The organism is Cellulomonas sp., from assembly GCF_015234515.1.
Classification (GTDB): domain Bacteria; phylum Actinomycetota; class Actinomycetes; order Actinomycetales; family Cellulomonadaceae; genus Cellulomonas.
The window spans coordinates 450,115-494,265 of the sequence record NZ_JADGMY010000023.1 but is presented as its reverse complement, the minus strand read 5'-3'; the positions used below and the strand labels follow the sequence as shown (position 1 = coordinate 494,265).

Sequence of the window (44,151 nt, the reverse complement as noted above, 5' to 3'; positions counted from 1 at the left end):
CCCCCTCAGGCGTGACAGTGCAATCCAGTCACGGTGCAGGAGCGGGCGGCGACGTGGCGGTCGGGGCGGACGGTGTCGCGATCGGTGCGGACGAGGTGCGGGAGTTCCGCGCCGACGCCGGCCGGGGTGTCAGCGGCGTGGTCCGCACCGCCCACAGCGGTGTCGGGCTGGCCCGCCGCGTGCTCGTCGGGCGGCTCGGCTGGCTCGACGAGCAGGGCGTGCGCACCGACGAGGTCGCCGCCGCGGTCGCCGCCGCGGAGGCGGACGGTGCGACGGCCGTCGTCGCCGCGTGGGACGGGCGGGCGCGCGGCGTCCTCGTCCTGCGGGACCCGGTGAAGCCGACGTCGACCGACGCGATCCGCGAGCTGCGTGCACTCGGACTGCGGCCCGTGCTGCTCACGGGCGACAACCGGGGCGCCGCCCTGGCGACGGCCCGCGCGGTCGGCATCGCGGACGAGGACGTCGTCGCCCAGGTCATGCCGGACGAGAAGGTCGCGGCCGTCGAGCGGCTGCAGGCCGGTGGCGCGCGCGTCGCGATGGTCGGGGACGGCGTGAACGACGCCGCGGCGCTCGCGACGGCGGACCTCGGCCTGGCGATGGGCACCGGTACGGACGTCGCGATCGAGGCGGCCGACCTGACCCTCGTCCGCGGGGACCTCGCCTCGGCTCCGCAGGCCATCCGGCTGTCGCGGCGCACGCTCGCGGTGATCCGGCAGAACCTGTTCTGGGCGTTCGCGTACAACGTCGCGGCGATCCCGCTCGCGGCGCTGGGGCTGCTGAACCCGATGATCGCGGGTGCTGCGATGGCGTTCTCGTCGGTGCTGGTGGTGACCAACAGCCTCCGGCTGCGCCGGTTCGCCTGACACCCACGGACACCCTCCCGCCGAGCGCGGTACTCGACCGCCGAGCGCGGTGCCTACGAGTACCGCGCTCGGCGGTCGTGTGCCGCGCTCGGCGGGCGTGAGCGCGGCGCGGGCGGCGGACGCGGGCACGTGCGCGTCGTGCTAATGTGCTATCACATTGATAGCGCGCGAGCGCCCGTCTCCCCGGAGGTCACCATGCCCGACACCGTCCCACCGCAGGAGTCCGTCGGCGGCGACCCCAGCGGACGTCCCGTCGGCCACGCCGGCGCACGCGTCGACGTCGCCGAGCGTGACGCCTGGGCGACCGGCGCCGGCGGCGGTCTCGTCGCCCTGCTCCTCGCGCTCGGGGCGATCGGCGGCTCGATCCCGCTGTTCATCCACGCGGAGACGACGGGCGCGGACGCGTGGGGCTTCCTCGGCGTCGGCCTGATGGTGCTGGGCGTCGTCATGTTCACCGGCGTGGCCGTGATCAGCCCCGGTCAGACGCGCGTGGTCCAGTTCTTCGGCCGCTACATCGGGACCATCCGCCGCACCGGCCTGGTCCTGACGGTCCCCCTGACGACGCGCAAGAACGTCTCCGTGCGCGTCCGCAACTTCGAGACCAATGAGCTGAAGGTCAACGACGCCGACGGCAACCCCATCAACATCGCGTCGATCGTCGTGTGGCAGGTCGCCGACACCGCCAAGGCGACGTTCGCGGTCGAGGACTACGCCGACTTCGTGCGCGTGCAGTCGGAGTCGGCACTGCGGCACGTCGCGATGTCGCACCCGTACGACCACGCCGACGACGGCGAGAACTCCCTGCGCGGGGCGACCGACGTGGTGTCCGCGGAGATCGCCGCCGAGGTGGCGGCGCGCGTCGTCATCGCCGGCCTCGAGGTCGTCGAGGCCCGCATCTCCAACCTCGCGTACGCCCCCGAGATCGCCCAGGCGATGCTGCAGCGCCAGCAGGCCGGGGCGATCATCGCCGCGCGCGAACGGATCGTCGAGGGCGCCGTGTCCATGGTCGAGAGCGCGCTGGGCCGTCTCGAGGCCGACGGCATCGTCACGCTCGACGACGAGCGTCGCGCCACGATGGTCTCGAACCTGCTCGTCGTCCTGTGCGGGGAGTCCCGCGCGACACCCGTCATCAACACCGGCAGCCTGTACGGGTGACGGACGGGCCGGTGGACGCGGGGCACGAGGACCCGGACGGCGCGCGAGGTGCCGCGCCGCCCGGGGCCGTGCCCCCGCAGGGGGACGTCACGAACGCTGGATCGCACTCTCACGCGGGGGGTGGGGGTGCTGGATCGCACTCTCACGCGGGGGGCGGCGATGCTGGATCGCACTCTCACGCGGGGGGTGGGGGTGCTGGATCGCACTCTCACGCGGGGGGTGGCGCGGGCGGGTCCGGAGCTCGCGCCGCGGAGGGCCATGGCGAGGGCGATGCGGACGGCGGCGACGGGCGGCCGGCGCGGCGCGAGCGGCGGCAGGTGCTGCTTCGCCTCGACCCGGCAGTGCACGACGCCGTCGCGCGGTGGGCCGCCGACGACCTGCGCAGCGTCAACGCCCAGATCGACCTGCTGCTGCGCCGCGCGCTGAAGGACGCAGGACGCATGCCGTCGACGGCGGCCGCACCACCGCGTCGCGGCCGCCCCCGCACGACCCCCTGACCCGTCCCGTTCCGGTCGAGCGCGGCACACCCGTGCCGAGCGCGGTACACACGAGTACCGCGCTCGACGGTCGAGTGCCGCGCTCGACGGGTGCGGGGTGCCGTCAGCGGAAGCGGCGGCCCTCGTCGCGACGGACCGCCCAGACCGCGAGCGCCGCGAACACGGCGGTCCACGCCAGCAGGACCGGCAGGGCGAGCGCGCCCGCCTCGACGCCGGTGCTCACCTGCACGACCAGGTCGCGGGCCGCGCGCGACGGCAGGGCCTGGGAGATCGTGTCGAGCCAGCCCGGGAAGGCCTCGGGCGGCATGAACAGCCCACCGGCGAACGCGAGCGGGAACAGCACGCACTGCACGACGGCGAGCGCGGCCTTGGTGGACATCGCGAAGCCGATCGCCATGCCCAGCAGCGTGAACGGCACGGCGACGCCCGCCACCATCGCGAACGTCCCGAGCGCCTGCGACCACGTCAGCGACGCGGCCGTCAGCGTGGCCCCGATGATGACGGGCGGCACGAGCGCGAGGTACGCCCACATCAGGCCGTTGACCACGCGCCCGGCGAGCCGTGGCCCGGGCCGCGCCGGCAGCGTGCGGACGAACGTGTCGAAGGGATGCGCACGGTCCTCGGCGACGCCCGCACCGTGCGTGAACATGCAGGCCGACATGATGGCGAACGTCCCGAGCTGCGCGACCGCGGCGGTGGACGCGACCGGGTTCGACGTGATCGCGCTCTGCGGCACGACGAAGAACACCAGCGCGAGCGCGGGGAACAGCAGGTTGCCGATCACGGCGATCGGCACGCGGACGGTCTCGAGGAACTGGTAGCGCGTGTGCAGCCACGCGAGGGAGCCCCAGGGGCGCAGGGCCGGTCGGGTCACGGTGGTGGTGGTCATCGGGTCACCTCGGGGACGGCCGTCGGGGCGGGGGGTGCGTCGTGCGACGTCAGGGACAGGAACGCCTCCTCCAGCGAGGCGCCGCGCACCTCGAGGTCGGTGAACGGCACGGCCCGCTCGACGAGCGCCCGCACGGCCGCGTCGGCGTCCGACGCGACGAGCGTGACGCGGGTGCGGCCGGGGACCTGCCCGGGGGCGTCGGTCGCGTCGACGACGTCCTGGACGCCGGGCAGGGCCAGCAGGTCCGCGGGCCGGCCGGCGCCGAGCGTGAGCGTCACGCGGCGCACGGCGACCAGGTCGAGCACGCGGGCGAGGGTGTCGTCGGCGAGCACGCGCCCCCCGCCGACGACCACGACGCGCTCAGCGAGCGCCTCGATCTCCTCCAGGTAGTGGCTGGTCACGATGACGGTCGCACCGTCGCCGTGGTAGTCGCGCAGCGCCTGCCACAGGATGTGGCGGGCCTCGACGTCGAGACCCGTCGTCGGCTCGTCGAGCAGCACGAGCCGGGGGCGGCCGACGAGCGACAGCCCGACCGCGAGGCGCCGCTTCTGCCCGCCGGACAGCGCGCCGGTCTGCCTCTCGGCCAGGTCGGTGAGCCCGAACCGGGCGAGGACCTCGTCGCGCGGCATCGGGTGGGCGAAGTGCCCGGCGACGAAGTCGACGACCTCGCGCACCTTGAGCGTGTCGGGCAGGCCCGTCTCCTGGGGCGTCGTGCCCAGGGACGTGCGCGACGCGGGGTCGCGCGGGTTGCCGCCGAAGACGCGGACGGTGCCCGCGTCGGGTGTGCGCAGGCCCGTGACGAGCGAGAGCAGGGTCGTCTTGCCGGCCCCGTTGGGCCCGAGCAGCCCGACGAGCTCACCGGCCTCGACGCGCAGGCTGACGTCGTCGAGCGCGGTGACGGCGCCGAACCGGCGCGTGACGTGCTCGACGAGCACGGGGGGTGCGGTGGCGGTCATTCCTGTGCTCCCTTGAGCAGCTCGGTCAGGGTGAGGGTGTAGCGCTCGAACGCGGCGCGTCCGGCGGTGCTGAGCTCGACGTAGGTGGCCGGCGTGCGGCCGACGTGCGTCTTGGTCTGCGTGACGTACCCGGCGTCCTCGAGGCGCCGCAGGTGCGTGGACAGGTTGCCGGCCGTCATGTCGAGCAGCTTCTGCAGCCGGGGGAAGGACACGCGGTCACCGCGCTCGAGGGCGGCCAGGGTGGCGACGACCCGCAGCCGCGACGCCGAGTGGATGACCGGGTCGAGGTCGACCTCGCTCACGCGCGCCTCCGGTGCAGCGCGGCGAGCAGGCAGGCGACGAGCATGCCGCCACCCCCGGCCAGGGACATGACGAGGTAGCCGTCGGGCATCGCGACGAGGCTCGCGGCCGCGGCGGTCGCGATCATCCAGGCACCGATGAGGAACAGCGAGAGCTGCTGCCACAGCGCACCACCGGCCATGTAGAGCAGTCCGACGACGAGGCAGGCCGCACCGTTGGCGACGATCGCGATGATCTCGGGGCTCGCGCCGGCGCCGACGACGCCCGCGACGATGAGCCCCTGCCCGAAGAACCCGATGCTCCACGCCCAGCCGTACATCATGCCGACCTGCCTGCTCGTGCCGGCGACGCCGTGGGTCGCACGGGCGATGTGCACGAGCGTGACGACGAGCGCCGCGACGGCGACGGCCGCGAAGACGAGTCCGCCCTGACCGGTGGCGGTCCGGGTGGGTGACGCGGTCGCGGTCCACCACTGGGCGGCGTACCCGACGAGCCAGGCGACGCCCCACACGCCGAACAGCAGGCGGTCGTCGACGTCGGAGTCGCGCACGCGGCGCTGCTGGGCGGCGACGATCGCGAGGCCGGCACGGGGGTCCGGCGGGGCGTCGTCGAGGTCTGCGAGAGGTGCGCCGTCGTCGGGGACGCCGCGTGGGTCGGTCCGGTCCATGGCGTCCTCCTGGTGCGTCAACTTTGCGATGCAAACCACTTTGTCACTGCGCCGCAACAGCGTCAAGACCTCGGACCCAGCGCCCCCGCCAGACCTGGCCCGTAACCTGCGAGGGTGGGACGAACCGTCGACGCGCACGAGGACGACGCAACGCAGGGTTCCGGTGCGCGCGGGCCCCGCCGCCCGGGACCGCCGGCGCCGGACCAGCGGGCGGTCTCCCGACGGTTGACCGCCGAGATCTGGATCGTCCTGGGTCTGTCGCTGGGGAAGTCGGCCGTGTACGCGGTCGTCTCGCTCATCGCCAAGCTGACCGCCGGCCCGCCGCTCGCGCAGCAGACGACGACCCTCAACCCGAGCCAGTCGCCCCGGCCCTACCTGGACCTGACGTACCAGCTGCTGTCCATCGGGTTCGCCCTGCTGCCCGTCGCGCTCGCGCTGTACCTGCTGTCGGCGAACGGCCGCTCGGCGGTACGGCGCATCGGGCTCGACGGCGCCCGCCCGTGGCGCGACCTGGGGATCGGGATGGGCCTCGCGGCCGCCATCGGGATCCCCGGCCTGGGCCTGTACGTCGCCGGGCGGGCCCTCGGCATCACGGTCGAGGTCCAGGCGTCGGCCCTCAACGCCGCGTGGTGGACGGTCCCGGTGCTCATCCTGGCCGCGCTGCAGAACGCGCTGATCGAGGAGGTCATCGCCGTCGGCTACCTCATGGAGCGGCTGCGCGACCTGCGCTGGAGCACGCCGGCGATCATCGCGGCGAGCGCCCTGCTGCGCGGCTCGTACCACCTCTACCAGGGGTGGGGCCCGTTCTTCGGCAACGTGGTCATGGGCGTCGTGTTCGCGGAGTACTACCGACGACGACGCCGCGTCATGCCGCTCGTCGTCGCGCACACGGCGCTCGACGTCGCGGCCTTCGTCGGCTACGCGACCCTGCCCGACGAGTGGCTCGAGGCGATCGGCGTCATGTGACGCGCGTCAGGCCAGCGGGTCCCTCGTCAGGTCCCGCACCACCTGACGCACCGCGAACCCGCTGACGACGTTGATCGCACCGCCGACGAACGCGAACAGCCCGAGCACCACACCGAAGAAGGCCAGCACCCCCTGCGGGCGCGCGATGAGCAGCACGGCGAAGAGCGTGCACACCAGGCCGAAGGTGAGCGGCCAGTGCCACCCCCCGAGGCGCGCGCGCGACTGCGCGACGGCCGCCAGGATCGACACGACACCGAGCACCAGCAGCCACGCCGCCAGCAGGAAGAACAACACGCGGACGGTCGGCTCGGGCCACAGCACCACGACCGCACCGACGCCGATCCCGGCGAGGCCCTCGACGACCCACCACCCCCACCCGGGCGACCCGCGGTCCGTCAGGCCCAGCACCACCGAGACGACGCCGTCGACGACCGCGAAGATCCCGAACAACCACACGATCGCCTGCACCGATGCCGCCGGCTGGGCCATCAGCAGCAGCCCGAGGACCAGCAGCAGCAGGCCGCGCAGCACGGGCAGCCACCACGCCTTGCTCAGCGTCCGTGACATCTGGGCGGTCATGTCGTCGACCATCGTGATCCCCCTCGCCGAGCCGTCCGACCCGCAGGAGGTGGCGCGGCGTGGCCGCGCACCGACACCCCTGAGCCGAACGTAGCGCGCCCCACCACGACCGGCGCGCCGAGCCCGCCCCCTCCCAACCCCGGCCGTGAGAGTGCGATCCAGCTCCCGGACTCGACTGGATTGCACTCTCACCACTGGGGGTGAGGGCTGCCGGGCCCGAACCCCGGCCGTGAGAGTGCGATCCAGCTCCCGCACTGGACTGGATTGCACTCTCACCACTGGGGGTCAGGGCTGCCCGGGCCCAACCCCCGGCCGCGAGAGTGCGATCCAGCTCCCGGACTGGACTGGATTGCACTCTCACCACTGGGGTGAGCGCTGCCGGGCCCGAACCCCGGCCGCGAGAGTGCGATCCAGTTCTCGGACTGGACTGGATTGCACTCTCACCACTGGGGGTCAGGGCTCGCGGCGGCGGCCGCCGTACTTGCGGTGCACGGCCTGCTTGCTGACGCCGAGCATGGTGGCGATCGCGACCCACGGGACGCCGGCGGCGCGGGCGCGGCGGACGGCGACGGCCTCACGGCGGTCCACCTCGGTCCGCAGCCGGTGCAGGGCGAGCAGTGCGCCGAGGGGGTCGTCGTCCTCGGCGCGGGCGACAAGAGCGGTCATGTCGGCCTCCTCCTGGGTCATGCGTGCTCCTCGATCGACGTCAGGGCGTCAACACATGTTGACCCCTGCATGCGGTCTCGTCAACATGTGTTGACCCCGGGGATGGAGGCGAATCGATCCCGCAGGTGGAGACGCCCGTGCGCACGACCCGCCGTAAGGAGGACGAGCCGGAAGCACCCCCCTGCCTAGACTCGCCATCATGCCCCTGTCGACGCCCGCACCGGAGGGTGCCGGAGTCGACCCCGACGACGGCAGGCCCGCGGCGCCCGCGGCGCCCACGACGACCCCGACGACCCCGACCGGCACGGTCCGTGCCGTGCGCTCGCGCGTCGACGTGCGCGACGTCCGCCCCCCGCGCGTGCACCGCCCCAGCGACCTGCTCGGCGTCACGCTGACAGCGCTCCTCGCCGTGCTGGTCGCCATCCTCGCGACGTACGCGCAGAACACGACCACGGGCGTCGCCGAGGACGTGCAGGGGTTCGCGACGCTGCTGCGCCGCATCCTGTTCGTGCCCGTCAACGTGCTGGTCGGGTTCACCACGGTGGTCGTGCCGATCGCCGTGCTCACCGAGCTCGCGCTGCGGCGACTCGGGCGCCAGCTGCTGCAGTCCGTCGTCGCAGCCGTCGCCGCGATGCTGGTGGTCGCGGCACTGCACTGGACGTTCCAGACCTTCGGCTCCGAGGAGCTCGTGCGCGGCCTGTCGGTGCGCCTCAGCGCCGGGTGGGCGCTGACGATCCCCGAGTACACGGCCATGCTGACCGCCCTGCTCACCGTGTCCGGACCGCGCGGTCGGCGGCGCAGCGTCGCGTGGTCGTGGAACCTGCTGTGGGTCACGACGGGCGTGGTCATCATCACCGCCGGCGTGTCGCTGCCCGGCCTGGGCCTCGCGCTGCTGGTGGGCCGGGTCGCCGGTCTGGGTGTGCGGTACCTGGGCGGCGTCGACCCCGAACGCGCCTACGGCGACGCGCTGCTGGCCGGGATCCGCCACGCCGGCGTCGAGCCCGCGGCCGTCGTGCGCGTGCCCGACCCCACGATCGAGGCCGACCGCACCCCGGCCGTCGCCGACGCGCTCGCCCTGCTGCCGCAGGCCACGCCCGCGCAGCGTGCCCTCGTGCGCGCGTCGGGTGACCGGCTCTACGACGTCACGACCGACGACGGCCGCCACCTCGACCTCATCGCCTTCGACGGGGACCGCCAGGTGGTCGGCATGCTGACGCGGCTGTGGCGCAGCCTGCGGCTGCGTGGCCTCGAGGGCCGCTCGGCGCTGTCCCTGCGGCAGGCCACGGAACGCGCCGCCCTGCTCGCCTACGCCGCGCGGGCCGCCGGCGTCCGCACCCCCCAGCTGCTGAGCCTCGCCGAGGCCGAGGACTCGATGCTCCTGCTGCAGGAGAAGACGGGTGCCGCGGTGCCGCTGTCCGACATGGACAGCGAGGACGTCGACGACGCCGTGCTGGACGCGATCTGGGAGCAGCTGAGCCTCGCGCACGCCGCCGGCATCGCGCACCGGGCGCTCACGTCCGACGTGATCCTCGTCGAGCGTCGCCCCTCCGCGCCCCGCGTGTGGATCACGGCCTGGGAGCAGGGGGACGTCGCGTCGTCGGACCTCGCACGCCGCATGGACACCATGCAGCTCATCGCCCTGCTCGCGCTGCGCGTGGGAGCGGCGCGAGCCGTCGCGTCCGCGGCGCGGACGCTGCCCGCGGCCGACATCGAGTCGATCGGCCCGCTGCTGCAGACGGTCGCGCTGCCGCGCCGCACGCGCGAGGAGATGCGCGCCCACAAGGAGGTGCTCGCCGAGCTGCGCTCCGCGCTGGTCGCGCGCCTGCCCGAGGCGGACGTGCAGCCCGAGCAGCTCGTGCGCTTCGGAGCCCGCACGCTGCTGACCATCGTGCTGACGGTCGTCGCCGTCTTCGCCGTGCTCGCGTCCGTCAACGTCGCGCAGATCGGTCCCGTGCTCGCCGCCAGCGACTGGCGCTACTCCGTGCTGGCGTTCGCCCTGGGCCTGGTCACCCTGCTGGGTGCGGCACTGGCGTTCGTCGCCTTCTCCCCCGTGCGCCTGCCCGTCTGGCGCGCGACGCTCGTGCAGACCGCCGCGACGTTCGTCTCGCTCGCCGCCCCCGCCGGCATCGGGCCGGCCGCGCTCAACCTGCGCATGCTCACGCGGCGCGGCGTCAACGCGTCGCTCGCGGGAGCGACCGTCGCGCTCGTGCAGGTCAGCCAGTTCGTCACGACCCTGCTGCTGCTCCTGGTGCTGACGGTGACGTCGGGCGTGCAGTCACCGAACCCGTTCTCCGTGCCGTCCACCGTGCTGGTCGTGCTCGCGGCCGTCGCCGCGGCCATCGGCGGCGCGCTGCTCTTCCCCGGCGTGCGGACGTGGGCGCAGCGCACGGTCGGCCCCACGGTCCGTCAGACCCTGCCCCGACTCATCGAGCTGCTCGGGCAGCCGTGGCGCCTCGCGCTCGCCCTCGGCGGCAACATCCTCATGACCATGGGGTACGTGCTCGCGTTCGACGCCGCGCTCATGGCGCTGGGGCAGGACGCCTCGCTCGTGCAGGTGGCGCTCGTGCACCTCACCGGCAACGCGGCGGGGTCCGTCATCCCGACGCCTGGTGGCATCGGGACGGTCGACCTCTCGCTCGCCGTCGGGCTGACCACGATCGCCGGCGTGAACGCCGGTGTCGCCACGACCGTGGCGCTGCTGTTCCGCGTGCTGACGTTCTGGCTGCGCATCCCGCTCGGGTGGGTCGCGATGCGCTACCTGACGCGCGTCGGCGAGCTCTAGGGTCACGCAGCCCTGATCCGGTCGGCCGTCGCGTCGCCACGACGGGCCGAGCGGGCAGGAGCTGTACGGACCTGCTCTCAGGCGGCGAGCGCGTCGCGCTGCGAGGGGACGTTCAGCGAGGCCTCAAGACGGGCGGCGATGGCTGCCCAACGGCCGAGCGGGATGACCTGCGGACGAACCTCGTGCGGCTCCGCTGCCGAGTTGCGCTGGTCCATCACGAACCCCTTCGTTCGGTAGCCCGGCTGACCCCGTGGGTCCCGTGGCTTTGCGTCCCCCCCTCGCGGAGGGTTTGCCGTTTCGCTGACAAGTCCGACATTAGACGGCTCTCACGGAGAACGGAAGCGATACGGGACGCCTGTCCTGGACGACGGCCCAATTCACCCGGTCGGTGGATGTTCGCAGGTCCGGTCGGGCGGCGTGTCGGCCCCGACGGGCTGCTCAGGCAGGTCCGTCCGGGTGAACCGCCCCCCGTCGCGCACGGACGCCCCCGCACCGGCAGCGGTGCGGGGGCGTCCGGGGTTGCCGTCGGCACCGGTCGTGCCGGCGCCGCAGACCGTCAGCGGAAGGCGTCCTTGACGTTCTCGCCGGCCTGCTTGAGGTTCGCCGAGGACTGGTCGGCCTTGCCCTCGGCCTCGCGCTCCTCGTCGCCGGTGGCCTTGCCCAGGGCTTCCTTGGCCTTGCCGCCGGTCTCCTGCGCGCTGTTCCTGATCTTGTCGTCCAGACCCATGGGAGTTCCCTTCGTCGGTGACGGGACGACGCTAGGCCGGGTCGGACGACCCCGCATCCGCAACGCCCTCGTCCCGCAGCCGCGGCTCGGTGCGGCGCGCCGGGACGAAGCCCGACTTGTCGGCGTAGAACGCGCGCACCACGTCCATGTCGGCACGCACGTCACCGGTCAGGGTCAGCGTCGGTCCCAGGCCCGCGGTCATCGTCGTGCGGTCCACGTACCCCAGGGTCACCGTCAGGCCGACCGCCCGCGCGATGCGGTAGAAGCCCGACTTCCAGCCGGAGCCGGACCGGCTGCCCTCGGGGGTGATCACGAGGTAGAACCGCTCGCCCGCGGCCATGCGCGCGACGATGTCGTCCACCAGGCCGGCCGGGTCGCGCCGGTCCACCGGGATCCCGCCCAGCGCCCGCATCAACGGCCCGGCCGGACCCTGGAAGAGGGTGTGCTTGCCCAGCCACTTGAACTGCAGCTCGGCCTCCCAGGCGATCGCGAGCATCAGGACGAAGTCCCAGTTCGACGTGTGCGGCGCGCCGAGGATGATGCCGGCACCGTCGCGCGGGACCCGCTCCGTCCGCAGCGTCCACCGGCTCACCCGCCAGAACGCGCGGGCCGCCGCCCGCCGGGCGCTCACGGCCGGGCCCCCGCGGGCAGGTCGACGTCCCGGCAGAGCAGCAGCAGCGTCATGTCGTCCTTCGAGTCCGGGTCGGAGCAGTCCGCGACGACCTCGTCGATGTCCACCGGCACGGTCGGGTCCGGCCGGTCGAAGTGCTGGATGAGCCGGTCGATGCCGTCCGCGAGCGCTGTGGAGCGGGAGTCGACCAGGCCGTCGCTGTACAGCACCATGCCCGCGCCCGGCGCGAGGTGCAGGTCGACGACCTGCGGGTCGCCGGATCCCACACCCACCGGCCGGTCCACGCGCATCGGCAGCAGCGCCGCCTGGCCGTCGGCCGTCAGCCGCAGCGGGCGCGGGTGGCCGGCGGCGCCCACGGACGCGCGGCCCGTCAGGGGGTCGACGACGACCACGACGACCGTCGCCATGTCCTCGGGCATCGTGCGGCGGGCGAGCTCGTCGATGTCGACCAGGGCCTCGCGCACGTCCTGGCACCGCATGAGGTAGGCGCGCAGCGCGTTGCGCAGCTGGCCCATGGCGGCGGCCGCACCCAGACCGTGCCCCGCGACGTCGCCGACCACGACCGCGAACCGCCCGTCCGGCAGCTCGAGCGCGTCGTACCAGTCGCCGCCGACCCGGCCACCGGCCGCGGGCACGTACCGCGCCTGCAGCGCCCAGCCGGGCACGGTGGGCAGGTGGCGCGGCAGCAGGGAGAGCTGCACGGTGTGCGCGGCCGTCATCTGCCAGCGGTTGCGCACGATGATGACCTCGAGCAGCCGGCTGCGCAGGTCCTCGACCGCGCGCACGTGCTCGGGGGCCCACGGCTCGCACCGGCCGCGCACCTCCTCGCGCCACCGGTCGAACGACTTGCGGGGGCTCAGCCGCACGTGGTCGCCCTCGCGGCCGGCGATCGCCTTGTTCTGCGGGTCACCGCCCCAGTAGATGTCCCGCACGTGCTCGTCGCGCAGCCAGACGACGACCTGGTCGTCCGGCAGCCGGACGGCGAGGAGCCCGGCGACACCGGGCAGCGACGCCGCCAGCGCCGGGTCGCTCACGCCCAGGGCCGTGCGGACCGTCACGGGCTCGGGCTGGTCCAGCACCCAGGAACGCAGCGCGTCGACGTCCACGGCCGCCTCGCCCGCCGTCGCGGTCCGGCCGTCGGCGACGACGACCAGGCCGTGCGCCGGCACCACCGACAGCAGGCCGGGACCGTCCCCGGCGAGCGCCTCCGCGAGCCCGTGGTCGTGGTCGCGTGCGACGCGCAGGACGCGCGCGATCTGCGCCTGGGCGGCGAGCTCGCGCTCCAGCTCACGGTCCTGCGCGCGCGCGACGAGCCGCAGCGACAGCGCCGACCCCAGGAACTCCGCAGCCGCCCGCACCCCGTAGGGCACCGTGTGCGGGCCCGCGTAGTGGTGGCACGCGATCAGCCCCCACAGCCGCCCGTCGCGCAGCAGCGAGATCGACATCGACGCCCGCACGCCCATGTTGCCCAGGTACTCCAGGTGCACGGGCGAGACGCTGCGCAGGACCGAGTGCGTGAGGTCGAGCGGCTCGCCCGAGGCCCCGTCGACCACCGGGACCAGCGCGGCGGGCGAGTAGCCCACGTCGGGGATGAGCCGCACCCAGTTCGTCTCGTACAGCGCGCGGGCCTGGGCGGGGATGTCCGAGGCCGGGTAGTGCAGCCCCAGGAACGGGTTGAGGTCCGCACGGCGGGCCTCCGCGACCACCTCGCCGTTGTACTCGGCGTCGAACCGGTAGACCATCACGCGGTCGAACCCCGTGAGCGCCCGGACCTCGTCGGCCGCCACGTCGTAGAGCTGCTCCAGCGGACCGGCGCGGTTGAGGCGCTCCAGCGCGCCGCGCACGGCCTGGTACGTGTTGGGGAACGAGAACGGACGCGGGCCGTTGGCCGCCTCGAGCTCCACGACGAGCAGGCCGCCGGCCGGCGCCCGGTGCAGGATCGCGTCCACGACGACGGGACCCCGCGGTCCGGCGACCTCGACCACCACGGGGTTGCGCGCGCGCAGGTCGCCGAACGTGCGGACGTGCGCACGCAGGACGTCGGCCGCGGCAGCCCCGACGACGTCGGCGAGGGGCGCACCCAGGGCGTCCGGCACGGCGATGCCCGTCAGGTCGGTCAGGTTCGCCGACACGTGCCGCACGACGAGGTCCGGCTCCGAGAGCGCGAGCAGGACCCCGTGCGGCTGCACCGAGCCCGGGACGCGGATCGGCTCGTCCGCGCAGGTGTCGAGGTCGGCCGTCGCCGTCCCGTCCGTCATGCGCGCTCCGTCCCCCGGCGCGCGGCGCGCGCTCACGTCGTCGGTGAGGTTAGTCGATGGCCCGCCGGCCGGATCGCGGCGGTGTGCACGTTCGGCCCTCAGCCGTCGAACGGGGCGTCGAGCCAGGTACCGGACGGCGGCACGAGAGTCTCGAGCTCGTCGAAGAGGTCGTCGGGGAGCACCGCCGCGGCCGCCGCGAGCGTCTGGACGACCCGCTCCGGCTGCGACATCCCGACGATCGTGGCCGCGAACCGCTCGTCGCGCAGCGAGAACTGCAGCGCCACCGTCCTCAGGTCGGTGCCGTACCGGGCGCACACGGCGCGCATCTCGTCGACCGCCTCCAGCAGCAGCGGCGGCGCGGGACGGTACCCGTACGACGGCGTGCCGCCCGGGCCGCGGGCCAGGATCCCGCCGCCGTACACGGCGGCGTTGAGGACGCCCATGCCCTGCGACCGCGCCTCGGCGATGATCGCGCCGGCGGACCGGTCGACGAGCGTCCAGCGGTTGTGCACGAGCAGGACGTCGAACACGCCGAGCGCCAGGTAGCGGGCCATCTCCTGCACGCGTCCGCCCGCGAGCCCGATCGCCCCCACGGCGCCCGTGTCGCGCAGCTCCACCAGGGCCTCGACCGCCCCGTCCGGTCCGGTGAGGTCGTCGAACTCGTGGAACTCGGGGTCGTGCAGGTGGACGAGCGGCAGGTGGTCCAGGCCGAGCCTGCTGCGTGACTCGAGCACCGAGCGGCGCACGCGCTCGCCCGAGTAGTCGCCGCCCTCCGGGTCCACCTTGGTGGCGACCACGTACCCCGGAGGCAGTCCGCCGACGGCCGTCAGCGCAGCACCGATGCGGCGCTCGCTCTCACCGCCCGAGTACCCGTTGGAGGTGTCGATGAACCGGATGTCGCTCTGCAGCGCCGCCCGGACGGTGTCGATGCCGAGCTCGGGTGAGACGTCGTGCCCGTAGTTCTCCGGCATGCCGCCCAGCGGGCTGCCACCGAGCGCGAGCGCGCTCACGGTCAGGCCCGTGCCCGGCAGCGGGCGTAGCCAGCCGGGACCTCCCGGCACGTGGCGTGCGGTCATCGTTCCCCCCTGACGTCGACGTGCCTGCGGCGGGGCGTCCTCGCGTCAGCCGGCCAGGAACGCCTTCAGCAGCGGACCTGCTGTCGTCGAACCGTAGTCCCCCTCGCCCACGAACACCGCAACCGCGAGGTCGCCCTGCAGGGCGATCATCCAGGCGTGGTTGCGCAGGTCCGCGTCCTGACCGAACTGCGCCGTGCCGGTCTTCGCGAGCACGGGCTCGCCCGGCACGTCGGCCAGCAGACCGGCGCCGCCCTCCGTGACGACGGCCCGCATCATGGCCTGCAGCGCGGCGGCCTCGTCCCCCGTGAGCGGCAGTGCCGGCGGCAGGTCCGCGGCGTCGTCCGCGGGCTCGTCGTCCACCGCGTCGTCCGCGGGCTCGTCGGTCGTCGCGGCGTCCTCCCCGCGCACCACCAGGGACGGGACCACCGTGCGGCCCGCGCCGACCGACGCCGCGACGGTCGCCATCCCCAGCGGGGAGGCGAGGACCTCGCCCTGACCGATGACCGAGGCGGCGTGGGCCGTCGCCGACGCGCCGTCCGGCACGGTCCCCAGGAACGCCGGGAACCCGAGCTCCGCCGCCGGCTCGAGGCCGAGCGACCGCGCCGCGGCGAGGAGCGCGCCGTCACCCGCCAGGTCACGGGAGCCGATGAACGCCGTGTTGCAGGAGTGGGCGAACGCCGTCCGGAACGGCACGTCGCCGAGGGCCGCGGCCGGGTAGCCGGGGAAGTTCTGGAACGAGCGCCCGTCGACGGTGGTGGTCGGCGGGCAGCTCACCGAGGAGTCCGGCGTCAGGCCGCCGCGCAGGTAGGCCAGGGCGCTGACGACCTTGAACGTGGAGCCGGGTGCGTACTGCCCGACGGTGGCGGTCGACAGGCCGCCGCTGCCCGGGCCGTTCGCGGCCGCGAGCACCTCGCCCGTCGACGGTCGCACCGCGACGATCGCCGATGCCGGCGCCAGGCCGCTGAGGACGCCCTCGGCGCGCTGCTGCAGGACCGGGTCGAGGGTCGTGCGCAGCGGCTCACCCGCGACGGGCGGCACGTCGAGCAGGACGCGCGACGCGCCGGACCCCTCGGCGACCGCCTGGACCACGACACCCGGGGTGCCGCGCAGCTGGGCGTCGTACTGGCGCTGCAGCCCCGACAGTCCTGTCTTGTCACCCGCGGCGACCGCGCCCGCCGACGCCTCGACGATCTCCGCGGTCGCGTCGCCGACCGTCCCCAGGATCGCCCGCGCGAACGTGCGGGTCAGCGCGAGCGGCAGCTCGTCCGCGACGACGTTGACACCGGGCAGCGCGTCGAGCGCGGCCACGTCGTACGCGGGGTCCCCCGCCCGCACGACGATGGCCTCGACGAACGCCTGCGGTCCCGCGTCGGCGACCCGCTGCGCGTACGCGTCGGCGTCCATCGCGAGCGCGGCCGCCAGGGCACGGGCTGCGGCGTCCGGGTCGGCCTGCGCCTCGGCGACGTGCTGCTTGTCGATGCCGATCCGGGAGACGGGCCGCTTCTCGACGAGGGGTGCGTCGCCCTGGCCCAGGACCGGGCCGCGTTCGGCCGCCCGGCGGCCGACGGTGAGGCGCTCCCCCTCGGTCAGGTCGGGCGCCAGCAGCGGCAGCGCCCAGCGCGCGCGCCACGGCTGCTCGTCGTCGTCCTCGTCGCGCACCAGCTGCGCCGCCGCCGTGTACGTCCAGTCCGCGTCGGTCCACGGCACGTCCCACGTGACGGTGAGGGGCGCGGTCGCGGTCAGCTCGTCGTCGGCGAGGGCCACGTCACCGACCTCGACCGTGGCGACCGACTCCCCCAGCCCTTCGACGACCGCGGTCCGCGTGGCGGCCAGGTCCGCGGGTGCGGGGGCGTCGGCGTCCAGCGGCACGTCCGTGAAGTCCCCCGACTCGAGGGCGGAGGCGAGCGCCTCGGCGGCCGGGCGCGCGTCCGGTGCGTCCGCGCTGCAGCCCTGCAGCGCCACCACCGTCAGGGCGACGACCGCGCCCGTCCCGGCCCACCGCCGGGCACGGGCCCGTCCCGTCGTCAGCGCCGTACCCACCGTGATGTCCTCCTGTCGTGTGCCCCGCGTCCAGCCCTCGGATCCGGGCGGGCGCGCACGACGTCGTGGCGCCACGCGCGGGGACCGTCTGAGCCTGTCATCCCGGCGGGCTCGCACGGCACGGTTTTGCTCGGATCTTCACCCCTCCTCCCCAGCCGGGTGCGCCCCGCACGGTCTCGCAGTGCGCGGCGGAGCGGGCCACCGGGTCAAATCCGTCGTTCCGGTTGCACCTGGACGCACGTCCGGGTGACGATGCGCTCATGGACGCAGGGGGACGGCCAGAGACGACGTCGCGCGTCGACCCGCCCGACTCGCTCGGGTGGCTCGACCCCCGCGACCGCACGCAGGCGGCGGCGGTGCTGGCGGCGGCCCTGGCGGACGACCCCGGCTACGCCCACCTCTTCCCCGTCACCGCGCGGCGCACGCGCGAGCTGCGCGAGGTGTACCGCATGACCCTCGCCGACGGTCTGCGCCACGGCCGGGTGCTGGCCACCAAGCTCGGCGACGAGGTCACCGGTGTGCTGGCGATCTACCCGCCGCAGACCTACCCGATGACCCTGGGCCGTTGGCTGCGGCAGAGCGGGCGACTGGCCCGCATCGCCCTCCACACGCGCGAGCACAGCCGGGGGATCATCCGGTTCGGCGAGCTGACGTCGCGCGGCGTGCCCCAGGACAGCTGGTACGTCGAGGCCTTCGGGGTCCGCCCGGACCTGCAGCGCGCGGGCCGTGGGAGCGTGCTCCTGCGGCGGTTCCTCGCCGACCTCGACACCCTGGGCGCCCCGTCGTACCTGGAGACGACCAACCAGACGAACGTCGGCTACTACCGGCGTCGCGGGTACACCGACGCGCATGCGGTCGTCCCGCTCGCCCCGGCCGGCCCGCTCATCTACCCGATGTCCCGCCCCGCCCGCGCACCCTCCTGAGGGACGCCGCGTCCGACACGCCGCGGCTCCTCACGGCCGGGGCGGCCCCTGGCGCACCCGCTCGCGCAGCGTCTGCGGCGTCGCGGTCGACGGGTCCCACAGCGCGTCGATGAACCAGGTGGCACCGGCCTCGGCGAGCGCGGCGAGACGGTCGCGCGCCGCGCCGCGGTCCGCCGGCAGCGCACCGTGCAGGACGACGTCGAACGGTCCGGCGTCCGCGGCCCGGTGCTCCCGCACCCACGCGACGACGTCCGCGACGTCCTGCGGCTCGAGCTCCTGCTCCGCGCGCTCCCCCCGGTGCTGCGGCACGACGCCGTCGTAGCGGACCGCGCGCCCCATCGACCGGTCCGAGGGGAAGGAGCCCACGACCCACAGCGGGATGCGCGTGCGGCCGTCCGGCCGCGCGACCGGGACGGGCCGCAGCTGCATCCCGTCGACGTGCAGGTGCGTCCCGTCGACGTCGAACCGCTCACCCGTGAACGACCGGTCGAGCACCGTCAACGCGTCGTCGAACCGCTCGGCGCGTTCCCGGAGCGTCGCCGCCTCGCCGGTGACGCCCGCCACGGCGCGGTCCATGGGGACCCCCAGGCCCACCGGGAGGACGAGCCGCCCGCCCGACAGGTGGTCCACGGTGACCGCCTGCTTGGCGAACACCCAGGGGCGCCGGCGCGGCAGCGCGAACACCAGCGCACCGAGCGTGACGCGCTCGGTGCGCACGGCCGCCGCCGCGAGGACCGCCCACGGGTCCCACGCCTCCATGCCCTCGAGGTCCACGCCGTCCCACGTGAAGAACCCGTCCCAGCCGTGCTGCTCGACGTCGACCGCGAGGTCCACCACCTCGTGCACCGTCCCGAAGCTGCCCACGAACCCGAGCTTCATCGCCGTCCCCCTCGTCCTGATGCGCGTCCACAGGCCTTGCCCCGACCTCGTCCCGACGTTACCGACGCCCTCCGACACCGGAGTACCCTCTGCCCCGTCCGGGCAGGTCCCCCTGCAGGTCCGGGGACGAGGCGCCCGTCGACGCGGTCGGACAACCGTCCGTGTCGGCGGCGACACGGCCCGTCCCTCGGTGGTGGGATCGCGCGAGGACGCCTACCGTGGCGGAAACGCCGGGCACGGACACGCCGAGACGGACGCGGGCGAGGGCGAGGAGCCGGGAGGGGGTGCGGGAGAGATGAGCGACGAGTACCGGTTCACGTCGCCCGACGCCCCCGACGGCGTGAGCCTCCCGAGCACCCCGGCGCCGCTGCCGCCCGCCGCGCTCCCGCCGGACGACGCGCTCTCGCACGCGCCGGCCGGGCGCTCCCTGCCGGCCACCCGGCCGGGTGCCGAGTTCGTCCCGGTGCGCCGGTGGGTGCTCGAGGACCCCGTCGAGCTGCGGGCCCTGCGCAGCGACCTGCGCGACCAGCTCGCCGCGTCGGTCGCGCCGTCCGACGACACTGACGGCGTGCCGGACGACGTCGTGCTCGTCACCTCGGAGCTCGCCACCAACGCGCTGGCGCACGGGCGCACCCCCGCCCAGGTCCAGCTGCTCCTCGACGGGCACGAGGTGCTCGTCGTGGTGTCCGACGGTGACACCGCGCACGCGCCGGTCCTGGCCGCCGGCCGCGAGGCCGGCGAGGGCGGGTTCGGTCTGCAGATCGCTCGCCGCCTGTCCTCCGACGTCGGCTGGTGGGCCGACGCGTCGGGCAAGCACGTGTGGGCGACCTTCGCCGCCCGTCCCACCACCTGAGGGCCCGACCACCCGAGGGACCTTCCCGGACGGACGCCGCACCCGCGCCGCGATGCGGCGACAATCGACGCATGACGACGATCGACGGCGTGCTCCGGCTGCGCGGGACGACCCTGGGCGCGGGGACCCCGCAGGTCTGCGTGCCGATCGTGGCGGCGACGCCCGAGGACGCCGCCGCGGCCGCCCGGGCGCTGCCGGACGGTGCCGCGGACGTCGTCGAGCTGCGCCTCGACCACCTCACGGGATCGGCCCTCGACCCCGCGGTCGCGCGCGCGGCCGTCGCGGCCGTCCGGGCCGCGCTGCCGGCGACCGTCCCGCTACTCGCGACGTTCCGCTCGGCCCGCGAGGGCGGGGCGCAGGCCGCCGACGACGACGCCTACGCGGCGATCGTCGACGCGGTGATCGACGGCGCGGTGATCGACGGCGCCGGGGCCGAGGGTGCCGAGGTGGGCGGGCGGACCGCCGACGCGATCGACGTCGAGCTCGCGACACCCGGCGTGGCGGACCTCGTGTCCCGGGCGCGGGCCGCCGGGCTGGCCGTCGTCGTGTCGCACCACGACTTCGCGGCCACGCCGCCGGCCGACGAGATCGTCGCGCTCCTGCGCCGCCAGCGCGACGTCGGGGCCGACGTCTGCAAGGTCGCGGTCATGCCGCACGACCCGGACGACGTCCTGGCCCTGCTCACCGCGACGCGCGCGTTCGCGCGGGACGCCGACCGGCCGGTCGTGACCGTCGCGATGGGCGCGCTGGGCGTGGTCAGCCGCCTCGCGGGCGGCGTGTTCGGCTCCGCGATGACGTTCGCCAGCGCCGGGGCCGCGAGCGCGCCCGGCCAGGTGGACGTCGATCGTCTGCGCGCCGCCCTCGCACTGCTGCACGACGCCCGCTGAGGGCCCGGCGCCGGACCGTCCTGCGGGCCGGGTCGCCGGCTCAGTCGCGCAGCTCGGGGTGCAGCACGCCGAAGAACCGTGCGAGCACCGCACCCTCGGGCCGCAGCGACGGGTCCTCGTCCCGCCCCTCGAACGCGTCGGCGAGGGCCGTGAGGCGCGACGCGAGCTCCTCGAGCTCGTCGGGCGTCGCCCACAGCCGCTGGGCGGTCAGGACGGTCGTCCGGACGCGGCTCGGGTCGGCCGCGCGCGGGTCGGCGAAGTAGTCGGCCGCGCGCGCGGCCTCGCGCTGGACGACGACCGCGGCGACCGACGCGACGTCGCGGATGGACTCGGCGTCGGTCGGGTCGGGCTCCAGGCGCCGCGAGCGGTGCACCGGGCGCCAGGGCTTCTCGCGGCCCCTCGGCTCGGTCCGCTCGACGAAGCCCGCCTTCTCGAGGCTGCGCAGGTGGAACGAGCAGTTGGCGACGGTCTGGTCGGTGCGCTCGGCGACCTCGCTCGCGGTCGCCTCGCGCAGGTCGTCGAGCAGGTCGAGGATCTCGACGCGCAGCGGGTGCGCGAGCGCGCGCAGCACGGCGGGGTCGGACGTGCGCAGCGCGGGGGCCGGTGCCGGCGTCGGGGCGGTGTCGGTCATGCGGGTCTCCTGACGACGGTCAGAGCACCCGGGTGCGCAGCTGCGCCTCGGCGAGCAGCCGGTCGCGGCGGTAGGCCTCGAGCTCGGCGGTGCGGTCCCCGGGGCGGGTGCTGCGTGGGACGCGGGGGGTGCGGGCGGGGTGGCGGGTCGTGCGGTTCATGGTGGTCCTCCTGTGCGCTTGTCACTCGGACAGGACCTGCAACAGTCCTTGCGCAAGATTTATTGCGCAAGGACTGTTGCGACTTTGCCGGACGTCAGACGTCACCGTCCCCGCGACGGTCGTCCTCGCGCCGGTCGACCTCGCGCGCCGCCTCGCGCGCCGTGCCGGGATCGCCGCGCCCCGCCGGGTCGCCCGCGTCCTCGTCGTCGCCCGCGTCGTCGTCGCCCGCGTCCTCGTCGTCGTCGCCCTCCCCCGGGTCGTGGAGCATGTGCGAGCGCACCAGCTCGTGCCGCTGCACGTACGTGGTGGCCACCGCCTGGATGGTCGCCGCGATCGGCAGCGCGAGGAACGCCCCCAGCGCACCGAACACCGCACCGAACGCCAGCACGACGACGAACGACACCGCCGCGTTCATCTCCAGCGCGCGCGCCGACACCTTGGGCGCGAGCCACAGGTTCTCGATCTGCTGGTAGCCGAGGATGAACGCGAGCACGCCGAGCGCCTGCGGGAAGCCCTGCGACGTCAGGGCCACGGCGACGGGCAGCGCGCCACCGATGTACGTGCCGATCGTCGGCACGAACTGCGAGACCACGCCCGTGAACAGCGCCAGCGGCAGCGAGTACGGCGTGCCGAGGATCGCGAGGAACGCGAAGGTGGCCGCCGTCGCGATGGCCGCCAGCACGATGCGCGTGGTGATGAAGTCCGAGACCTTGACCTGCGTGACCTCCCACAGCCGCAGCACCTCCTGCTGCCGGTCCGGCGTCAGCCAGCGGCAGATCGACGCCCGGAAGCGGGGGCCGGCGGCCAGCAGGTAGTACGTCACCAGCAGGATCGTCAGTGCCGCGAACACCGCGCCGAGGATCGTCGTGCCCACCAGCAGGGCACCCGAGGCCACCTCGCCGCCCCACTCCTCGGCGCCCTGGCGCACGAGCTCGTCGACGGCCGGCACGTCGACCCCGAACCGCGACTCGATCGCCTTCTCCGCCGACGTGTAGAGGTCCGGCACGTAGCCGACGAGCTGCACGAGCTGCTGGACGAACAGGTTGCCGAACAGCGCGAACACCACGATGGTGACCGCCAGGCCGCCCAGGAGCGCCACGGCCGCCGCGCCGCCGCGCTTCCACCCGTGCCGCACCAGCCACACGACGATCGGCTCGAGGGCGAGCGCGATGAAGAAGGCGATCAGCAGGTTGACCAGCAGCGTCTGCAGCGCGCCGAGCGCGCCCCACGCGAAGATCCCGACGAACACGGCGAGCACCGCCATCGCCAGGGCCTTGCCCCACCAGCGCGGGGGGCGCCGCGCGTCGTGCTGGAGCGGGCGCGTGCCCTCGTCGCCGGGGGCTGCCGGCGCCCCGAAGACGGGCGTCGCGCCGTACGTGGTGCCGACCCGCGGCGCCGAGCCGGTGCCGAGGTCGGGGGTGGTGTCGGTCGTCACGGGGTCCTCCGCGGTGGGCGGGCGTGGTGCCCGGGGGCCAGGGGCCGGGCGCACGGTCGGGGTGCGCCGGGTCACACCCTAGGGGCGAGGTGCCGCTAGTGTCCGGACATGAGCAGCGGCTCCGCCGACCCGTCCTCACCGGCCGTCGCGGTCCGCGACGCGGACCTGACGGACGCGGCCGCGTGCGCCGCGATCTACGCCCCGTACGTGCGCGACACCGCGGTCTCGTTCGAGTCCGTGCCGCCGACGCCCGAGCAGGTCGCCGACCGCATCGCCGCCGCGCTCGCGACGCACGCGTGGCTCGTCGCGACGCTCCCGCCGGACGGGCGCGTCGTCGGCTTCGCCTACGCGGGACCGTTCGCCGCGCGCCCCGCGTACCGCTGGGCGTGCGAGACGAGCGTGTACGTCGAGCCGGGCCGGCGCCGCACGGGTGCCGGACGTGCCCTCGGCACGGCGCTGCTCGCACGCCTGACCGCGCTGGGCTACCGCCAGGCCGTGGCCGGCTACACCGAGCCCAACCCGGCCAGCGCCGGGTTGCACCGGGCGCTGGGCTACGAGGTCGTCGGGACGTTCCGGGCCATCGGCTTCAAGCACGGCACCTGGCACGACGTGACGCGCGTGCAGCGCGCGCTCGGGCCGGGCGCCCGCACGCCACCGGCCACCTGAGTCCCGGGCCGTCGGGCGTCGGGCACCCTCAGCGGCGCGACGGCTCCTCGCGCCCTACCTGGTCCCAGCCGCGCCGCGCCGGCCGGGTGCCGAAGCGGTCGGTCCGCGCGCGGTACACGACGTACGGCCGCCACAGGTACCCGACGGGTGCGCTGAACACGTGCACGAGCCGCGTGAACGGCCACAGCGCGAACAGCAGCATCGCGGCCATGCCGTGCAGCTGGAACCCGAGGGGGGCCTCGGCCATGAGCTCGGGGTACAGGTCGAACCGGAAGATGCCGCGGAACCACACCGAGACGCCCTCGCGGTAGTCGTACCCGCCGCCGAGGTTGAGGATCGACCCGCTGACCGTGTTCCACATCCCCAGGAAGATGACGACGGCCAGCATGAGGTACATGAGCTTGTCCATGCGGGTCGTGGCACGGAACACCGGCCCGACGGTCCGCCGGCGGTAGATCAGCAGCACCAGCCCGACGACGGTGCAGAACCCCGCGACGGAGCCGATGGACACGGCGAGGAAGTGGTACGCCGCGTCGCTCATCCCGACGGCCTCCGTCCACGACTGCGGGATGCCCAGACCCATCACGTGCCCGAGGAACACCGCGAGGATCCCGAAGTGGAACAGCGGGCTGGCCCAGCGCAGCAGCCGGCTCTCGTACAGCTGCGACGAGCGCGTCGTCCACCCGAACTTGTCGTACCGGTACCGCCACACGTGCCCCAGCACGAAGATCGCGAGGCACACGTACGGGACGACGACCCACAGCAGGGTGTCGGTGGTCGTGGTCATCGGCGGGCTCCCGGGTCGGTGGCGAACGACGGCGGCGCGAACGGCTCGAGACCGACCTCCTCGCCGGGCGGCCCCTCGGCCGCCAGCCGGGCGACGGCCTCGCGGTCGTCGCCGTCCAGCGGCGGGAGGGTCGCGCACACGGCCACGAGCGCACCGGACCACGGGGAGTCGGCGTCCAGCAGCGCGAGCCGCAGCAGCTCGAGACCCGCGCGGTGCGCCAGCAGCAGGCGCAGCCCCGACTCCTGCGCGGCGGAGTCGCCGGTGGACGCGAACTCGAGGACCACGGCGACGTGGTCCGGCAGCTCGTCGGCCGCGAGCTCGAAGCCCGCGGCGCGGTACGCCTGCTTGTACTCGACGAGCGCGACGCCACGCTTGCGGGTGTCGCCGTAGGAGTAGTAGCTCAGGTACGGCGAGCGGCGACGGGCGAGGTCGAACGTCCTGACGTACTCGGCCGCGAGCTCGGTCGGGCCGTGCGCGTCGAGGTGGTCGAGGACCTGCTCGAGCGGCGCACGCAGGTGCCCGGGGAGCGTGGCGACGGCGACGCGCAGGTCCGGGAGCATCGCCAGCAGCTCCGGGCCCGGGTAGTCGAGGACGAGCGCGGCGACGCGGTGGGCGACGGCCGTCTCACGGGTCGCCGCGTGGTGCGCCGCGGTGCGACGCGCGAACCGCCTCACGGCCGGTCCCCCGCCGCGGGCGCGTCCGGGGGGTCGTCGGCCACCGGCGTCGTGCCGGCCCCCGTCGGCCCGGGGACGCTGCCACCCGCGGGCCGCGGCTGCACCACGGCGGCCGGGTCGTCGCTCTCGGGCTCCCGCAGGTGGGCGCCGTCCGGGCCGGCCTTGGGCGGGAACATCCCGGCCGGGGCGCTCTTGCCGTCCCAGTTGAGCAGGTTCACGCGCGCCTTGCGGCTCTCGGGCTCGGCGACGGTGTCGGTCGTCTGGCGCTGCTGCAGCATGTGGAAGTTCTCGACCGCGAGGGGGTCCTGGCCGCCGGAGCCCTCCCCGAAGGGCCCGGAGCCGCCCATGCCGGGCCCGCCGTCGTAGTCGAGGCTGCACTCGGTGGCCAGCTCCTCCAGGCCGTGCGCCTGCTCCGCGTGCGTCGCCGGGATGACGTACCGCTCGTCGTACTTGGCGAGCGCGAGCAGCCGGTACATCTCGTACATCGTCGCCTCGTCCATGCCCACGGACCGCGGGATGCCCGGGTCGCCCGCGCGGCCCATGTTGAGGTCGCGCATGTACGAGCGCATCGCCGCGAGGCGCTTGAGCACCGCCGTGACCGGCGCGGTGTCACCCGCGGTGAACAGCTCGGCGAGGTACTCCACCGGGATGCGGAGCGTGTCGATGGCGGCGAACAGGTGGGAGGAGTCCTCGCTGTCGACACCGGTCTCCTGCACCACGTCCACGACGGGCGACAGCGGCGGGATGTACCAGACCATCGGCAGCGTGCGGTACTCGGGGTGCAGCGGCAGCGCGACCTCGTACGTGCTGATGAGCGACCAGATCGGTGAGCGCTGCGCCGCCTGCACCCAGTCGTGCGGGATGCCCGCGCGCTCGGCCTCGCGCTGGACCTGCGGGTCGTCCGGGTCGAGGAAGACGGCGCGCTGGGAGGCGAGCAGCTCGCGCTCGTCGGTCACGGACGCGGCGGCGAGCACCTTGTCCGCGTCGTACAGGACGAGGCCGATGTACCGCAGCCGCCCGACGCACGTCTCCGAGCAGACCGTCGGCAGGCCGACCTCGATGCGCGGGAAGCAGAACGTGCACTTCTCGGCCTTGCCCGTCTTGTGGTTGAAGTAGACCTTCTTGTACGGGCAGCCCGTCACGCACTTGCGCCAGCCGCGGCACGCGTCCTGGTCCACCAGGACGATGCCGTCCTCCTCGCGCTTGTAGATCGCCCCCGACGGGCACGACGCGGCGCACGACGGGTTGAGGCAGTGCTCGCAGATGCGCGGCAGGTAGAACATGAAGGTCTGCTCGAACTCGAGCTTCACCTTGTCCGACACGCGCTGCAGGATCGGGTCGGCGGTCGCCAGCTCGGGTGCGCCACCCAGGTCGTCGTCCCAGTTGGCGCTCCACCCGACCTGCATGTCCTTGCCGCTGAGCAGGGACTTCGGCCGCGCGACGGGCGTGTGCTCCTGCAGCGGCGCGTTGGTCAGGCTCTCGTAGTCGTACGTCCACGGCTCGTAGTACTCGTCGATGGACGGCTGCTTGGGGCTCGCGAAGATCGTCAGCAGGTTCTTCAGCCGGCCCCCGGCCTTGAGCTGCAGGCGACCGCGCTTGTTGAGGGTCCAGCCGCCCTCCCACTTCTCCTGGTCCTCGTACGTCCGCGGGTAGCCCTGGCCGGGGCGCGTCTCGACGTTGTTGAACCAGACGTACTCGGTGCCGGTGCGGTTGGTCCACGCCTGCTTGCAGGTCACCGAGCAGGTGTGGCACCCGATGCACTTGTCGAGGTTCATGACCATCGCCATCTGGGCCATCACCCTCATGTCGTCACGCTCCGCACCGCGCTCGTCCCTCGCCCCGTACGTCGCCGTTCCTGCATCAGTACTCCACCTCCTGCGACCGGCGACGGACGACCGTGACCTCGTCGCGCTGGTTGCCCGTGGGACCCAGGTAGTTGAAGGCGTACGCGAGCTGCGCGTACCCGCCGATGAGGTGGCTCGGCTTGATGAGCAGCCGGGTCAGGGAGTTGTGGATGCCCCCGCGTCGCCCGGTCCTCTCGGACCGCGGCACGTCGATCAGCCGGTCCTGCGCGTGGTACATGTACACCGTCCCCTCGGGCATGCGGTGCGACACGATCGCGCGCGCGACCACGACCCCGTTGCGGTTCACGGCCTCGACCCAGTCGTTGTCGCGGATGCCGACCTTGGCCGCGTCGCGGTCGCTCATCCAGATCGCCGGGCCGCCGCGCGAGAGCGACAGCATGAACAGGTTGTCCTGGTACTCGGAGTGGATGGACCACTTGTTGTGCGGGGTCAGGTAGCGGACCGTCACGCCGAGGCCCGCGGCCCCGTCCACCTCCCCGACGTGGCCCAGCGCGTTCTCGGCGAACAGCGCCTGCATGTTCAGCGGCGGCCGGAACACCGGCAGGCCCTCACCGAGCTCGGTCATCCAGTCGTGGTCGAGGTAGAAGTGCTGCCGGCCCGTCAGGGTGTGCCACGGCTTGAGCCGCTCGACGTTGACGGTGAACGGCGAGTACCGCCGGCCGCCGTGCTCGGTGCCGGACCACTCGGGCGACGTGATGACGGTCGTCGGCGCGGCCTGCGTGTCCGCGAACGTGATCTGCTTGCCCTCGTGCTCGGCCGCCAGGTCCGCCATCCGCGTGCCCGTGCGCTTCTCGAGCGTGTGGAAGCCCTGCACGGCGAGCCGGCCGTTGGTCGTGCCGGACAGCGCGAGGATCGCCTCGCACGCGTGCACGTCGCGGGACAGCAGCGGGCGGCCGTCCGCGACGGCGCCCGGTGCCCCGGCCGGGATGCGCGCGACCCCGTTCTTGCGCCGCAGGTACTCGACCTCCTCCCCCACGTCGAACGTCACGCCCTTGGTCGTCAGACCCTGGGTGTCGGGGATCGGCCCGAGCGTCGCGAGCTTCGCGGCGACGGCCGGGTAGTCGCGCTCGACGACCGCGAGCTTCGGCATCGTGCGGCCCGGGACCGGGTCGCACTCGCCCGCCTTCCAGTCCCGCACGCGGCCGTGCGGGTTCGCCATCGCGTCGGGGTTGTCGTGCGTCAGCGGCACCGCGACGACGTCCTGGCGCACCCCGAGGTGCGTCACCGACTGCCGCGAGAACTCCCGGGCGATGGTGTGGAAGATCTCGAAGTCCGTGCGCGTCTGCCACGGCGGGGCGATGGCCGGGCTGAACGAGTTCACGAACGGGTGCATGTCCGTGGTGTTGAGGTCGTGCTTCTCGTACCAGGTCGCCGCGGGCAGGACGACGTCGGAGTAGACGGTCGTGCTCGTCATGCGGAAGTCCAAGGACAGGAGCATGTCGAGCTTTCCCTCCGGCGCCTCGTCGTGCCAGACGACGTCCCGGGGCCGCGCGTCCGGCGGAGCCTGCGTCGCCAGCAGGTTCGAGTCCGTCCCCAGCAGGTGGTGCAGGAAGTACTCGTCGCCCTTGCCCGACGAGCCGAGCAGGTTGGCGCGCCAGACCGTCAGGACGCGCGGGAAGTTCTCCGGGGCGTCGGGGTCCTCGGCCGCGAACCGCAGGCGGCCCTCGGTCAGCTCGCGCGGCACGTACTCGCCCACCGGCAGACCCGCCGCCTCGGCGTCCGCCGCCAGGTCCAGGGGGTTGCGGTCGAACGTCGGGTACGACGGCATCCAGCCCATGCGCGCGGACTTCGCGATGACGTCGGCCGTCGTCAGCCCCGCGAACGCGCCGCCCGTGCCGGGGGTCGCGGCCGTCAGGGTGTCCGCGCTGAAGGGGTCGTACCGGAACTGGTCGGTGTGCAGGTACCAGTACGCGGTCTGGATCATGGTGCGCGGCGGACGCGCCCAGTCGTTCGCGGTCGAGTACATCTGCTGCCCGGTGCTGGGCCGGACCTTCTCCTGGCCGACGTAGTGCGCCCAGCCGCCGCCGTTGACGCCCTGGCAGCCGGTGAGCGTCGTGAGCGTGAGGAACGTGCGGTAGATCGTGTCGGAGTGGAACCAGTGGTTGGTACCCGCGCCCATGAGGATCATCGACCGGCCGCGCGACTCCTCGGCGTTGGCGGCGAACTCGCGCCCGATCCGCTCCGCCTTGGCGGCCGGCACACCCGTGAACTGCTCCTGCCACGCCGGCGTCCCGGGCTGCGACGCGTCGTCGTACCCCGTCGGCCACTCCCCCGGCAGGCCGTCGCGCCCCACGCCGTACTGCGCGAGCAGCAGGTCCAGGACGGTCGTCACCAGCAGGTCCCCCACGCGCCGGACCGGCACGCCGCGCCGGGTGACCGCGGCCGTGCCGTCGAGCGAGTCGAAGCGCGGCAGCTCCACCAGCACCGACTCGCCGCGCCCGGCCTCGCCGATCACCGCGCCGCCCGCGCTGAGCAGCGGCTCCACGTCCCCCAGGTCGAGGTTCCAGTGCCCGACGCCGTCGTCGCCGAAACGGTGGCCGAGGGTCCCGCCGGGCACCACCGGCCGGTCGGTGCGCGCGTCGAGCAGGACAGTCTTGAACGCCGCGTTGTCGCTGAGCGCCTCCGCACCCGGCAGGTCCTCCGCCGTCAGGAACTTGCCCGGCACGTACCGGCCGTCGCGCTCCTCCAGACGCACCAGGAACGGCAGGTCCGTGTACCGCCGGACGTAGTCGGCGAAGTACGGCACCTGCCGGTCGACGAAGAACTCCTTGAGCGTCACGTGCCCCATCGCCATCGCGAGCGCGCCGTCCGTGCCGGGCGCGACCGCGAGCCACTCGTCGGCGAACTTCACGTTGTCCGCGTAGTCGGGGCTGACCGCGACCACCTTCTGGCCGCGGTAGCGCGCCTCGGCCATCCAGTGCGCATCGGGCGTGCGCGTCACCGGCAGGTTCGAGCCCCACATGATGAGGTACCCGGCGTCCCACCAGTCGCCCGACTCCGGGACGTCCGTCTGGTCCCCGAAGACCTGCGGGGAGGCGACGGGCAGGTCGGCGTACCAGTCGTAGAACGACAGCATCGGGGCGCCGATGAGCGAGTGGTACCGCGCGCCGGCGCCGTGCGACACCATCGACATGGCGGGGATCGGCGAGAAGCCCGCGACCCGGTCCGGCCCGTACCGCTTGATGGTGTGGACCTGCGCGGCGGCCACCATCTCGACCGCCTCGTCCCACGTCGCGCGCACCAGGCCGCCCTTGCCGCGGGCGCGCTTGTAGCGCCGCGCCCGGACCGGGTCGTCCACGACGTCCGCCCACGCGAGCACCGGGTCCCCCAGGCGCGCCCGCGCCTCGCGGTACATCTCGAGCAGCACGCCGCGCACGTACGGGTAGCGCACCCGCGTCGGCGAGTACGTGTACCAGCTGAACGCCGCGCCGCGCGGGCAGCCCCGCGGCTCGTACTCCGGGGAGTCCGGCCCGACCGTCGGGTAGTCGGTCTGCTGCGACTCCCACGTGATGATGCCGTCCTTGACGTACACCTTCCACGAGCACGAGCCCGTGCAGTTGACGCCGTGGGTCGAGCGGACGACCTTGTCGTGGCTCCACCGGTCCCGGTAGAACGTGTCGGCGTCGCGCCCGCCGATCTGGTGCAGCGTCCGCAGGTCCTGCGAGACCTCCGCCTTCTGGAAGAACCGCCGCGTCCGCAGCAGGGCCTCCGTCACGTCGCCGTCGAGCCGGGGCGGGTCGTTCTGCAGGGTCACGGTGCGAGGTCCTTCCGGGTGGTCGGGTCCTGCGGGGCGTGCGACGTGCGGGTCAGGCCGGGGCGCGCCCCGCGCGTGCGGAGCGGCGGACGGGACCGCGCGTGAACCACGCGGTGAGCACCCCGACGACGGCCAGCAGGGCCAGGCCGATGGTGTAGTGGCCGGTCCTGTCGTAGACCGCGCCCATGATCAGCGGCGGCACGAACCCGCCGAGGCCGCCCGCGGCGCCGACGAGCCCGGTCACCGCACCGACCTTCTCGGCCGGGGCCAGGAGCGCGACCAGGCCGAACACCGCCCCCGAGGACGCGCCCAGCAGGGCCGCGAGACCGAGGAAAGCGATCGTGCCGATCGGCATCAGCGGCAGCTCGACCGCCGCGACCGCCGCGAGCACGGCCACACCCAGGAAGCACACGACGAGCACCCGGGTCGCGTCGTACCGGTCCGTCAGCCCGCCGCCCACGGGCCGCATGAGCACCGCCAGGACCACGAACCCGGCCGTGCGCAGCGCCGCGTCCTCCTGCGTGAGGCCGTACGCGTTCGTCAGGTAGGTCGGCAGGTAGACGCTGAACGCGACGAACCCGCCGAAGCCCACGGCGTACAGCACCGAGAGCTGACCCGTCGCGGGCAGCTTCGCGGTCGCCCACGTCCGCGCGAGGAACGAGCCCTGCGCCGGCGCCCGCCCCGGGGCGTCGCGCACCAGCAGCACCGCCAGCACCGCGTACGCCGTCAGGACGCACGCGACGATGACGAACGGCGCCTCCGGGCCCACGGCGTTGGTGAGCCGGACCGTCGTGAACGACGAGACCGCCGTGCCGCCCATGCCGAGGCCGAAGATGCCCAGCGCGATGCCGCGCCGCGACGGGGGGTACCAGGCGTTGACCAGCGGGACACCGATCGCGAAGGCCGTGCCGCCCAGCCCCAGGAAGAACCCGCCGACGACCATCGCCACGAAGCTCTCCGCGACGAACCCGACGTACAGCACCGGCAGGACCGTCAGGATGCTGACCACCGGGAACATGACGCGCGCACCGACGCGGTCCGTGAGCGCACCCACCGGGATACGCCCCAGCGACCCCACGATCACCGGCACCGCGACGAGCGCCGACTGCTGGAAGCCCGTCAGGTCGAGCCGCTCGCCGTACGCCGAGCCCAGCGGGCTGATGAGCGCCCACGCCCAGAAGTTGACGAAGAAGCCGACCGTCGCCAGCACGAGGTTGCGGGTGGAGCCGGTCGGCGCGGTGCCCGGCGGCGCGGGCGCGGGGGGCGGGACGTGCGCTGCCGTGCCCGCACGCGCGTCGTCAGGTCGGATCACTGGGCGCCCCCGCTCAGACCGCATCGTCTGCATCCCGCTCCGCCGAAAGTAGCACCGCCGTCACGAGTGCGACATCGGCGGAGGATCCGGGCACCGGGCGCGGTCCGACGTGTGCCCGCCCTGGTCGACGCGCCACCCGGGAGGGGTGAGCGCCGTGCCGTCAGACCAGGGCCGCGGGCTGACGCGGCCGGGCCCCGACCGCGAGGAAGACCAGACCGACCGCCAGCACGAGCAGCCCTGCCACGGCACCGCCCGACAGCCGCTCACCGAGCACCGCCAGACCGAGCACCGTCGCGGTCAGCGGCTCCGCGAGGGTGAGCGTCGCGACCGTCGGCGCCCCGAGCCGCGCGAGCCCGTACCCGAACAGCACGTAGGCCGCGGTCGTCGTGACGAGCCCCAGCCACAGCACCGTCGCGAGCCCCGCGGGCGACGTCAGACCGCCCGTGCCGACAACGGCGAGCACGCCCAGGCTGAGCACGCCCGCGACGCCGAACATCGCGCCCATGCTGGTCGTGGACGTCCAGCCGGTGTCGATGAGGGCCGCCCCGGCGAGCGTGTACAGCGCGTACGCGGCGCCGGCGCCGAGCGACGCGAGGACGCCCACGGGGTCGAGCCCACCGGTCGCCGCGGCCGGGTCGCCGGGTGCCAGCCCCAGGACGACCACCCCGGTGGTGGCCAGCGCGGTCGCGACGAGCCACGACCGTCCGGGGCGTCCACGACCCAGCGCCCACGTCGCGAGGCCGGTCAGCACCGGCGCCGACCCGAGCGCGACGACCGTGCCGACCGCGACGCCGTTGCGCGCCGTCCCGAGGAAGAACGCCGGCTGGTACGCGAGCACCCCGAGCGCCCCCAACCCCACCCCCCACCCCCACCCCCGGGCGCGAGAGTGCAATCCAGCCACCCCCCACCCCCGGCCCCACCCCCACCCCCGGGCGCGAGAGTGCAATCCAGCAACCCCCCACCCCCACCCCCGGGCGCGAGAGTGCAATTCAGCAACCCGCGCCTCAGGGCGGGCGCGCGCGACGAGCGCCGCGACGACCGCCAGCGCGATCCCCCCGACCGCGATGCGTGCCGCCCCGAGCGCGACCGGGTCGGCCGACGGCCCCAGCGCCTGCGCGGTCCCGGTCGTGCCGAAGCACACGGCCGCGAGCAGGACGGCGAGGATCGCGGGCACGCCAGATGGTCGCACGGGCGCGGCGCGAGGCTCGTGCCTCGGCTGCGGCGCGCCCGGCAATCCCCTGGGCCACCCGGCCGGCCATGGGTAGCGTCGCGGGCATGGGTGACGACGACGCGCTGCGGAAGGTCGCCGACGAGGCGTTCGCGACGGTCGCGGCCGAGGCGGACGAGCACGTCGGCGTCGTCGCTCGCGTGACGCGGGACGCGCCCGGCGCGCTGCCCGGGTCCGGGACGGGCGAGGTGCTGCTCGACGCCGCGTGGGGGCTGGCCGACCGGCGCCACGGACTGGCGATGACGCCCCGGCACCGGTTCGCGACGGCGAGCGGCTGCAAGGGGTTCACCGCGCTGGCGGTCCTGTCGCTCGTCGCCGACGGGACGCTCGACCTGACCACGACGGCCCGCTCGCTGCTGCACGACGACCTGCCGCTCGTCGACGACGCGGTCACGGTCGAGCACCTGCTGAGCCACCGGTCCGGCATCGGGGAGTACCTGGACGACGACGCCGACGTCAGCGAGTACCTCATGCCCGTGCCGGTGCACGCCCTGGTCGACCCGGAGGACTACCTGCCGATCCTCGACGGGCACCCGCAGGCCTTCGCGCCGGGCAGCGCGTTCGCGTACTGCAACGGCGGGTTCGTGGTGCTGTCGGTCCTGGCGCAGCGGGCGGCGGGCGTGCCGTTCCACGAGCTCGTCCGCACGCGTGTGCTGGAGCCCGCCGGCACGACGTCCACGGGCTACCCGCGCTCGGACGCGCTGCCGGGCGACGCCGCGGTGGGGTACGTGCGCGTCGGCGGGCAGTGGCGCAGCAACGTGCACCACCTGCCGGTCGTCGGCGGCGGGGACGGCGGCGCGTACACGACGACGCTCGACATGGAGCGGTTCTGGGGCGCCCTGCTCGGCGGGCGGATCGTGCCGCAGGAGCTGGTCGCGCGCATGCGGCGCGCTCCCGAGGGCGCGGGCGACGGGGACGGCTACGGCCTGGGGCTCTGGCTCCGCGACCACGACGCCGTGGCCCTGGAGGGCATGGACACGGGGGTGTCGTTCTGGTCGACGCACGAGCCGGCGACGGGCCTGACGTGGACGGTCGCGGGGACGACGGCCGACGCGGCGTGGCCGGTGGTGCGGGCGCTGCGGGAGGTGCTGGAGGGGTGAGGCGCGGTGCCGGGCGGCGTGGGATGCGGACGTGGGTGCCACCGGCCTGGGTGGCGTGGGGCGCGGTCGTGGCGGCGTTCACCTTCGCGGCGGTGAGCCTGGTGTGGGCGACGGGAAGCACCCTCGGCCTCGACACCCTCGGCGGGTCGGTCGAGCGGTTGGGACGCGAACGGGACGCGGCGCTGCTCACCGCGAACGCGGTCGCTCTCGTGCTCAAGGTCCTCGGCGGGGTGCTGGCGCTGGCGCTCGTGCAGCCGTGGGGTGAGCGGTTGCCGCGGCGCCCGCTGCTGGCCCTCGGCTGGCTCGGGTCCGCTGTGCTCGTCCTCTACGGGACGCTGCAGGTGACGACGCTCGCGCTCGTCGCCGCGGGTCTCGTCGTCCCCGACGAGGCGCTGTCGGACCGGGCGCTGCGGTGGCGGCTGCTGCTGTGGGAGCCCTGGTTCCTGGTGTGGGGGCTGCTGCTGGCCGGGGCGACGCTGCGCAGCCGGCGCCTGCGACGGGCGTGACGCCCGGCAGCGGGCGAGGCAGACCCGTCGTGGCCGTCGCGACGAGCGGTCACGACGCCGACTGCTCGGCCACCGGGTCCGCGGACGAGTCCGTCCGCCGCCCGCGTCGCCGCCCGCGCGCCAGCTCCGTCTCGAGCGCGTCGAGCGGCTGCGCGAACGGGTCGAGGAACCCGGCGAGCCAGTCCTCGACGACGCCCAGCGCCTGGGGCTCCACCCGGTAGAGCCGACGCGGCCCGTCGGCACGCACGACGACGACGCCGGCCTCGCGCAGCACGCGCAGGTGCTGGGACGTCGCCGGCTGGGAGATCCCGAACTCGTCGTGCGCGACGGCGACGAGCTCACCGGCGGAACGCTCGGTGCCGGCGAGGTGCTCGAGGAGCCGGCGGCGCACGGGTTCCGCGAGCGCCGCCAGGACGAGGTCGACGTGTGGCGTGCTCACGCCTCGGGTGCCGCCGTGCCCGTGTAGAACGCGAAGGTCCGCTGCCCGGCCGCCTCGGCGGAGGCGGTCTCGCGTCCGTCGGCGGCGTCGGCGCGCGCCCACCCGGCGGCGGCGTGCCGGATGAAGGCCTGGCCCTCGGGCGTCGTGGGCCACTGCTCGCCGACGTCCCGCGCGATCGCCTCGCCCGTCGCGAGGTGCGCAGCGAGCCCCCACAGCGCGAGGTCCCACCCGACGCCGACCGCCCCGGGGCCGAACTGCTCCCAGAACTGCGGGTCGACGTGCATGTCGTGCCGCAGCGTCAGCTCCGTGCCGCCGTCCGCCGGTGCGAGGAGGAGCTCGACCCAGCTGACCTGGTCACCCATCTCCCAGGTGAGCGAGAACCGCTCGGGCTGTCGGCACTCCTCGACGACGCCGCCGGCGTTGCCCTCGACCTGGTATCGGCCCCCCTCGCGCAGGTCACCGGCGACCGGCGCGAACCAGCGCGGCAGCCGCTGCGGGTCGGTGAGGGCGTCCCACACGTCGTCCGGGGCGGCGCGGTAGAGACGCCGGGCGACCGCGATCTTGGTGGGGGTGCCGCCACGCTCGCCGCGGTGCAGCTCCCGCGCGACCAGCCCTGCCTGCTCCAGTGCGTCGACGCCGGCCATCGCTCCTCCGTCCGCCTCGCGCTGCGCGAGGCTATAAGTAGATACTTATACGGTAGCCCCGCTCGGCCCGGCTCGTCCAGCCCCCGGCGTCGCCCTGCCGCACCCGCCGCAGACCCCGTGGCACGAGCGCTCGGGTTTTCCCTACCGCGCCCGCCCTCGCGCCCACCCGGCGTCGCACCCTCGATGAGTGACGCCCTCACCAGGGCGCGGCGGGCGGGACCGTCTCCCGCCGACCCGGGCGGGGACGGTCCCGCCGGTAGAGGAGAGAAGGAATCCCATGAACAAGAGGACCAAGGGCCTCGTCGCCGGTGGCGCCGGTGCGGTGATCCTGCTCGGAACGGCGGGGACCTTCGCGCTGTGGAGCGACACCGCGACCGCGCCGGGCGCGGTCGTGACGGGTGGTGAGCTCGAGCTCGCCGGCGACAGCGCCGTCACGTGGACGGCGAACGACATCAGCAGCGGCTCGCCCGTGGTGATCTCGCCCGACGACGGCGAGATCCAGCTCGTGGCGGGCGTCGAGCTCGTCGGCGAGACGACGATCACCCCGGAGCTCGCCGGTGACTACCTGAAGGCCCAGCTCGTCACGCAGACCGGCGCGCCGGTCCCGGACTGGCTGGACGTGGAGTGGAAGGTCGGCGACACGGTCCTGGGCACCTCGCCCGAGGACGACGCCACCTTCTCGGTCGAGCTCACGCCCGCGGACCTCGGCGCCGGGGCCACCCCCGACACCCTGTCCGTGAGCATCCGCCTGGCAGATCACCTGCAGGACAGCAGCGACGGCGTCGACCTCACCGACGAGTCGTGGAGCCCCGGTGACTTCACCGTGACGCTCCAGCAGCTCCCGCCGTCGCAGAGCTGACGACGCGCGACAGGGCTGACCCCCTGCGCCGCACCCTCGCCTCCGGACCGCTCCACCAGAGCGGTCCGGAGGCGGGACCACATGACCGGCCCCGACCTCCCAGGAGGCGACATGTCCCGCACGCCCAGGATGACGACCGGAGCGGTCGCCGCACTGGCCGCCGTCCTGGGCGTCGGCATGGTGACCGCCCCGGTCGGCGCGACCACCGCCCTGTGGCAGGACCAGGTCCGGCTGCCCGGCGTGACCGTCGTCGCCGCACCGACGCCCGACGAGCCGCCGATCGACATCGAGCCCGAGAAGCCGCTCGACCCCATCGAGCTGCCGCCGGGCTACGAGCACGCGCTGGGGTTCTACTACGACATCAGGCTCGACCTGAGCCGGTACGAGCTGCCGATCATCCTCAGGCTCGAGCACGGGTGGTCGGCCGTGAGCGGGAGCGCCACGCAGTTCCAGGGCCACCAGACCGAGTACTGGGTCGTCCAGGAGGACGGGTCCCGCACGCACCACCTGTTCCAGGACCAGACCTTCTCGGCCCTGGACCCGGCGCGGACCGAGCACCTGTTCTACCGCGAGGGCGGGAGCCGGCCGGACGGCTACGCGGAGACGGCGCTGCCCGCGGGGGCCACCTCGATCACCGTCCGCCTCAAGGCCCACGCCGTGCACTACGACTACGCCCCCACGGCGAGCTTCCGACTGTCCGGTGGCAGCGGCGTCGCCTCCTTCTACCCGGCGTCGACCACCGCGGAGCCCCTCGTCCAGGTGCCGTACACGCTGCCGGACCTCTACTGGGACGCCGCGGCGCCCGACGGGGCCCGGGCGACGGTGGCGGAGCAACCGGCCCCCGACCCCACCACCGACGGCGTCGCCACCACGCGCGACGAGGACCTCGAGGCGAGCCCATGACCACGGACCAGGTGCCGGCGGCCGTCCCCACCGCCGGCACCGTCCCGGTCGACGCCCCGCGCCGCGCGCGGGGCGTCGGCTCGGCCCTCCTCACCGCGGCCATGGTCGTGCTCCTCCTGGTCGCGGCCGTCGTCACGGTGGTCCCCCGCCTGATCGGCGCGGTCCCGCTGACGGTGCTCTCCGGCTCGATGGAGCCGACCATCTCCGCCGGCGACCTCGTGGTCGTGCGACCCACCGACCCGGCCGACCTGCGCATCGGGGACGTCGTGACGGTGCAGCCGGAGTCGGACGACCCGACCCTGGTCACCCACCGCGTCGTCGGCATCACGCGCGGCGCCGACGGGCTCGCCGGCTTCGTCACCCAGGGCGACGCCAACGAGCACGCCGACGCGCCGGTCGTGCCCGAGCAGGTGATGGGCCGGGTCGTGTACACCGTGCCGCTCGTCGGCCACGTCACGCACGGGGCGTGGGGCCCGTACGTCGCCGCCGCCGTGGGCGTCGGGCTCGTCGTGTACGGCGTCGTCATGGTCGCCACGCCGCGCCGCGACCGCGAGGAGGCACGCGATGCCGCCCGCCCGTAGACGGGCGTGGCACGTCGCGCGGACGACCGGGACGGCCGCCGCCCTCGTGGCCGCTGCCGTGCTGATGGTCACGGGGCTCACGAGCGGCGGCGCCACGGCGGCGTTGCCGGACCTCGACGGGCGCCCCGTCGTCGTGGAGGCGACGCCCGACACCGAGGGTGCCGACCTGCGCGCCACCGGTGGCCGCTTCGTCGCGCCCGCGCACGGCGTCGACGTCCCGCTCGTCGAGATGACGGTCACCGGCGGCACGCTCAACCCGCCCACGTTCACCGACGCGTTCGTGCTGCGCGACCCGGACCGCGTGACGCCGCAGGGCACCCGGCCGCTGGTCGTGGCCCTGCACGCCGTGCGCTCCGGGCGGGCGCCCGGCAACGCGTTCTTCGAGCCGGGCTCGGCCGACCCGGCCGTGCTCGTGCAGCCCGGCGCCGAGCTCGTGGTCGACGGCGTGAGGTACGTCGTCGAGCGCGCCGAGGTGCTCGGCAAGGCCCAGGCCGCACGGTCGCAGGACATCTGGGGAGCCCTGCCCGACGGCGGCGACCGGCTCGTGGTGATCACGTGCCTGCAGCGCAGCGACGCGACCGGGCACGCCGCCGAGAACCTGGTGCTGCACGCCGTCCGGGCGTAGGGGCACCGCGACGCCGGGGGGCACGCCGCGCCGCCGCCCGGCCCCGGTGTCACGATGAGGCGTGAGCGACCACACGCCGCAGGTCGATCGGGGCAGGGGCGCGGACGAGCACGATCTGCTCGTCCGCCTCGTCGTGCTGGGCATCACGATGCTCGCCGTGGGCTCGGCCGTGGACGTCCTGCCCTGGACGATCGACGACATCGTGTCGATCGGACGCGGCGAGGCGGTGCGGCCCGACGAGACGACCACGCTGCGGCTCCTGGCCCTGGCCTTCGGCGGCATGACGGTCGCCGGGGCGGTCGCCGGGGCCGTCCTGCAGCGGCTGCCGGTGCTGCGCTGGCCGGTGTGGCGGCGCGCCGTGCTGGCCGTGGCGCTCGGCGCGATGATCGGCGTGGCCCGCATCGGCGCCGTGGCCCTCGGGCTGCCCGACGGCCTGCCACCGGTGTTCGGGGTGGTCGAGACCGTGGTGGGGTCGAGCCAGGCGGCCGTCGTGATCGGTGCCGCGATGTACGTCGTCGGCACCCGACGTCGGATCCGCGCCGAGGAGCGTCTACGCATCCGCGAGGCGCTGCGCGCCGAGCGTGCCCGCCGGCAGCTCGAGCAGGAGGAGCTGCGGGTCCGCCGGGAGATATCGCGCCGGCTGCACGGCGGCCTGCAGCAGCGCATGGTCCTGGTCAACCGCGAGATCGAGGAGATCCGCGACGACCTCTCCCGCGCCGGCGAGGCGGACCTCGCCCGGTCCCTGACCGAGCTGTCCGCGACCCTGGACGACATCCGGGAGTCCGAGGTGCGCGCCGTCGCGCACCAGCTCTACCCCCTGGCGGCCGACGTCGACCTGCCGTCGGCGCTCCTGCTCGCCGCCGACCGCCTGCCGCCGTCCGTCCGCATGCACGTCGCGTACGAGCCCGGTGCCGAGCCGCTGTACGTCGGGCAGGGGCTGGCGGCGGCGGACCGCATGCTGCTGTACCTGATCGTCGAGGAGGGCGCGGCCAACGCCGTGCGGCACGGGGACGCCCGCAACATCTGGGTCACCCTGGGCGCGGACCGCGGGGCGAGTCCGCACGAGCCCGGTGCCGCCCGGGTCCGCGTCGACGACGACGGGTCCGGCCTGCCCGACGACCCGCCCCGCCTCTCGGGACTGGCGGCGCTGCGAGCCCGGGTGCTGGCGCGTGACGGCGACCTCACGCTCCTGCCCGGGCCCGACGGGGGGGCGAGGCTGACGGCACGGCTGCCCCTGAGGGTCGGGTCGGACGACGGGCGCACGCCGTGAGCACGGGGGGCCGCCCGCTGCGCGTGGCCGTCGTGGAGGACGAGGCGATGCTGCGCGGCCTCCTCGAGGCGCTGCTGGCGCGGCACCCGGGCATCGACGTCGTGGCCACCGCCGCCGGGCACGCCGAGGCGCTGAGCGAGGTGGGCCCGGGCGAGGTGGACGTCGCGGTCCTCGACATCGACCTGGGAGACGGCAACGGGATCGCCCTGGGCAGGTCGCTGCAGCAACGGGACCCGCGGCTGCGGATCCTGCTCATCTCCAACTACAACATGCTCGCGCTGGTCCGCTCGGTGAGCGCGGAGGCACCGACGCCGTGGAGCTACCTGTCGAAGCGCTCGTCCGCCCAGCCGGGTGAGCTGGTCCGGGCGCTCGCGGCTGTCGCGCGCGGGCAGGTCGTGATCGACCCCGCGCTGGTCGACCGGTCCGTCGCGATGGCGGACACGCCGCTGGCCCGGCTGTCCGCCGCGCAGTTCCGGGTGCTGCAGCTCGTCGCGCAAGGGCAGAGCAACGACGCCGTCGCCAACGCGCTCGACATCTCACCCAAGGCCGTCGAGGCGCACCTGAGCCACATCTACCGGCTGCTCGACCTGCCGCCCGGTGCCAACAACCGCGTCGCCGCGGTGCTGGCCTTCCTGCAGCAGACCGTGCGCCCGGAGCCCTGACCCGGCGCTCGGGTTTTCCCTAGCGCCGGTCCGGTGGGCCGCCCTGGACGCGCCACCGTGGTGGGACACGTCCGCGGGCCCGCCCGCACGACCACCAGGAGGCGCGAGCATGAGCAGGCGACCGGTGGTGGTCGTGGCGGCCGCGACGGCGCTGGCGCTCGCCGTGCCGGTGGCGGCCACGGCGGCCGGCACCACCCCGACGGTGGTGCCGACGACCGTGCCGACGGCGATCCTGACGCCTGCACCGACGCCGGCGCCGACGGTGGACGCGACGGCCACGTCGACGCCGGAGCCGCCGGCGGACGTGACGCCCGGGCCGGACACGGACACGTCAGGCAGCGCGCCGGCCATCCCGCAACCGGAGCCGATGGTGGGCGTGACGATCGGTGCGCAGGAGCGGGTGGCGAGCTCCGGGTCGTTGTTCGGCACCCGGACGATCGCCCCGGGGTTCGACGAGACCCGCGACGTCGTCGTGCGCAACGACGGGTCCGTGCCGGGCGAGCTCGTCCTGTCGGTCGTCCAGGCCCGGATGCACCAGGAGCCCCGGGACGCCTTCTTCGACGACCTCACGGTCAACGGCGTCCCCGCCTCCCGGCTCGCGGCGCAGGACACGGCCATCCACACCGAGCTGCTCGCACCGGGTGAGACCGCCGTCGTCCCCGTCCGGCTGGCGTTCCCCGCGGACAGCACGAGCGGGAACTCGGCCGAGGTCGGCGAGGAGACGTTCAGCTTCTGGCTGCGTGCCGACCTCACCGACGCCTCGGGGCGCGTCGACGTCACCGGGCCGGTCGCCCAGACCGGTGGTCTGGCCCGCACGGCCGGCCCCTGGCTGGTGCTCGCCGCGGGGGCGCTGGCCCTCGCGTGGGCGCTGGCCGACCGGCGTCGGGGCGAGCCGGCGGGCTGACACGGCGGCAGGCCTCACCCACGTCCACCCCTCGACCGGCCGGGCCGCACCCGGCACGCTGGGTGGGTGCTCCTGCCGCCGAAGGTCGCCGCGGGTGTCGCCGACGGCTCGGTGACGCTCGCGTTCCGCCGCTGGCAGCGCCCCGACGTGCGCCCCGGCAGCCGGTTCCGCACGCCTGCGGGCGTCGTCGAGGTCACGGCCGTCGACGTCGTCGACCCCGCCGTGCTCACCGACGCCGACGCGCACGCCGCCGGGCTCCCGGACGCCGCGGCACTGCTGCGCCTGCTCGATCCGGAGGCGGTCGCGAAGCGCCGCCGCACCGCGCGGTACGGCCGCACGCCGGTCACCGACGCGGCTGCAGCGGCCACGACGGCAGCCGACACGAGCGGCTGGCCGGTGTACCGCGTCGAGCTCGCGTGGGCCGGGCCGGACCCCCGCGAGGCGCTGCGCGACGACGACGCCCTGACCGACGCCGACGTCGCCGCGATCGACGCGCGCCTCGACCGCCTCGACCGCGCCTCCGGCCACGGCCCGTGGACGGCGGCGACGCTCGACGTCATCGCCCGGCGCCCGCACGTGCGTGCCCCGGACCTGGCCGCCGAGCTGGGCCGCGAGCGCGACCCCTTCAAGCTCGACGTCCGCAAGCTCAAGGCCCTGGGCCTGACGCAGAGCTTCGAGGTCGGCTACGCGCTGAGCCCCCGCGGCGAGGCGTACGTGACGCGCACCCACCGCCCCTGAACCCCCGGTCCCCCAGCCGCCCGGCAACCGGAAGTGGTCACATCTGCGGCACGACAGCGCTCCCGTCGGGGCAGATCTGACCACTTTCGAGCCGCCGGGCGGCCACGCGCCGGCGGGAGGATGTGGTCGCTGGACCTTCACCCGACGAGAGGACCCCCGATGACCGCCCTGCGCTCGATCCTGCTGTTCGTCGCGGCCGCCGGGCTGGAGATCGGTGGGGCGTGGCTCGTGTGGCAGGGGCTGCGCGAGCACCGCGGCTGGGTGTGGGTCGGTGCGGGCGTCATCGCGCTGGGCCTGTACGGCGCGGTGGCGACGCTGCAGCCGGACGCGAACTTCGGACGGATCCTCGCCGCGTACGGCGGGGTGTTCGTCGCCGGGTCGCTGGCGTGGGGCATGGTCGTCGACGGTTTCCGGCCGGACCGGTGGGACGTCACCGGTGCGCTCGTGTGCCTCGTCGGCGTCGCGATCATCATGTACGCGCCGCGGGCCGCCTGAGCCGCCCACCCTGAGCGTCGCCCGGCCCGTTCCAGGCTCTCGACCTGCAGCGTCGCCCGCACCCGGGACGCTCGCCACGTTGTGTCACGCCCCTGCGCCCTGGACACTGGCGCCCACACGGTCGGCTCCCGCCGGTCACGGGCACCCGGAGGCGGCATGACACGGACCAGGGCCAAGCGGGTCGGGATCCTCACGGCGGGCGGCGACAGCCCCGGCCTGAACGCCGCCATCCGCGGCTTCGGCAAGACGGCGATCGCGCACCACGGCATGGAGCTGTTCGGGTTCCGCGACGGCGTCACCGGCCTGGTCGAGAACCGCTACGTCGAGCTCGACGGCAAGGCCCTGTCGGGGATCCTGACGATCGGCGGGACGATCCTGGGCACGAGCCGCGACAAGGTGCACCGCTACTCGGTCGACGGCGGCGAGCCGCAGGACATGGTGCCGGTCGTGGCGGAGAACTACCGCGAGCTGGGCCTGGACGCGCTGGTCATGCTGGGCGGCGGCGGGACGGCCAAGAACGCGATGCGCCTGGTCGACGCGGGGCTCAACGTCATCCACCTGCCCAAGACGATCGACAACGACATCGCCGAGACGGACACGACGTTCGGGTTCGCGACCGCCACGGAGATCGCGACCGAGGCCGTTGACCGGGTGCACTCCACGGCGCACAGCCACCACCGGATCATCCTCACGGAGATCATGGGCCACCGGGCGGGCTGGCTGACGCTCGCGGCGGGCATCGCCGGCGGCGCCGACATCATCCTGCTGCCGGAGATCCCGTACACGATCGACGCGGTGGCCGACACGATCCGGCGGCGCACGTCCCGCGGCTCGTCGTTCTCCGTCGTGGCCGTCGCGGAGGGCGCCCGCGACGTCGAGGACACGGCGGACTACGAGGCCGCGCAGCTGCTCGTGAAGTCGTCCAAGACCCCCGAGGCGCGGCGCGCGGCCAAGAAGCACCTCGCCAACGTCGAGGACTCCCAGCGTGAGCACACGTTCAAGCTGGCGCGCGAGCTCGAGGCCGCCACCGGCCTGGAGACGCGCGTGACGATCCTCGGGTACGTGCAGCGCGGCGGGACGCCGTGCGCGGCGGACCGGCTGCTCGCGACACGCCTGGGTGCGGCCGCCGCCAACCTGGTCGACCGTGGCGAGTTCGGCGTGATGGTCGCCGCGCGCGGCGACGAGGCCGTACCGGTGCCGCTGAGCGACGTCGCGGGCAAGGTCAAGCTCGTCCCGCCGGACCACGCGTGGATCCAGGCGGCGCGGCAGGTCGGCACGGGCCTGGGCGACTGACAAGGGCACCGACGCGCACGCCCTCG

45 protein-coding genes and 1 riboswitch are annotated in these 44,151 nt (G+C 74.5%); of the genes, 21 read left to right on the top strand and 24 right to left on the bottom strand.

What is annotated here, in order from left to right:
- The 3 genes from IR158_RS11220 to IR158_RS11210 all read left to right on the top strand — a co-directional run.
- Positions 1–863: HAD-IC family P-type ATPase (locus tag IR158_RS11220; RefSeq protein WP_291812984.1), on the top strand; the 863-nt coding region annotated here is incomplete at its 5' end.
- Between the two features lie 195 nt (positions 864–1,058).
- Positions 1,059–2,018 carry an SPFH domain-containing protein gene (locus IR158_RS11215; RefSeq protein ID WP_291812983.1) on the top strand — a complete coding sequence of 320 codons (960 nt, stop codon included), beginning with the start codon at positions 1,059–1,061 and terminating at the stop codon, positions 2,016–2,018.
- A gap of 317 nt (positions 2,019–2,335) precedes the next feature.
- On the top strand, positions 2,336–2,515 hold the full coding sequence (locus IR158_RS11210) for a hypothetical protein (RefSeq protein WP_291812981.1): 180 nt from the start codon (positions 2,336–2,338) through the stop codon (positions 2,513–2,515).
- A gap of 103 nt (positions 2,516–2,618) precedes the next feature.
- Here IR158_RS11210 and IR158_RS11205 read toward each other — a convergent pair whose 3' ends face one another.
- From IR158_RS11205 to IR158_RS11190, 4 genes are read right to left on the bottom strand one after another with little or no spacing between them, the layout of a single operon-like run.
- Positions 2,619–3,404: an ABC transporter permease gene (locus IR158_RS11205; RefSeq protein ID WP_291812979.1), complete on the bottom strand. Its 786-nt coding sequence runs from the start codon at positions 3,402–3,404 to the stop codon at positions 2,619–2,621.
- Entirely contained in the window at positions 3,401–4,360 is a 960-nt protein-coding gene (locus IR158_RS11200; protein ID WP_291812977.1) for an ABC transporter ATP-binding protein, read from the bottom strand. Before IR158_RS11200 ends, IR158_RS11205 begins: the two co-directional genes overlap by 4 nt.
- Entirely contained in the window at positions 4,357–4,662 is a 306-nt protein-coding gene (locus tag IR158_RS11195; RefSeq protein WP_291812975.1) for a transcriptional regulator, read from the bottom strand. Before IR158_RS11195 ends, IR158_RS11200 begins: the two co-directional genes overlap by 4 nt.
- On the bottom strand, positions 4,659–5,327 hold the full coding sequence (locus IR158_RS11190; RefSeq protein ID WP_291812973.1) for a hypothetical protein: 669 nt from the start codon (positions 5,325–5,327) through the stop codon (positions 4,659–4,661). Before IR158_RS11190 ends, IR158_RS11195 begins: the two co-directional genes overlap by 4 nt.
- A 225-nt stretch (positions 5,328–5,552) precedes the next feature.
- Here IR158_RS11190 and IR158_RS11185 point away from each other — a divergent pair, with 225 nt between their 5' ends.
- Complete coding sequence (locus tag IR158_RS11185) at positions 5,553–6,293, top strand: CPBP family intramembrane glutamic endopeptidase (protein WP_291813351.1); 741 nt, start codon at positions 5,553–5,555, stop codon at positions 6,291–6,293.
- A gap of 6 nt (positions 6,294–6,299) precedes the next feature.
- Here IR158_RS11185 and IR158_RS11180 read toward each other — a convergent pair whose 3' ends face one another.
- On the bottom strand, positions 6,300–6,872 hold the full coding sequence (locus tag IR158_RS11180; RefSeq protein ID WP_291812971.1) for an HdeD family acid-resistance protein: 573 nt from the start codon (positions 6,870–6,872) through the stop codon (positions 6,300–6,302).
- 453 nt (positions 6,873–7,325) lie between these two features.
- Positions 7,326–7,559, bottom strand: coding sequence for a hypothetical protein (locus tag IR158_RS11175; RefSeq protein WP_291812969.1), 234 nt, complete (start codon positions 7,557–7,559; stop codon positions 7,326–7,328).
- 178 nt (positions 7,560–7,737) lie between these two features.
- On the opposite strand from IR158_RS11175, the gene IR158_RS11170 reads away from it, so the two are divergent.
- The gene (locus IR158_RS11170; RefSeq protein WP_291812967.1) at positions 7,738–10,320 is read left to right on the top strand and encodes a lysylphosphatidylglycerol synthase transmembrane domain-containing protein; all 2,583 of its coding nucleotides are present in this window, start codon (positions 7,738–7,740) and stop codon (positions 10,318–10,320) included.
- 77 nt (positions 10,321–10,397) lie between these two features.
- Here the strand turns inward: IR158_RS11170 and IR158_RS11165 are convergent, their stop codons facing one another.
- The 6 genes from IR158_RS11165 to IR158_RS11140 form a co-directional block, all read right to left on the bottom strand.
- Positions 10,398–10,535 carry a hypothetical protein gene (locus tag IR158_RS11165; protein ID WP_291812965.1) on the bottom strand — a complete coding sequence of 46 codons (138 nt, stop codon included), beginning with the start codon at positions 10,533–10,535 and terminating at the stop codon, positions 10,398–10,400.
- Between the two features lie 14 nt (positions 10,536–10,549).
- A riboswitch (cyclic di-GMP riboswitch) is annotated at positions 10,550–10,624 on the bottom strand.
- A gap of 252 nt (positions 10,625–10,876) precedes the next feature.
- Complete coding sequence (locus IR158_RS11160; RefSeq protein WP_227576680.1) at positions 10,877–11,047, bottom strand: CsbD family protein; 171 nt, start codon at positions 11,045–11,047, stop codon at positions 10,877–10,879.
- Between the two features lie 31 nt (positions 11,048–11,078).
- Positions 11,079–11,678 (bottom strand): 1-acyl-sn-glycerol-3-phosphate acyltransferase, encoded by a 600-nt coding sequence (locus tag IR158_RS11155; RefSeq protein ID WP_291812963.1) that lies wholly within the window; start codon positions 11,676–11,678, stop codon positions 11,079–11,081.
- Positions 11,675–13,936: a SpoIIE family protein phosphatase gene (locus IR158_RS11150; protein WP_291812961.1), complete on the bottom strand. Its 2,262-nt coding sequence runs from the start codon at positions 13,934–13,936 to the stop codon at positions 11,675–11,677. Before IR158_RS11150 ends, IR158_RS11155 begins: the two co-directional genes overlap by 4 nt.
- Positions 13,937–14,034: 98 nt before the next feature.
- Complete coding sequence (locus IR158_RS11145) at positions 14,035–15,012, bottom strand: aldo/keto reductase (RefSeq protein WP_291812958.1); 978 nt, start codon at positions 15,010–15,012, stop codon at positions 14,035–14,037.
- 45 nt (positions 15,013–15,057) lie between these two features.
- Positions 15,058–17,052 (bottom strand): penicillin-binding transpeptidase domain-containing protein, encoded by a 1,995-nt coding sequence (locus IR158_RS11140; protein WP_291812956.1) that lies wholly within the window; start codon positions 17,050–17,052, stop codon positions 15,058–15,060.
- 260 nt (positions 17,053–17,312) lie between these two features.
- Here IR158_RS11140 and IR158_RS11135 point away from each other — a divergent pair, with 260 nt between their 5' ends.
- Positions 17,313–17,975 carry an N-acetyltransferase gene (locus tag IR158_RS11135; protein WP_291812954.1) on the top strand — a complete coding sequence of 221 codons (663 nt, stop codon included), beginning with the start codon at positions 17,313–17,315 and terminating at the stop codon, positions 17,973–17,975.
- A 30-nt stretch (positions 17,976–18,005) separates the two neighbouring features.
- On the opposite strand, the gene IR158_RS11130 is transcribed toward IR158_RS11135, so the two are convergent.
- Complete coding sequence (locus IR158_RS11130) at positions 18,006–18,854, bottom strand: LLM class flavin-dependent oxidoreductase (protein WP_291812952.1); 849 nt, start codon at positions 18,852–18,854, stop codon at positions 18,006–18,008.
- Between the two features lie 295 nt (positions 18,855–19,149).
- Between IR158_RS11130 and IR158_RS11125 the strand changes: the two genes are divergently transcribed.
- Together IR158_RS11125 and aroD are read left to right on the top strand one after the other, a co-directional pair.
- Positions 19,150–19,707, top strand: a complete 558-nt coding sequence (locus tag IR158_RS11125; RefSeq protein WP_291812950.1) for an ATP-binding protein — start codon at positions 19,150–19,152, stop codon at positions 19,705–19,707.
- Positions 19,708–19,778: 71 nt separating this feature from the next.
- Positions 19,779–20,594: a type I 3-dehydroquinate dehydratase gene (gene aroD / locus IR158_RS11120; RefSeq protein ID WP_291812948.1), complete on the top strand. Its 816-nt coding sequence runs from the start codon at positions 19,779–19,781 to the stop codon at positions 20,592–20,594.
- 40 nt (positions 20,595–20,634) lie between these two features.
- On the opposite strand, the gene IR158_RS11115 is transcribed toward aroD, so the two are convergent.
- The 3 genes from IR158_RS11115 to IR158_RS11105 all read right to left on the bottom strand — a co-directional run bounded on the left by IR158_RS11115 (position 20,635) and on the right by IR158_RS11105 (position 22,820).
- Complete coding sequence (locus IR158_RS11115; protein ID WP_291812946.1) at positions 20,635–21,225, bottom strand: winged helix-turn-helix domain-containing protein; 591 nt, start codon at positions 21,223–21,225, stop codon at positions 20,635–20,637.
- Between the two features lie 19 nt (positions 21,226–21,244).
- A complete protein-coding gene (locus IR158_RS11110) occupies positions 21,245–21,385 on the bottom strand; it encodes a hypothetical protein (protein ID WP_291812943.1) in 141 nt (46 codons plus the stop codon).
- A 94-nt stretch (positions 21,386–21,479) separates the two neighbouring features.
- The gene (locus IR158_RS11105; RefSeq protein WP_291812941.1) at positions 21,480–22,820 is read right to left on the bottom strand and encodes an AI-2E family transporter; all 1,341 of its coding nucleotides are present in this window, start codon (positions 22,818–22,820) and stop codon (positions 21,480–21,482) included.
- Between the two features lie 108 nt (positions 22,821–22,928).
- Here IR158_RS11105 and IR158_RS11100 point away from each other — a divergent pair, with 108 nt between their 5' ends.
- On the top strand, positions 22,929–23,486 hold the full coding sequence (locus tag IR158_RS11100; RefSeq protein WP_291812939.1) for a GNAT family N-acetyltransferase: 558 nt from the start codon (positions 22,929–22,931) through the stop codon (positions 23,484–23,486).
- 28 nt (positions 23,487–23,514) lie between these two features.
- Here IR158_RS11100 and narI read toward each other — a convergent pair whose 3' ends face one another.
- The 6 genes from narI to IR158_RS11070 all read right to left on the bottom strand — a co-directional run bounded on the left by narI (position 23,515) and on the right by IR158_RS11070 (position 32,737).
- Positions 23,515–24,273 carry a respiratory nitrate reductase subunit gamma gene (gene narI / locus IR158_RS11095; RefSeq protein ID WP_291812938.1) on the bottom strand — a complete coding sequence of 253 codons (759 nt, stop codon included), beginning with the start codon at positions 24,271–24,273 and terminating at the stop codon, positions 23,515–23,517.
- Entirely contained in the window at positions 24,270–24,947 is a 678-nt protein-coding gene (narJ, locus tag IR158_RS11090; RefSeq protein WP_291812936.1) for a nitrate reductase molybdenum cofactor assembly chaperone, read from the bottom strand. Before narJ ends, narI begins: the two co-directional genes overlap by 4 nt.
- Positions 24,944–26,752 (bottom strand): nitrate reductase subunit beta, encoded by a 1,809-nt coding sequence (narH, locus tag IR158_RS11085; RefSeq protein WP_291812934.1) that lies wholly within the window; start codon positions 26,750–26,752, stop codon positions 24,944–24,946. Before narH ends, narJ begins: the two co-directional genes overlap by 4 nt.
- A 55-nt stretch (positions 26,753–26,807) precedes the next feature.
- Positions 26,808–30,566: a nitrate reductase subunit alpha gene (locus IR158_RS11080; RefSeq protein ID WP_291812931.1), complete on the bottom strand. Its 3,759-nt coding sequence runs from the start codon at positions 30,564–30,566 to the stop codon at positions 26,808–26,810.
- 52 nt (positions 30,567–30,618) lie between these two features.
- On the bottom strand, positions 30,619–31,878 hold the full coding sequence (locus IR158_RS11075; RefSeq protein ID WP_291812929.1) for a nitrate/nitrite transporter: 1,260 nt from the start codon (positions 31,876–31,878) through the stop codon (positions 30,619–30,621).
- A gap of 160 nt (positions 31,879–32,038) precedes the next feature.
- Entirely contained in the window at positions 32,039–32,737 is a 699-nt protein-coding gene (locus IR158_RS11070) for an EamA family transporter (RefSeq protein WP_366928430.1), read from the bottom strand.
- A gap of 416 nt (positions 32,738–33,153) precedes the next feature.
- On the opposite strand from IR158_RS11070, the gene IR158_RS11065 reads away from it, so the two are divergent.
- Entirely contained in the window at positions 33,154–34,206 is a 1,053-nt protein-coding gene (locus tag IR158_RS11065) for a serine hydrolase (RefSeq protein WP_291812925.1), read from the top strand.
- Positions 34,203–34,712: a DUF3995 domain-containing protein gene (locus IR158_RS11060; RefSeq protein ID WP_291812923.1), complete on the top strand. Its 510-nt coding sequence runs from the start codon at positions 34,203–34,205 to the stop codon at positions 34,710–34,712. Before IR158_RS11065 ends, IR158_RS11060 begins: the two co-directional genes overlap by 4 nt.
- Before the next feature lie 49 nt (positions 34,713–34,761).
- On the opposite strand, the gene IR158_RS11055 is transcribed toward IR158_RS11060, so the two are convergent.
- Complete coding sequence (locus IR158_RS11055; protein WP_291812921.1) at positions 34,762–35,151, bottom strand: metalloregulator ArsR/SmtB family transcription factor; 390 nt, start codon at positions 35,149–35,151, stop codon at positions 34,762–34,764.
- Entirely contained in the window at positions 35,148–35,795 is a 648-nt protein-coding gene (locus tag IR158_RS11050; protein ID WP_291812919.1) for an SRPBCC family protein, read from the bottom strand. The genes IR158_RS11055 and IR158_RS11050 overlap by 4 nt, the downstream gene beginning before the upstream one ends.
- A 277-nt stretch (positions 35,796–36,072) precedes the next feature.
- On the opposite strand from IR158_RS11050, the gene IR158_RS11045 reads away from it, so the two are divergent.
- From IR158_RS11045 to IR158_RS11000, 10 genes are all read left to right on the top strand, one after another.
- Positions 36,073–36,654 carry an alternate-type signal peptide domain-containing protein gene (locus IR158_RS11045; protein WP_291812917.1) on the top strand — a complete coding sequence of 194 codons (582 nt, stop codon included), beginning with the start codon at positions 36,073–36,075 and terminating at the stop codon, positions 36,652–36,654.
- Between the two features lie 111 nt (positions 36,655–36,765).
- Positions 36,766–37,557 (top strand): hypothetical protein, encoded by a 792-nt coding sequence (locus tag IR158_RS11040; RefSeq protein ID WP_291812915.1) that lies wholly within the window; start codon positions 36,766–36,768, stop codon positions 37,555–37,557.
- On the top strand, positions 37,554–38,138 hold the full coding sequence (locus IR158_RS11035; protein ID WP_291812913.1) for a signal peptidase I: 585 nt from the start codon (positions 37,554–37,556) through the stop codon (positions 38,136–38,138). The genes IR158_RS11040 and IR158_RS11035 overlap by 4 nt, the downstream gene beginning before the upstream one ends.
- Positions 38,122–38,763, top strand: coding sequence for a hypothetical protein (locus tag IR158_RS11030; protein ID WP_291812911.1), 642 nt, complete (start codon positions 38,122–38,124; stop codon positions 38,761–38,763). Before IR158_RS11035 ends, IR158_RS11030 begins: the two co-directional genes overlap by 17 nt.
- 61 nt (positions 38,764–38,824) lie before the next feature.
- The gene (locus IR158_RS11025) at positions 38,825–40,033 is read left to right on the top strand and encodes an ATP-binding protein (protein ID WP_291812909.1); all 1,209 of its coding nucleotides are present in this window, start codon (positions 38,825–38,827) and stop codon (positions 40,031–40,033) included.
- Positions 40,030–40,695, top strand: a complete 666-nt coding sequence (locus IR158_RS11020; RefSeq protein WP_291812906.1) for a response regulator transcription factor — start codon at positions 40,030–40,032, stop codon at positions 40,693–40,695. The genes IR158_RS11025 and IR158_RS11020 overlap by 4 nt, the downstream gene beginning before the upstream one ends.
- 109 nt (positions 40,696–40,804) lie before the next feature.
- Positions 40,805–41,599 (top strand): hypothetical protein, encoded by a 795-nt coding sequence (locus IR158_RS11015; protein WP_291812905.1) that lies wholly within the window; start codon positions 40,805–40,807, stop codon positions 41,597–41,599.
- A 66-nt stretch (positions 41,600–41,665) separates the two neighbouring features.
- Positions 41,666–42,337, top strand: coding sequence for a hypothetical protein (locus IR158_RS11010; protein WP_291812903.1), 672 nt, complete (start codon positions 41,666–41,668; stop codon positions 42,335–42,337).
- Positions 42,338–42,496: 159 nt separating this feature from the next.
- Positions 42,497–42,832, top strand: a complete 336-nt coding sequence (locus IR158_RS11005) for a YnfA family protein (protein WP_291812901.1) — start codon at positions 42,497–42,499, stop codon at positions 42,830–42,832.
- A 156-nt stretch (positions 42,833–42,988) separates the two neighbouring features.
- Entirely contained in the window at positions 42,989–44,125 is a 1,137-nt protein-coding gene (locus IR158_RS11000) for a 6-phosphofructokinase (RefSeq protein ID WP_291812899.1), read from the top strand.
- Positions 44,126–44,151 lie beyond the last annotated feature (26 nt).

Bases quoted from the DNA above. Each gene is read 5' to 3' on its own strand.
- IR158_RS11215 (WP_291812983.1), top strand. From the start codon at position 1,059: ATGCCCGACACCGTCCCACCGCAGGAGTCCGTCGGCGGCGACCCCAGC.
- IR158_RS11205 (WP_291812979.1), bottom strand. From the start codon at position 3,404: ATGACCACCACCACCGTGACCCGACCGGCCCTGCGCCCCTGGGGCTCC.
- IR158_RS11200 (WP_291812977.1), bottom strand. From the start codon at position 4,360: ATGACCGCCACCGCACCCCCCGTGCTCGTCGAGCACGTCACGCGCCGG.
- IR158_RS11190 (WP_291812973.1), bottom strand. From the start codon at position 5,327: ATGGACCGGACCGACCCACGCGGCGTCCCCGACGACGGCGCACCTCTC.
- IR158_RS11180 (WP_291812971.1), bottom strand. From the start codon at position 6,872: ATGACCGCCCAGATGTCACGGACGCTGAGCAAGGCGTGGTGGCTGCCC.
- IR158_RS11175 (WP_291812969.1), bottom strand. From the start codon at position 7,559: ATGACCCAGGAGGAGGCCGACATGACCGCTCTTGTCGCCCGCGCCGAG.
- IR158_RS11170 (WP_291812967.1), top strand. From the start codon at position 7,738: ATGCCCCTGTCGACGCCCGCACCGGAGGGTGCCGGAGTCGACCCCGAC.
- IR158_RS11165 (WP_291812965.1), bottom strand. From the start codon at position 10,535: ATGGACCAGCGCAACTCGGCAGCGGAGCCGCACGAGGTTCGTCCGCAG.
- IR158_RS11160 (WP_227576680.1), bottom strand. From the start codon at position 11,047: ATGGGTCTGGACGACAAGATCAGGAACAGCGCGCAGGAGACCGGCGGC.
- IR158_RS11150 (WP_291812961.1), bottom strand. From the start codon at position 13,936: ATGACGGACGGGACGGCGACGGCCGACCTCGACACCTGCGCGGACGAG.
- IR158_RS11145 (WP_291812958.1), bottom strand. From the start codon at position 15,012: ATGACCGCACGCCACGTGCCGGGAGGTCCCGGCTGGCTACGCCCGCTG.
- IR158_RS11135 (WP_291812954.1), top strand. From the start codon at position 17,313: ATGGACGCAGGGGGACGGCCAGAGACGACGTCGCGCGTCGACCCGCCC.
- IR158_RS11130 (WP_291812952.1), bottom strand. From the start codon at position 18,854: ATGAAGCTCGGGTTCGTGGGCAGCTTCGGGACGGTGCACGAGGTGGTG.
- IR158_RS11125 (WP_291812950.1), top strand. From the start codon at position 19,150: ATGAGCGACGAGTACCGGTTCACGTCGCCCGACGCCCCCGACGGCGTG.
- aroD (WP_291812948.1), top strand. From the start codon at position 19,779: ATGACGACGATCGACGGCGTGCTCCGGCTGCGCGGGACGACCCTGGGC.
- IR158_RS11115 (WP_291812946.1), bottom strand. From the start codon at position 21,225: ATGACCGACACCGCCCCGACGCCGGCACCGGCCCCCGCGCTGCGCACG.
- IR158_RS11110 (WP_291812943.1), bottom strand. From the start codon at position 21,385: ATGAACCGCACGACCCGCCACCCCGCCCGCACCCCCCGCGTCCCACGC.
- IR158_RS11100 (WP_291812939.1), top strand. From the start codon at position 22,929: ATGAGCAGCGGCTCCGCCGACCCGTCCTCACCGGCCGTCGCGGTCCGC.
- narI (WP_291812938.1), bottom strand. From the start codon at position 24,273: ATGACCACGACCACCGACACCCTGCTGTGGGTCGTCGTCCCGTACGTG.
- narH (WP_291812934.1), bottom strand. From the start codon at position 26,752: ATGAGGGTGATGGCCCAGATGGCGATGGTCATGAACCTCGACAAGTGC.
- IR158_RS11065 (WP_291812925.1), top strand. From the start codon at position 33,154: ATGGGTGACGACGACGCGCTGCGGAAGGTCGCCGACGAGGCGTTCGCG.
- IR158_RS11050 (WP_291812919.1), bottom strand. From the start codon at position 35,795: ATGGCCGGCGTCGACGCACTGGAGCAGGCAGGGCTGGTCGCGCGGGAG.
- IR158_RS11045 (WP_291812917.1), top strand. From the start codon at position 36,073: ATGAACAAGAGGACCAAGGGCCTCGTCGCCGGTGGCGCCGGTGCGGTG.
- IR158_RS11040 (WP_291812915.1), top strand. From the start codon at position 36,766: ATGTCCCGCACGCCCAGGATGACGACCGGAGCGGTCGCCGCACTGGCC.
- IR158_RS11035 (WP_291812913.1), top strand. From the start codon at position 37,554: ATGACCACGGACCAGGTGCCGGCGGCCGTCCCCACCGCCGGCACCGTC.
- IR158_RS11030 (WP_291812911.1), top strand. From the start codon at position 38,122: ATGCCGCCCGCCCGTAGACGGGCGTGGCACGTCGCGCGGACGACCGGG.
- IR158_RS11015 (WP_291812905.1), top strand. From the start codon at position 40,805: ATGAGCAGGCGACCGGTGGTGGTCGTGGCGGCCGCGACGGCGCTGGCG.
- IR158_RS11005 (WP_291812901.1), top strand. From the start codon at position 42,497: ATGACCGCCCTGCGCTCGATCCTGCTGTTCGTCGCGGCCGCCGGGCTG.
- IR158_RS11000 (WP_291812899.1), top strand. From the start codon at position 42,989: ATGACACGGACCAGGGCCAAGCGGGTCGGGATCCTCACGGCGGGCGGC.